Below are 57671 nucleotides of genomic sequence, written 5' to 3'. Positions count from 1 at the left end.
TGGCACGCATGGATACCGCCGGGGCCCATATCCGCATCCAGTTGCGCAAGCTGGGCGATATTCCCAGCGACGAGCCGCTGGCACAGATCCAGAATCAGGCCCCGGTGATGCGCGCCAACCTGTTCTTCCGTGAAGCCCTGGCGGATGGCCGTCAGCGACGCGCCATGAACCTGCCGCTGCCGCTGTTCATCCCCGACCCGGCCCTCAGGCTACCCGATCACAACGCCCCACCGCTGCGGCCGCCGGCGAGCCGCACCCGGGCCAAGCGTTCGGACCAGCGCCTGGAGGACGACCCCTTCCTGCCCAGCCTGCGGGTCTACCGCTACCGCAATCCGGCACTGCAGCTGGCCGAAGCGCGCGAGCGACAGGCGCGCGACAGCGCCGCGCAAGAGGTAGAAACGCCAGCGCCCGGCGACAAGGCCGGGCGCTGAGGAAGACCATTGGCCACGCGCGTCAGAACAGCCGGTTGAGCCCGTTCTGCGCGGCGATGCGATAGGCCTCGGCCATGGTGGGATAGTTGAAGGTGGTATTGATGAAGTAGCGCAGGGTATTGGCCTCACCCTTCTGCTGCATGATCGCCTGACCGATGTGCACGATCTCGGAGGCCTGGTCACCGAAGCAGTGGATGCCGAGGATCGCCAGGGTCTCACGGTGGAACAGGATCTTGAGCATGCCGGCGGTGTCGCCGGTGATCTGTGCCCGGGCGGTATCCTTGAAGAACGCCTGGGCCACCTCGTAGGGCACCTTGGCCTCGGTCAGCTCGCGCTCGGTCTTGCCCACCGAGCTGATCTCCGGAATGGTGTAGATACCGGTAGGAATGTCATCGACGAAGCGGAAATCGCCCCCCAGGAACTCGTCACTGGCGTTGCGCCCCTGGTCGTAGGCAGCGCTGGCCAGGCTCGGCCAGCCGATCACGTCGCCCACCGCGTAGATATGCGGGATCGCGGTGCGGTAGTGATCGTCGACCTGCAGCTGGCCGCGGCCGTTGGGCTCGAGGCCGATCGTCTCCAGGCCCAGTTCGTCGGTGTTGCCGGTGCGCCCGTTGGCCCACAGGAAGGCGTCGGCGCGCAGCCGCTTGCCCGATTCGAGATTGACCACCACCCCCGATTCGTCACCCTCGACGCTGCGGTACTCCTCGTTGTGCCGGATCAGCACGCCGTTGTTGCGCAGCTCGTAGGAGAGCGCGTCGCTGATCTCATCATCCAGGAACGACAGCAGCCGCTCACGGGTATCGATCAGATCGACCTTGACCCCGAGCCCGGAGAAGATCGAGGCGTACTCGGAGCCGATCACCCCGGCGCCGTAGATGATCAGCGTGCGCGGGGTGTGCGACAGGCCGAGTACGGTGTCCGAACAGTAGATACGCGGATGGCGGAAATTGACGTCCGCCGGCCGGTAGGGGCGCGAGCCGGTGGCGATCACGAACTGGCGTGCGCTCAGCTCTTCGACCCCTTCGTGGTTGTCACGTACCACTACGGTGTTCTCGTCACGGAAACGCGCGGTGCCGAAGAACAGGTCGATGCGGTTGCGCGAATAGAACTTGGTACGCAGCTCGACCTGCTGGTCGATGGTGACACGCGAACGCTCGAGCACCTTGGGAAACGAGAACCAGCGCGGCTCGCCGATATCGCGGAACATGCGGTTGGTGTTGAACTGCATGATCTGCTTGACCTGATGCCTCAACGCCTTGGAGGGGATCGTGCCCCAGTGGGTGCAGTTCCCGCCTACCGACGACTGTCGCTCGACCACCGCGACCCGCTGGCCGTGCTTGGCCGCATTGATGGCGGCGCTCTCCCCGGCGGGACCCGAACCGATCACGACGACATCGTAGTTGTAGACTGCCATGGGTTTCGCCTGCTCCTTGACTTGGCTGATTCTGAAGATGGTGGGGAAAACGCCGGCGCGGTCGTCATCGCGACCGCACCGGACCGCCAGTCGGCGGGTAGCTACTCTCAGTACAGAGCGCCTTTCACACCCGTTGGACGCAATGGACTCATCCGGGTGGCAGAGGCTTCGGAAACAAGCGCCTAGACCGCCATGCGGCGCGCCGACTCAGCGCTTGACGGCGTCGTAGCCAAGATCGGCGCCGCGGTTCTCGTCGCTACGTCGACGTGCGCCGACCGCGTTCTTGCGGCTCTCCTCCTCGCACACCTGGTCGTTGCCGCCGCATATCTCACAGCCATTCTTCAACCCCAGGGTATTGAGCCCCCCGCAGGAACCGCTGATCGGCTTGCGCCCCAGGATGACCCCGATCGCCATGCCGGCGACCAGCAGCAGCATGAGCGCGAAAGCCAGAATCCAGATCGTCATGATTGCGTCTCCTCATCGGTGTCCGCGAGATAGGCCTGAAAGGCGTCGGACACCCGCGTCTCGAACCCGTCGGCCGTCTTGACCACCAGATAGACCGCGAGCTTCTCCCGCTGTGCCATCTCAAGGCCCGCCTCGGGACCGAGCACATCGACCGCCGTGGCCAAGGCGTCCGCAGTCATGCAGTCGGCGGCGATGACCGTTACCGAGACCAGATGATGCTTGATCGGCCGTCCGGTGCGCGGATCGATGGTGTGTGAATAGCGCTCGCCGTCGTCCTCGAAGTAGTTGCGATAGTCCCCCGAGGTGGCGACGGCGGCGGCGTCGAGTTCAATGATACGCTGCACGCTGCGCTCGTACGAGAGCGGCTTTTCCACCGCGACCCGCCAAGGCTCTCCGCCAGGCTTGTCGCCGTGGGTGCGGATCTCGCCGCCGACCTCGACCAGATAGCGCTCCACCCCGGCGGCCTCGAGCGCCCGGGCCGCCTGATCGACACCATATCCCTTGGCGATCCCCGAGAGATCGACATAGACCGGCTTGGTCTTGGTCAGGGTGTTGCCATCGAGCTGCAGCGCGCGGTAGTCCACCGCCTCCAGCGCCTGAGCGATCTGGGCGTCGTCCGGCACCCGATCAGGGTGCTTGTCGGGGCCGAACCCCCACAGGTTGACCGCACTGCCCACGGTGACATCGAAGGCGCCATCGGAGAGCTTGCCGATGCGTATCGCCTCGCGGATCACCGCCGCGGTCTGCGGCGACAGGGTGAAGGGCTCGCCCACCGGCGTGCGGTTGAAGCGCGACAGTTCCGAGTCGGGCTTGTAGGTCGACATCAGCTGGTCGACCTGATTGAGCGCCGCCTTGACCGAGCTCTCGATCTGCGCCAGCTGGGCGTCGTCGTAGTCGCCGTAGAAGGTGATATGAAAGCCGGTGCCGTAGATCGGCCCTTCGAGCCGATAGGCCTGCGCTTCACGCTGGCACCCGGCCAGCGCCACGGCCATCGCCATGACCAACGACAGCAGGGCCAACCCCCGAAGGATTGGCCCTGCCATCTTGCGCGTGGGTCGCGGCGTCATCCGCCGAAATCATCCAGCATGATGTTCTCGGGCTCGACCCCGAGATCGGTGAGCATCTTGATCACCGAGGCGTTCATCATCGGCGGCCCGCACATGTAGTACTCGCAATCCTCCGGCGCCGGATGGTCCTTGAGATAGTTCTCGTAGAGGACGTTATGGATGAACCCGGTCGGCCCTTCCCAGTTGTCCTCCGGCTGCGGATCGGAGAGCGCCAGGTGCCAGTCGAAGTTGTCGAACTCCTCGGCCAGCTGGTCGTACTCTTCGTTGTAGAAGGTCTCACGCCAGGAGCGCGCACCGTACCAGAACGACATCTTGCGCTTGGACTTGAGGCGCTTGAGCTGGTCGAAGATATGGCTGCGCATCGGCGCCATACCGGCACCACCGCCAATGAAGACCATCTCGGCGTCGGTGTCCTTGGCGAAGAACTCACCGAACGGCCCCATCACCGTGACCTTGTCACCCGGCTTGAGACTGAACACGTAGGTCGACATCAGCCCCGGCGGATGGCTCGACTTGGGCGGCGGCGTGGCGATACGGATATTGAACTTGAGAATACCCTTCTCTTCCGGGTAGTTCGCCATCGAGTAGGCGCGGATGACCTCCTCGTCGTTCTTGTGCGAGATGTCGAACAGTCCGAACTTCTCCCAGTCGCCCCGGTACTCCTTCTCGATATCGAAGTCGGAGAACTTGACGTCGTAGGGAGGCGCCACCAGCTGCACGTAGCCGCCGGCGCGGAAGGCCACTTCCTCTCCCTCGGGCAGCTTGAGGTTGAGCTCCTTGATGAAGGTGGCGACGTTGGGGTTCTCGATGACCTCGCACTCCCACTTCTTCACCCCGAAGACCTCGTCGGGCACCCGGATCTTCATGTCCTGCTTCACCGGCACCTGACACGAGAGACGCCAGCCCTCGTTCTTCTCGCGCATGGTGAAGTGCGACTCCTCGGTGGGCAGGATCGAGCCACCGCCCTCCTCGACCCGGCACTTGCACTGGGCGCAGGTACCGCCGCCGCCGCACGCCGACGACAGGAAGATGCCATTGGCGGCCAGCGTCTGCAGCAGCTTGCCGCCGGCCTGGGTGGTCACGGTGTTGTCGGGATCGCCATTGATCTCGATCGCTACGTCGCCGCTGCTCACCAGCCGCGAGCGCGCGGCCAGGATCACCGCGACCAGACCCAGCACGATCACGGTGAACATGACGACGCCGAGCACGATGATAGATGTATCGACCATGTCGGTTTCCTATTTGCCTAGATTGCGTTGGGCGTCAGAGCTGGATGCCGGAGAAGGACATGAAGCCCAGCGACATCAGACCGGCCGTGATGAAGGTGATGCCGAGACCCTGCAGGCTCGCCGGCACGTCACTGTACTTGAGCTTCTCACGGATACCCGCCAGCGCCATGATCGCCAGCGCCCAGCCGGCGCCGGCGCCGGCGCCGTAGATCACCGACTCGCCGAAGGTGTAGTCGCGCTGCACCATGAACAGCGACGCCCCCATGATGGCGCAGTTGACCGTGATCAGCGGCAGGAAGACCCCCAGCGCGTTGTAGAGCGCAGGCACGAACTTGTCGAGGAACATCTCGAGGATCTGCACGATCGCCGCGATCACGCCGATGTAGCTCAGAAGCCCCAGGAAGCTGAGGTCGATCTTGTCGGCGCCGGGAATGCCGGTCCAGCTCAGCGCGCCCGCCTTGAGCAGATAGTTGAGGATCAGGTTGTTCATCGGCACCGTGATGGTGAGTACCACCACGACCGCGATGCCCAGGCCGATGGCCGAGGAGATCTTCTTCGACACGGCGAGGAAGGTACACATGCCGAGGAAGAAGGCCAGCGCCATGTTCTCGACGAAGACCGCCTTCACGAACAGGCTAACGTAGTGCTCAAACATTGGCGGTCTCCTTGATCTTGGCCTTGCTGTTGGCAACGATGCGGTATTCGGTCTTCTCGACCTGCTCCGGGTTGAACCAGCGCAGTATCCAGATGAACAGGCCGATGACGAAGAACGCCGACGGCGGCAGCAGCATCAGGCCGTTGGGGACGTACCAGCCGCCGTTCTGCACCGTCGGCAGCACGGTCATGCCGAACACGCTGCCCGAGCCCAGCAGCTCACGCACGAAGCCGACGATCAGCAGGATCACGGCGTAGCCGAGACCGTTGCCGACCCCGTCCAGGAAGCTCATCACCGGCCCGTTCTGCATGGCGTAGGCCTCGGCCCGCCCCATGACGATACAGTTGGTGATGATCAGGCCAACGAACACCGACAGCTGCTTGGACATGTCATAGGCGTAGGCGCGCAGCACCTGATCGACCACGATCACCAGCGAGGCGATGATCGTCATCTGTACGATGATGCGGATCGACGACGGAATATGGCTGCGGATCAGCGAGACGAACAGGTTCGAGAACGCGGTTACCGCGATCACCGCCAGCCCCATGACCAGCGACACGCTCATCGAGTTGGTCACTGCCAGCGCCGAACAGATCCCCAGCACCTGCAGTGCGATGGGGTTGTTCTTGAACACCGGCGAGAGAACGACGTCTCTTACGGAGTCTTTGGCCATGGTCACGCGCCTCCTTGGGAATCGTGGTGGAACCGAGCGAGATAGGGCGCGAAGCCTTCGTCACTCAGCCAGAACCGCAACATGTTGGTGACACCGCGGCTGGTCAGCGAGGCACCCGACAGCGCATCGACCTGATACTCGCCGCTGGCGCCGCCTTTCACGAGATGGATCCGGGGGTCCTGATAGTCGCCGTCGGCGTAGATCTTCTTGCCGTCCCACTTGGCCTTCCAGCGCGGGTTGTCCACCTCGCCGCCGAGTCCGGGGGTCTCGGACTGATCATAGTAGGATAGCCCGACGATGGTATTGCCGTCGCCGCGCACCGACAGGAAGCCCTCCATCAGGCCCCACAGCCCCTGGCCGCGGATCGGCAGCACGATCTGCTCGGGGTCGTCGGGATTGCCGACCAGATAGACCGTGGCGTAGTTCTCCTGGCGCCCGATACCGGCCAGATCCTGCTCGCCGGACAGGGTGCGCGAGGTCGCCGGGTCCTTGGCCGCTTCGAACTGGTCATAGGTCTCGGGGTCGAGATTGTCGGCGTACTTGCCGGTCTTCAGATCGACCACCCGCGGGGTGATCAGCTCGGCGTACTTCTCGTCGACGTTGTCACCCGGCTTGTAGAGCTCGGTCACCTGCAGGATGTTGGACTTGCGGTCCAGCTCCTGATTCTGCACCTGCTTGGGCTTGAGCACCACCGCGGCGGACGAGACCACCACGGAGCACACCACGCAGAGCGAAAATGCCACGATGAGTGTCTTCTTGATCGAGTTGTTGCTCGCCATCAGACAGCCTCCTTCTCGGCGGGCAGCACGGCCGCCAGGCGCTTCTGGCGCCGCTTGACGTTGGCCTGCACGAAGATGTGATCAATGAGCGGCGCGAACAGGTTGGCGAACAGGATCGCCAGCATGATGCCTTCGGGGAACGCCGGGTTGACGACGCGGATGAGCACCGTCATCACGCCGATCAGTGCGCCGAAGATCAGCTTGCCCGGGTTGGTCATGGAAGCCGACACCGGGTCAGTGGCCATGAACACCATACCGAAGGCGAAGCCACCCAGCACCAGATGCCAGTACCACGGCATCGCGAACATCGGGTTGCTGTCGGAGCCGATGACGTTGAACAGCGACGCGGTCGCGGCCATGCCCAGCAGCACGCCCAGCATGATGCGCCAGGAAGCGATACGCGTCAGCAGCAGCACCGCCGCGCCGAGCAGGATTGCCAGGGTCGAGGTCTCGCCCATGGAGCCCATGATGAAACCGAAGAAGGCGTCCAGCCAGCTGTACTGCTGGTGCAGGCCGTCCATGCCGTTGAGCGCGGCGTTGGAGAGCGCAGTCGCGCCGGTGTAGCCATCGGCCGGCACCCATACGCTGTCGCCGGAAATCTGCGCCGGGTAGGCGAAATAGAGGAAGGCACGGCCGGTCAGCGCCGGGTTGAGGAAGTTCTTGCCGGTGCCGCCGAAGATCTCCTTGCCGATCACTACGCCGAAGCTGATGCCCAGCGCCACCTGCCACAGCGGAATGGTCGCCGGCAGGGTCAGCGCAAACAGCACCGAGGTGACGAAGAAGCCTTCGTTGACCTCATGCCCGCGCTTGACCGCGAACAGCACTTCCCAGAAGCCGCCGACCACGAAGGTGACGAAGTAGACCGGCAGGAAGAAGGTCGCGCCGAGTACGAAATTGGCCCAGATGCTGCCGGGATCGTGGCTGCCGGCCAGGGCCATGGTGATGGCCTCGCGCCAGCCGCCCATGGCCTGGAAGCCGTCGGCGATGGCCATATTGGCCTGATAGCCGGCGTTGTACATGCCGAAGAACATCGCCGGGAAGGTGCACAGCCACACCGTGATCATGATGCGCTTCAGGTCGATGCCGTCGCGCACGTGCGTCATGCTCTTGGTGACGCTGGGTGGCGAATAGAAGATCGTGTCCACCGCCTCGTAGAGGGCGTAGAACTTCTCGTACTTCCCGCCCTTCTCGAAATGAGGCTCCAGCTTGTCGAGCGTGTTACGAATCCCCATCGTCAGGCCTCTTTCTCGATCATGGTCAGGTTGTCACGCAGGATCGGTCCGTACTCGTACTTGCCCGGGCACACATAGGTGCAGAGCGAGAGATCCTCTTCATCCAGTTCGAGACAGCCGAGCTGCATGGCCGTCTCGATGTCGCCGACGATCAGCGAGCGCAGCAGCTGCGTGGGCAGGATGTCCAGCGGCATGACTTTCTCGTAGGCACCGATCGGTACCATGGCGCGCTCGGAGCCATTGGTCGACGTGTTCGGCGCGTAGTTGGGCAGGCCCAGGAACTGGGAGACGTAGATGCCCATCACCGAGTGGCGATTGCGTCCCGGCGAGAGCCAGCCCATGAAGGCACGCTTGTTGCCCTCTTCGAGCAGCGAGAACTGGTTGTGGAAACGGCCCAGGAACTGGCGGCTGCCCTCGCACTGGCTGCCACCGAAGACCGACCCCGAGATCACCCGGGTGTCTTCCGGCTTGGCGATCTCGCCATCGAGCAGTTCGCTGCTGCTGGCACCGAGACGCGTGCGCACCAGCCGCGGGTTGTTGGCGCGCGGGCCACCGATCGCCACCACGCGGCTGGTATCGAGCACGCCATCGGCGAACAGCTTGCCCACCGCGATCACGTCCTGGTAGCCAAGATGCCAGACCTGGCGCTGCAGGCCGACCGGCGACAGGTGATGAATGTGGGTTCCCACCAGACCGGCGGGATGCAGACCGTCGAAGCCCTCGGCCTGGATACCCTCCAGCTCGTCACCCGGGAGCTGCGTCGAACCGCGGCGGCACACGAACACCTTGCCCGGGGTCAGGTGACGCAGCGCCTGCAGACCGTGGCGGAACGCCTCGGCATCGGCATCGATGACCACCTTGGGGTCCGCCGCCAGCGGATGGGTGTCGATCGCGGTGACGAAGAGATCGGCAGGCACCGCGTCGAGTTCCGGGGTACGCGAGAACGGGCGTGCGCGCAGCGCAGTCCACAGCCCCGACTCGACCAGCTGCTCGACCACCTGCTCGCGCGACAGGCTCGCCAGCGCGTCGGCGCCGTGGGCGGTGAAGCTCACGCTCTGCTCGTCTTCGTCGAGCTTGATCACCACCGACAGCAGACGCCGCTTTTCACCGCGATGGATGGCCACCACCTCGCCCGCACCGGGCGCGGTGAAACGCACACCTGCCACCTTCTTGTCGGTGAACAGCAGCTGGCCCCGCTTGACGCGGTCGCCCTCGCGAACCTCCATGGTCGGCTTCATGCCGACGTAGTCGGTCCCGAGCAGCGCCACGTGACGCACGGCTCGTCCGGCGTCGATACGCTGCTCCGGGGCCCCCGCGATGGGGAGATCCAGGCCTCGTTTGACTTCGATCATAGTCTCGCCCAGTTATCGAATCTGATTGACGTAAGGAAAGAGTTTCGACGGACGCCGAGGCACCCCCGCTCGACCGCGGCAGCGCCGTGGAGTCAGGAGACAGCGTCACGGACTTCGAATGCTTTTCTTATCAGAAAGGGTGACTTCCATGACCCGTGCGCGGCACGGACCACGCCAAAAAACGCGCACCAGTATAATGAGACAGGCCTCGAAAGACCACTCATGCCGTCCCTTCACCCCGGCCGCCACAACGAAAAAGTCCCGACGGCGTCGGGACTTGTATAAGACCAAAGTCTAAATGGAACCGCACTGGCGGCACCCGCCTCAGGGAGTGGCCGGCAGGTAGCGATGGCGCACGTTGGACATGTGCTGGAGGATGCGCACCACCTGGCAGCTGTAGCCGAACTCGTTGTCATACCAGACGTAGAGCACCGCGTGCTTGTCATTGGCGATGGTCGCCTTGGCGTCGATCACCCCGGCGTGGCGGTTGCCGACGAAGTCCGACGACACCACCTCAGGGGAGTCGACGTAGTCGATCTGCTTGTGCATCGGCGAGTGCAGCGCGGTCTGGCGCAGGTAGGCGTTGAGCGCCTCGCGCTCGGTGCCACGTGCCAGGGTCAGGTTGAGGATCGCCATCGAGACGTTGGGGGTGGGCACGCGGATGGCGTTGCCGGTGAGCTTGCCGGAGAGTTCGGGCAGTGCCTTGGCCACCGCCTTGGCCGCACCGGTCTCGGTCAACACCATGTTGAGCGGCGCGCTGCGCCCGCGGCGGTCGCCCTTGTGATAGTTGTCGATCAGGTTCTGGTCGTTGGTGTAGGAGTGCACCGTCTCGACATGGCCGTGAACGATGCCGAATTCGTCGTCCATCGCCTTGAGCACCGGCACGATGGCGTTGGTGGTGCACGAGGCGGCCGAGACGATGCGGTCGTCATCGCCGATCGTGGTGTGGTTGATGCCATGCACCACGTTCTTGAGATCGCCCTTGCCCGGTGCGGTCAGCAGCACCTTGGCCACGCCCTTGGCGGCCAGGTGCTGGGAGAGCCCTTCACGGTCACGCCACTTACCGGTGTTGTCGACGACGATGGCACGGTCGATGCCGTAGGCGGTGTAGTCGATCTCGGCCGGGGAGTCGGCATAGATGATCTGGATCACATGGCCGTTGGCGATCAGCGCCTGACGCTCACGGTCGATGTCGATCGAGCCCGAGAAGGGCCCGTGGACCGAGTCACGGCGCAGCAGACTGGCGCGCTTCTCGAGATCGTCACTGCTGCCGCGAACCACGATCGCCCGCAGCCGCAGCAGGTTGCCGCCACCGGCCTTCTCGATCATGATCCGCGCCAGAATGCGGCCGATACGGCCGAAACCGTAGAGCACCACGTCCTGGGGCTCGCCGCCCATGCCGCTGGCGTCGTGGCCGCCGATGATGTCGGCCAGCTCACGCTGGAGGAAGGCGCGCACATCAGGCTCGCCGGCATGCTTGAACGCCACCGCCAGACGCCCGATGTCGATATGCGCCGGCCCCAGGTCGAGCTCGGTCATGGCGCGCACCATGGGCAGCGTGTCCGCCACCGTCAGCTCGGTCCCCTCGACCTTGCGCACGTAGCGATGGTTCTTGAGGATGCGAGTCACCGAACGGTTGATCAGCGAGCGCCCGAACAGCGACGGGATCACGTTGTACTGGCGGTAGAGCTTGCCCAGCAGCGGGATCATCTCTTCCGCCTGCGCTTCGTTGTCCTGCCACTGTTGAAAAACGTGCTCGAGCTGTTGCTGACTCACGGCCGGTTCTCTCTTCTGTGTCATCGTCGTCGATCGCCGGAGCGGCCCTCTCCGCCACCCCGGCTCGTCCAAAAACCCGAGCATTATCGGTAACCTACGAGACGAGCCGCAATCACTGCGTAGTCGCAAGCGTTGTAGTTTGACTACAGGCGAGCGTGCCGGTGGCAGCCGCGTCCCCCTCGCGCCTGCCCCCTGCTATCATGAAGGACCGTCGCGCGGCGGCCGCCGCCTAGCCCGGCCGTGCCACTGTCTTCTTCAATTCCGCTAGCGAAAGGTCCATGTCGCAATTCAGCCCTCTCTCGCCGCCACAACCTCAGGGCGTGCGTGAAACGATCTACTGCCAGCGCCCCCACGGCAGCGCGCTGGCGCTGACCCTGGCACGTCTGGCCGACGACGCGCCGCTGCTGGTCATCACCCCCGACACGGCGGCGGCGCAACGCCTGGAGAGTGCGCTGCGTTTTTACGCCCGGGTACCGGTGATGCCCTTCCCGGACTGGGAGACCCTGCCCTACGACAGCTTCTCGCCGCATCAGGATATCGTCTCGGCCCGCCTGCGCACGCTGCGCGAGCTGCAGGAGGGCACCCGCGGCATCGAGCTGGTCCCGATCAACACCCTGATGCAGCGCCTGCCACCGCGGGACTACGTAGCCGGCCGCGTGCTGACGCTGACCACCGGCGAGCGGCTCGACCGCGAAGGCTTTCGCGAGCGTCTGTCGCGCGCCGGCTACCGCGCGGTGGAGACGGTCTACGAGCCGGGCGAGTACGCCATGCGCGGCGCGCTGATCGATCTCTTCCCGATGGGCACCGAGACGCCGCTGCGCATCGACCTGTTCGACGATGAGATCGACAGCCTGCGCCGTTTCGACCCCGACACCCAGCGCTCCCAGGACAAGATCGAGCGGGTCGAACTGCTGCCGGCCCACGAATACTCGCTGTCGCGCTCGGCGATCGCCTGCTTTCGCGAGGGTTTCGAGACGCTGTTCGACGTCGACCCGCGCCAGTGCCCGCTCTATGTCGACGCGCTCAAGGGCATCCCCTCGCCCGGCCTAGAGCAGTATCTGCCGCTGTTCTTCGAGGAGACCGCGACGCTGTTCGAGCATCTCGACGCCGGCACCCGGGTCGCGTTGCTGCCCGAGACGTACGCCGCCGCCGAGAGTCACTGGCGCGCGATCGAGAGCCGCTATGAGAACCTCGGCGTCGACCCCACGCGGCCGCTGCTGCCGCCAGCCCGAGCCTTCGTCCCGGTGGCCGAGGTGTTCGCCGCGATCAAGCGCCATCCGCGCCTCGAGTTCGTCGCCGAGACGGATAGCCGCCACGCCACCGCCAGCGCGACCCAGACCCCACCCGCAGTAGCGATCAACGCCCGCGCCCAGCAGCCGCTGGCCACCCTGGAGCAGTTCCTGGCCAGCCACCAGGGGCTGCGCGTGCTGTTCGTGGCCGAATCCCGCGGGCGCCGCGAGGCGCTGGAAGAGGCGCTCGCGCCGCTCCACCTGACCCTGCCCCACGTCGATGACTGGCAGGCCTTCCGCGATGGCAGCATGGCCTACGCCATCGGCGAGGGCGGGCTCGACGAGGGCCTGTGGCTGGGCGACCCCGAGCTCGCGGTGATCACCGAGACCGAACTCTACGGCGAGGTGGTGCGCCAATCGCGGCGGCGCGCCAAGGCCACCGACGACAACGAGCTGGCGGTGCGCCATCTGTCGGAGCTGCGCCCCGGCTCGCCGGTGGTCCACCAGCACCACGGCGTGGGCCGCTACCAGGGACTCGAGACGATCCACGCCGGCGGCGTCGCGGCGGAGTTCCTGGCGCTCGAGTACGCAGGCGGAGCCAAGCTCTATGTGCCGGTGGACAACCTGCAGCTGATCTCGCGCTACGCCGGCGCCAGCGACGAGCTGGCGCCGCTGCACAAGCTCGGCTCCGACAGCTGGGACAAGGCCAAGCGCAAGGCCGCCGAAAAGGTCCGCGACACCGCCGCCGAACTGCTCGACATCTACGCCCGGCGCGAGGCCCGCGAGGGCTTCGCCAGCGATATGCCAGGGGACGAGTACGCGCGCTTCGCCGCCAGCTTCCCGTTCGAGGAGACGCCGGATCAGCAGGCCGCGATCGAAGCGGTGATCCACGACATGACCGCCCCCAGACCGATGGATCGGGTGGTGTGTGGCGATGTCGGCTTCGGCAAGACCGAGGTCGCCATGCGCGCGGCCTTCCTGGCGGTCAGCTCCGGGCGCCAGGTGGTGGTTCTGGTGCCCACCACCCTGCTCGCCCAGCAGCACTACGACAATTTCCGCGACCGCTTCGCCGACACCGCGGTGCAGATCGAAATGCTCTCGCGCTTCACCGGCGGCAAGGGCGAGAGCGACACCCTGGCGCGTATCGCCGAGGGGCGCGCCGATATCGTCATCGGCACCCACAAGCTGCTGTCGAAGTCGATCAAGCTGCCCAATCTGGGACTGATGATCATCGACGAGGAGCATCGCTTCGGCGTGGCACAGAAGGAGCGTCTGAAGCAGCTGCGCGCCGAGGTCGACATCCTCACCCTCACCGCCACGCCGATCCCGCGCACCCTCAACATGGCGATGAACGGCATCCGCGATCTGTCGATCATCGCCACGCCGCCGGCCCGCCGGCTCTCGGTCAAGACCTTCGTCCAGAACCGTAACGAGGCGGTGATCAAGGAGGCACTGCTGCGCGAGATCCTGCGCGGCGGCCAGGTCTACCTGCTGCACAACGAGGTGCGCACCATCGAGGCCAGCGCCGACAAGATCCGCGAGCTGGTGCCGGAGGCGCGGGTCGGCGTGGCTCACGGCCAGCTGCCCGAGCGAGCCCTGGAGCGGGTCATGTCGGATTTCTACCACAAGCGCTTCAATGTGCTGGTGTGCTCGACCATCATCGAGACCGGCATCGACGTCCCCAGCGCCAATACCATCATCATCGAGCGCGCCGACAAGTTCGGCCTGGCCCAGCTGCATCAGCTGCGTGGGCGGGTCGGGCGCAGTCACCATCAGGCTTACGCCTATCTGCTGACCCCACCGCCCAAGGCGATGACCAAGGATGCGATCAAGCGTCTGGAAGCGATCGCCCAGAGCGACGACCTGGGAGCCGGTTTCACGCTGGCCAGCCACGACATGGAGATTCGCGGTGCCGGCGAGCTGCTCGGCGACGAGCAGAGCGGCCAGATGGAGACGGTCGGCTACAGCCTCTATATGCAGATGCTCGATCGCGCCGTGAAGGCGATCCGCGCCGGCAAGACGCCCAACATCGAGGCCCCGCTGGATGAAGGCACCGAGATCAGCCTCAATCTGCCGGCACTGATCCCCGACGACTACCTGCCCGACATCCAACAGCGTCTGATCATGTACAAGCGTATCTCCAGCGCCGCCGACGAGGGCGAACTCAAGGAGCTGCAGGTGGAGATGATCGACCGTTTCGGTCTGCTGCCGGGGCCGCTGAAGACGCTGTTCCGCCAGACCCGCCTGCGTCAGCGCGCCGAACGCCTGGGTATCGCACGCCTCGAGGCCGGGCCCGAGCGCGGCCGGGTGACCTTCGGCGCCGACCCGCAGGTCGACCCGATGACCCTGGTCGAACTGATCCAGCGCCACCCGGATCAGTACCGGCTGGACGGCGCCGACACCCTGCGCTTCAACGCCGAGATGGAGCAGGAGGAGGCGCGTCTGGCCCGGGTCGATGCCCTGCTCGATACCCTGAACCGCAAGGCCAAGGCGGCCTGAAAGTGTGTTTACAAAATGTCTGCGCTCGACAATACGGCGTTGAAATCGACCTCAAAATACTCATTTACCTCGTGTAAACTCCGTTTTTTCGGTCGATTTCGCCTTGTCTTGCCTTCGCTCGTCGAATTTGTAAACACCCTTTGAGATCGGATTGGCGCCCCGCTCCCCGCCGCCGGGGGGTGCGGGCAGTCAATGTCAGTCGGCGCGCTGCAGCCGAATCAGGGTGATCTCGGCGGGCGCGCCGAAGCGCATCGGCGGCCCCCAGTAGCCGGTGCCGCGGCTGGTATAGACCCACATCCGCCCCTCGCGGCCGAGTCCGGCCAGGAAGCGATTGGCGCGCCGCGCCGCCAGGCTCCAGGGCCACAGCTGTCCGCCATGAGTGTGCCCGGAGAGCTGCAGATCGAAGCCGGCGCGGGCCGCCGCCGGGGCCGAATTGGGCTGGTGTGCCAACAGCACGCGCGGCACCGCCTCGGGCAGACCGGCGGCCGCGCGCTCTGGGTCGCTGCGATGCGCCGCCACATAGTGCCCGGCGGTGAGGTCGGTGATCCCGGCTATTGCCAGCTGCGCGCCCTCGTGGGTGATCAGGGTGGCGGCGTTGATCAGCACCTCCAGCCCCAGCTGCTCGAAGGCCCGGGTCCAGGCCTCTGCCTCGCTGTAGTACTCGTGATTGCCGGTGACACAGAAGACCCCATGCCGCGCCGCGAGTCCGCGCAGCGGCGCCAGCTCCGGCGCCAGCTCGTCGACCCGGCCATCGGTCAGATCCCCGGTGATCGCCACCAGATCCGGCGTCAGCGCGTTGGCCCGGGCCACGTAGCGCGCCAGCTGGCGCCGCTTGATGGTCGGGCCGACGTGCAGATCGCTCAGCTGGACGATACGCAGACCGACCAGCGCCGGCGGTAACCCCGCCAGCGGTACGTTCACTTCGACCACCCGCGGCACCCGGCGCGCCTGCCACAGCGCATACAGGCTCAACCCCAGGGTCGCCGCCAGCACGCCCCAGGCGCTCGCTGCACGCCACGCCGCCGGTGACAACGGCGTCAACATGAGTACCAACAGCAGCAGATCCCGCGCCAGGGTGAGTACCAGCAGAAATGAGAAGCCCCCGGTCATCAGCGAGATCGGCCAGGCGAACCAGCGCCCGTTGAGCCAGCTCACCCGCAGAACCCAGGGCAGGGTCAGCGCACTCAGCGCCAGATAGCCCCACGCTAGTGCCGCACCCGGCAGCGCGAGATCGAGATCCGGCAGCAGCCGCCAGCCGATGTAGGCGTGCAGCAGCAAGAGCCAGAAGCGCAGACGCAGGACGAAGAGCGAGTGACGCAAGGGGATTCCTTCTAGCACAGTGGTGGTGTGGTTAGCCGCAGGGGCACGCTTTCGCTATTCTTGCCCCTTCGCGGACGCCGTCGCGACCGCCATGAGCCAGGAGCCGATGTTCGCATGATCTACGCCAAGGGTCTCTCCCGCATCCCACTACGCAACGCCGCCTTCGTCGCCACGCTCGCGCTGTTCGGCGTATCGCTGCTCGGTCTGGCGTTCTCGCCGCAGTGGCTGTGGGGCGTGGCGATCTTCGGCGGGCTGGCGCTGCTGGGGGTCTACGACGTGCGTCAGCGGCGACGTACGATCAGCCGCAACTACCCCATTCTGGCGCACTTCCGCTATATCCTGGAGTCGATCGGCCCCGAGATCCGTCAATACTTCATCCAGTCCGACCTCGACGAGCGCCCCTTCTCCCGCGAGCAGCGGGCGGTGATCTACCAGCGCGCCAAGAACGCCAGCGACAAGAAGCCGTTCGGCTCGCTGCTCGACATGTATAGCCCGGGGCACGAGTGGGTCAACCACTCGCTGCGCCCCGCCCACATCACCGACCACGACTTTCGCGTCAGCATCGGCGGCAGCCTGTGTCGTCAGCCCTATGTCGCCAGCGTATTCAACATCTCGGCGATGAGCTTCGGCGCGCTCTCGGCCAACGCCATCGAGGCGCTCAACGCCGGCGCACACAAGGGCGGCTTTTACCACGACACCGGCGAAGGCTCGATCTCACGCTACCACCGTGTCCACGGCGGCGACCTGGTATGGGAGATCGGCTCGGGCTACTTCGGCTGTCGCCACGCGGATGGCAGCTTCAATCCCGAACGCTTCGCCGCCAACGCCCGCGAACCGCAGGTCAAGATGATCGAGATCAAGCTCTCCCAAGGGGCCAAGCCCGGCCACGGCGGCATCCTGCCGGCCGCCAAAGTGACCGCGGAGATCGCCGAGGCGCGCGAAGTGCCCATGGGCCAGGACGTGGTCTCGCCGGCAGCCCACAGCGCCTTCTCGACCCCGCTGGAGCTGATGACGTTCATCGGCCAGCTGCGCGAGCTTTCCGGCGGCAAGCCGGTGGGCTTCAAGCTCGCCATCGGCCACCCCTGGGAGTGGTTCGCGATCGTCAAGGCAATGCTCGAGAGTGGCCAGCGTCCCGACTTCATCGTCGTCGATGGTGGCGAAGGCGGCACTGGCGCCGCACCGCTGGAGTTCATCAACCGCCTCGGCGTCCCCATGACCGAAGCGCTGATGCTGGTCCACAACACCCTGGTCGGGGTCGGCCTGCGCGAGGAGATCCGCATCGGTGCCGCCGGCAAGATTACCTCGGCCTTCGATATCGCCCGCACCCTGGCGCTAGGCGCAGACTGGTGCAACTCGGCGCGCGGGTTCATGTTCTCGCTGGGCTGTATCCAGGCGCTCAACTGTCACTCGGACAAGTGCCCCAGCGGCGTGGCGACTCAGGATCCGCGCCGCGGCCATCACCTGGACGTGGCTGACAAGCGCGAGCGGGTCTACCACTTCCATCGCAACACCCTCGCCGCGCTGGCCGAAATGCTCGCCGCAGCGGGGCTCGAGCATCCCAGCGAGCTGGGGCCGGAGCATATCATCCGCCGGGTTTCCAGTGACGAGATCCAGTCTTACGACCGCCTGTTCAGTTTCCTCGCTCCGGGCCAACTGCTCGACGGCGAGAGTGAACACACGGTGTTCAAGCAGTACTGGCATATGGCCCGTGCGGACTCCTTCGCGCCGCCGCCGGCCGTGGCCGAGCTGCGCGCCACCAAGCTGCGCTGAGAAGCGACGCGCCGCGCCAGCCAATGGCCCGCGACCACCGGCCGCGGTCGACCCGGCCACGGCAGCGACTCATTGGGGTGCGCCACGCGCTATACTGCGCCCCCACGCCTGACACGCATCCACGCACGCACCCAATTAGGAGTCTCCATGTCGACGGCCGATATCGCCTGGATCATCTCGACGCTGGCGATGACCATCGCTTTTGCCACCTTCTTCGTCTTCAGCGCCACCCGTAGACGCGGCCTGCTGGTCGCGACCCTGGTCCTGGCGGGTGTCGCCGTCTGCGCCGGCCTGACCGCCGGTCTGGGCCTGCTGTAGTCAGACGCTGTCGTCAGCGGGAGTGAGACCGTAGGCGACAGCCTCCGGAGCGCTAGCACACGAAGAAGGCGAGAGACATTCGACGAGAGGTGAAAGACGTCGGGAGGCAGAGAGAAGATACGCCTGACGTCAGGGGCACCATGCTCGGACATGGCGCCGGGACGGCCGCCGCGGTGCGGCGGCCGGCACTCAGTGGAACGTCGCCGGTGCCTGCGGCGCCTCCTCCTCTTCGCCATCCCACAGATGAGTCCGGGTGATGGCGTGGTCGAGCATCTCTCGCGCCACGTCGAAGCGGCTGCGCCGCAGCAGCTCCAGCGCCTCCTCGGAGAATCGAATGCTCACCAGCGGTTCGCCGCTCGCCTCCGCCGGTCGTAGCACCACCTCGCCGTCGGCGAGTTCGACGATTTCCAGAATGGCGGTATCAGACACGGTCTCTCTCCTGTCACGGCGACAACGACTGCTGTTGCAAAGCATGGGAAACGGCGACCACCCCGGACCTGCGACGCAGCCGGGACGGCGCTCAATAAAAAACGACCAGGGCACGGGCCCCGGTCGTCGATCAGTGAATAAGGCTACCATGTCGGCCCAGGGCCGTCACCACTCCTGACTGCCCTGACGCAGGCTCGGCAGCAGCGTCTTGAACTCGCCCAGGCACCAGCGCAGCTCGTCACCCAGCGGTGTGGCGCCGGCACTCGTGATCAGCCCCGGCACGCTGTCGCCACGCCGCGCTGCGCCCTCGTCACTCTGCAGGGCGGCGAGACGTGCCAGCAGCAGCGCCAACCAGCTCTCCGGCCGTAACGCCAGCGACTCGAGCCACACCAGCTCGGCGATCTCGACATGCGCCGGCGCATCACCACTCGCCTGCCGCTGGCCCGCGGCATCGAGCCATGTGCGCCAGTCCGGTGCACCGCCGGGCGCATGCAAGGTGACCTCGCGCAGCAGCGCCTCGAAGGCCAGTCCGAGCTGGCCCAGCGCGGCCTCCTCCAGCGCCATGCGTCGCGCTGGCGCGTGCTCGTCGTCACCCGTCGGCAGCGCCAGCAGCAGCTCGCTCTGATAGAGCAGCTGATTGGTGCGGGCGACGGCACTCACTTGCGCTTGTCCTCCACCTGCCAGCGGCCATCCTCGAAGATCGCGCGCCAGCCGGTCGCCTTGCCATCCTCGTCGGTCATCACGTACTGGCTCTTGGTCTTGCGCGAGAAGCGGATCTGCGCAGGACGCCCGTCCGGATCCTCGCTCGGCGCTTCGAGCAGGAAGTGGTACTTCTCGGGCAGCGCCTCGGCGTGCGCCTTGAGCTCCTTGACCAGCGGCGCGCGGGTCTCGCGATTCTTGGGGAACTGGCTCGCGGCCAGGAACAGCCCGCTGGCGCCGTCACGCAGCACGTAGTGGTCGTCGACCTTCTGGCAGGCGAGCTCGGGCATCGGGATCGGGTCCATCTTGGGCGGCGCCACCTCGCCACTCTTGAGCAGCTTGCGTGTGTTGCCGCAGGCCTCATTGGTGCAGGCGAAGTACTTGCCGAAGCGGCCGCTCTTGAGCTGCATCTCCGAGCCACACTTGTCGCATTCGATCACCGGACCGTCGTAGCCCTTGATGCGGAAGCGGCCCTGCTCGATCTCGTAGTAGCCATCATCGTCGTTACTGATATAGAGCTTGCGCCCCTCGTCGATGAGATAGCTGTCCATCGCCGTGCCGGTGTTGGGGTTACGCCGCTTGGCACGCAGCGCGTCGGTCTCCGCCGACTCGCCGGCATCTTCTGGCACTGCCTCTTCGCCGGGAATCAGGTCGATGGTGGTCTTGCAGCGCTCCTTGGGCGGCAGGTTGTAGCCCGAGCAGCCGAGGAACACCCCGGTGGAAGCGATACGGATCTGCATCGGCCGGCCACAGGTGGGGCAGGCGATATCGGTGGCGATCGGCTCGTTGGGACGCATGCCGTCCTCGCCCTCGGCGTGATCGAGCTTGCGCTTGAAGTCGGCGTAGAAGGCGTCGAGCAGCTGCTGCCAGTTCTCGTGCCCCTCGGCAACCTCGTCGAGCCGATCCTCCATGCGCGCGGTGAAGCTGTAGTCGAGCAGGTCGTTGAACGACTCGACCAGGCGATCGGTGACGATCTCACCCAGCTTCTCGGCGTAGAAGCGGCGGCTGTCTAGCTTGACGTAGCCGCGGTCCTGAATGGTCGAGATGATCGCGGCGTAGGTCGAGGGGCGGCCGATACCGCGCTTCTCCAGCTCCTTGACCAGGCTCGCCTCGGTGTAGCGCGCCGGCGGCTTGGTGAAGTGCTGCTGCGGGTCGAGCTGGACCACCTCGAGGCGATCGCCCTTGTCGATGTCGGGCAGCTGGGTGGCGTCATCCTTCTTCGCCATCGGCTTCATCACCCGGGTGTAGCCGTCGAACTTGAGCACACGGCCCCGCGCCTTGAGCTCGAAGCCATCGCTCTCGATGGTCAGGGTGGTGGCCAGATACTCCGCCGGCACCATCTGGCAGGCCACGAACTGGCGCCAGATCAGCTCGTAGAGGCGCTGTGCGTCGCGCTCCACAGGCAGATCATCGGCGCGCTGCTTGACGTTGGAGGGGCGGATCGCCTCGTGCGCTTCCTGGGCGTTCTGCTTGCTCGAATAGCGGATGGCCGCTTCGGGCAGGTAGCGCTCACCGTACTCGCTGTGGATGTAATCACGCGCACTCGCCACCGCATCCTGGGACAGGTTGGTGGAATCGGTACGCATATAGGTGATGTAGCCCGCCTCGTAGAGGCGCTGCGCCAGAGTCATGGTCTTCTTCACCGAGAAGCCCAGGCGCCCGCTGGCGGCCTGCTGCAGCGTCGAGGTGATGAAGGGCGCGTTGGGCTTGGAGCGGGTCGGCCGGGTCTCGCGCTCGGTGACGGTGAAGGCGTCGCGCCGCAGCGGGGCGATGCGTTCGAGGGTCTCACGCTCGGAGGTGGGGCGGAAGGTCTCGCCCTTCTCGCGCACCACCTCGAAGCGCACCGCTTCACCATCGGCGGTGGCGGTGTCGAGATGAACGTCCCAGAACTCCTCCGGCACGAAGGCGCGGATCTCGCGCTCGCGGTCGACGATCAGACGCACCGCCACCGACTGCACACGGCCGGCGGAGAGCCCCCGGGCGACCTTGCTCCAGAGCAGCGGCGAGACCATGAAGCCGACCACGCGATCGAGGAAGCGACGCGTCTGCTGCGCTTCTACCCGGGCCACGTTGAGACTGCCGGGCTGCTTGAACGCCTCCTGGATGGCGTTCTTGGTGATCTCGTTGAACACCACCCGCTTGTAGCGCTTGTCGTCGCCGCCGATGGTCTCCTTCAGGTGCCAGGCGATCGCCTCCCCTTCGCGGTCCAAATCGGTCGCGAGATAGATGGTGTCGCTCTTGTCGGCCAGCTTCTTGAGCTCCTCGACCACCTTCTCCTTGCCCGGCAGCACCTCATAATTGGCGCGCCAGCCATGTTCGGGGTCGATACCCATGCGGCGCACCAGCTGGTCCCACTGCTTCTGCTTCTTGTACTCGGCCTTCTCTTCCGGCGACATCTTGCGCGTCGCCGCGGCCTGACGCGCACGCTCCTTGGGATCGCTGGCCTGCTTGGACGAGCCACTGGTCGGCAGATCACGAATATGCCCGACACTCGACTTCACGACGAAGTCGTTGCCGAGATACTTGTTGATGGTCTTGGCTTTGGCCGGAGACTCGACGATAACCAGTGACTTGCCCATAGCGCTCCTGCTTCTTCTATATAGCGGCAGCTCCGGTCGGTTCGTGCTCGAGAGGGCACGAATCGAGGGGGAGGCTGCCGGAAAATCCGCCTACCCTACCCTAGCGCTCCACACGGCGCCAGCCGTAGCTTGACTTTCACGACGAGCCACTGGCCATCGCCGGGAACCGCGTTATTGGGCTGCCGGTGCCGAATTCCAAGCACCGCTGCAGCGATGCGTCGCCGCCGCGCCCATGTGTTTTCGCCCGCGCGGCACGTGGGCGGCATCTGTGAATACCCTAGCCGGAATCTGTCCGCACGCCAGGATTTACCATCGACACTCGGCGCCCGGACATCGGATGGCACAGGGCACCTTGCGTGTCGCTCGCGGCGTTGGCGCGTTACACTCGGATCGAGACGGCGCGTCGCCGGAGGCAGCCGGGCGCCATCGCCACGGACAAGGCGCAGCCGATGTTGTAAAATAACCACCTGTCATCGCACCCGCCGCCAGACACGCGTCGGCGCGGCATGCACCATCCAGTCGCCAGGAGATTTTCCATGCAGCACGCCTTTCACGGCCCGATTCGTCGCACCAAGATCGTCGCTACGCTAGGTCCCGCCACGGACCGCGAAGGCGTGTTGGATGCCCTGATCGAAGCGGGTGTCGATGTGGTTCGCCTGAACTTCTCCCACGGTAACCCGGAAGACCACCGCCGCCGCCTCAAGGCAGTGCGCGAGTCCGCCGAACGCCAGGGTCGCGCGGTCGCCGCCCTGGGTGACCTGCAGGGGCCGAAGATCCGTATCGCACGCTTCCAGGCCGAAGGTGGCGTCAAGCTGGAGAAAGGCCAGCCGTTCGTGATCGACGTTTCACTGGGGCGTGACGAGGGCACCAGCGAGTGCGTGGGCTGCGACTACAAGGAACTGGCCGACGACGTCGACGCCGGCGACGTGCTGCTGCTCGACGATGGCCGCCTGGTACTGGAGGTCGAACGCCTCGACGGCAGCAGGATCGTCACCAAGGTGAAGGTGGGTGGCAAGCTGACCAACAACAAGGGCATCAACAAGCAGGGTGGCGGCCTCTCCGCCGCAGCCCTGACCGAGAAGGACAAGGAGGACCTGAAGACCGCGATCGACATCGGCGTCGACTATCTGGCGGTCTCCTTCCCGCGCAGCGGTGCCGACATGCAGTACGCCCGCGAGCTGCTCGGCGAAGCGGGCCAGGAGATCGGCCTGGTGGCCAAGATCGAGCGCGCCGAGGCGGTCGCCGACCCGGAGACGCTGGATGACATCATCCGCGCCTCGGAGGCAGTGATGGTCGCCCGCGGCGATCTCGGGGTCGAGATCGGCGACGCCCAGCTGATCGGCGTGCAGAAGCGCATCATCGGTCGTGCCCGCTCGCTCAACAAGGTGGTGATCACCGCCACCCAGATGATGGAGTCGATGATCGACTCGCCGCTGCCGACCCGCGCCGAGGTGTTCGACGTCGCCAACGCGGTGCTCGACGGCACCGACGCGGTGATGCTATCCGCCGAAACCGCCGCCGGCGACTACCCGGTCGAGACCATCCGCGCCATGGACCGGCTGTGCCTCGGCGCCGAGCGCGAGCGCAGCGCCCAAGAGTCCAAGCACCGCATCCACGAGGGCTTCTCGCGCATCGACGAGACCGTGGCGCTGTCGGCGATGTACGCCGCCAACCACCTCTCCGGCGTGGTCGCCATCGCCTGTCTCACCGCCACTGGCTATACCCCGCTGATCGCCTCGCGCATCCGCTCGGGGCTGCCGATCGTGGCGCTGGCCGAGACCGCGGCGGTGCAGCGGCGCATGGCGCTCTACCGTGGCGTGGTCTCGCTGGTGTTCGACAGCTCGCGCTTCCCGCTGACCGAGATCAATGCAGGCGCCATCGACGAGCTGGTCGGTCGTGGCCTGGCGGCCAAGGGCGATCACGTGATCCTGACCCGCGGCGACCACATGAACGCCCACGGCGGTACCAACACCATGAAGATCATTCAGGTCGAGGCCTGAGCCCCAGTCAGTCGGCGCGCCAGGCGCCGCCCAGAGATAAGCGCTCATGTCCATTCCCTAGGACGATGGGCGCCGGGGACAGGGCAAAGCGAGGGTCCTTTGCCAGGGATGGCAAAGGTAGCGCCCAAGGAGGGGTTCATAGCGCCCTCGCGACGCCCTGCCGCCGGAGCAGCCCATATCGTCCAGCGGCTATGAAAGGCGATCCAAACGCTCCCTAGCGATAGGCGGCTCACCGGAAGCGGGCAACAAAACAGACGGCGCGGCGTCCTTCGACGCCGCGCCGTCTTGTCTCGGGCTTGACGGGAAGGCGGCGGAGAAACCGCCGCCGCCCCTCACTCGATCTCGACCAGTACCTCGCCCGGCGTGACACGATCACCCTTGGCCACGTGGACCGCCTTGACCGTGCCCTTGATGCGCGACTGCACCTCGGTCTCCATCTTCATCGCCTCGGTGATCAGCACCGCCTGGCCGGCCTCGACGCTGTCACCCTCGGCCACCAGCACGTCGACGATGTTGCCCGGCATCGAGGTGGTGACATGCCCCGGCGCACTGGCCTTGGCACGTCCGGCCCCCTTGCCCTCCTGCACGAACTCGTTCTTGGCCTCGAACACTACCTCTTCGGGCATGCCGTCCAGCGTCAGGTAGACGCGGCGCTTGCTGCCACTGCCACTACCCACGCCGGTGATCTGCACCTCGTAGGATTCGCCGTGGACGTCGATGACGAACTCCGTCGGCACGCCCTCGGAGACCGGGCGCTCGCCGCCACCGCTGCTGCTGGGCGCAGGAATCGCCTCCGGCACCAGGGTACCGTCACGCCGTCCCTTGAGGAAATCACGCCCCAGATCCGGGAACATGGCAAAGGTGAGGACATCCTCCTCGCGCTCGGCGAGTTCGCCGATCTCTTTTTCCAGACGCGCCATCTCCGGCTGCAGCTGGTCGGCGGGCCGCCCCTCGTCGACCGGCTCGCTGCCGATCGCCTTGCGTCGCACCTCTTCGTCGACCGCGGCCGGCGGCTGGCCGTAGCCCCCCAGCAGGTAGCGCTTCACTTCATTGGTGATCGACTTGTAGCGCTCACCGGTGAGCACGTTCATCGCCGCCTGGGTGCCGACGATCTGCGAGGTCGGGGTGACCAGCGGCGGGTAGCCGAGATCGGCACGTACCCGCGGGATCTCGTCGAACACATCCATGATGCGGCCGAGCGCGTTCTGCTCCTTCATCTGGTTGGCCAGGTTGGACATCATCCCGCCGGGCACCTGCCAGATCTGCACGCTGACATCCTCGCGTGTGTACTCGCTCTCGAAGGCCGCGTACTTCTTGCGCACCTCGCGGAAGTAGTCGCCGATCTCCTTGAGCGCCACCAGATCGAGGCCGGTATCGAAGGGCGTGCCCTGGAAGGCGGCGACCATCGCCTCGGTCGAGGGGTGGCTGGTGCCGTTGGCGAAGGCCGAGTTGCAGGTGTCGATATGCCGACAGCCCGCCTCCACCGCCTTCATCTGGCACAGCGAGGCGAGTCCGGCCGTGGCGTGGGCGTGCAGATGCACCGGCACGTCCACCGTCTCGACCAGCCCGGCGACCAGCTCGCTGGTGGCGTAGGGAGTGAGCAGCCCGGCCATGTCCTTGATCGCGATCGAGTCGGCGCCCATGTCGACCAGACGCTGGGCCTGCTCCAGGTAGCTCTCCAGAGTATGGACCGGACTCACGGTGTAGCAGATCGTGCCCTGGGCGTGCTTGCCGCTCGCCTTGACCGCCTTCATCACGGTCTCCAGATTGCGCAGGTCGTTGAGCGCATCGAAGACCCGGAAGATGTCGATGCCGTTGTCGGCAGCGCGGGCGACGAAGCGCTCGACCACGTCATCGGCATAGTGGCGGTAACCGAGCAGGTTCTGGCCGCGCAGCAGCATCTGCAGCGGGGTGTCGGGCAGCGCCTCGCGCAGCGCGCTCAGGCGCTCCCAGGGGTCCTCCTTGAGGAAGCGTACGCAGGCGTCGAAGGTCGCCCCGCCCCACACTTCCAGCGCGTGGAAGCCGATGGCGTCGAGCTTGGCGCAGATCGGCAGCATGTCCTCGGTGCGCATGCGCGTGGCGATCAGCGACTGGTGGCCGTCGCGGAGCACGACATCACTGATCTTGACCGGCGTCGTCTTGGCGTTGTTCATTGTCTCTCTCCTCATGACTTGTCGGCACGGCGCCTCAAAGGCCGGCATGCGCGGCGATCGCCGCGGCGATCGCCAGCGCTACCTCTTCCGGGTTGCGTTTGACGGAGTAGTTGAGCAGCTCCGGGTGCGCCGGCACGAAGCCGGTATCGAAGTGGCCGGCGCGAAAATCGGGATGGCGCAGAATTTCCTGATAGTACGGCGTGGTCGTCTTGACCCCCTGCAGGCGCATGTCGTTGAGCGCGCGGATACCGCGATTCAGCGTTTCTTCCCAGGTCATGCCCCAGACGATCAGTTTGAGGCACATCGAGTCGAAATAGGGCGGAATGGTGTAGCCGGTGTAGATCGCGGTGTCGGTACGCACGCCCGGCCCGCCCGGGGCGTAGTAGCGGGTAATGCGACCGAAGCTGGGCAGGAAGTCGTTCTTGGGATCCTCGGCGTTGATCCGGAACTGGATCGCATAGCCGTGGTGGACGACATCCGCCTGGCGGAAGGCGAGACGCTCCCCCGCCGCCACGCGCAGCTGTTCACGCACGATGTCGATGCCGGTGATCGCCTCGGTGATGGTGTGCTCGACCTGGACCCGGGTGTTCATCTCCATGAAATAGACCTCGTTGTCCTTGACGAGGAATTCCACGGTACCGGCATTCTCGTAGCCCACCGCCTCGGCCGCGCGCACCGCCATCTTGCCCACATAGCTGCGCAGCTCCGGGGTGAGCTGGGGGCTGGGCGCGATCTCGATCAGCTTCTGGTTGCGGCGCTGGATCGAGCAGTCACGCTCGAACAGATGGATCACGTTGCCGTGGGCATCGGCGAGAATCTGTACTTCGATATGGTGCGGGTCGACAACGCACTTCTCCATGAACACTTCGGCGCTACCGAAGGCCTTGGTTGCCTCCGAGATCACCCGCTCCCAGGCCTGCTTGAGCTGGCTCTCGTCGTCACAGCGACGAATACCGCGACCGCCGCCGCCGGAAGTCGCCTTGAGCATTACCGGGTAGCCGATCTCCGCGGCCACCTCCAGCGCTGCGTCGCGATCGGGCAGATTGCCCGCTGAGCCCGGGGTCACCGGCACTCCCGCCTCGCGCATCGCTGCGCGAGCAGCGGTCTTGTCACCCATGCGCGCGATGACCTCGGCGCTGGGGCCGACGAAGGTGATCCCCGCCTGGGTGCAGATACGCGCGAATTCAGCGCTCTCGGAGAGAAAGCCGTAACCGGGATGGATTGCATCACAACCGGTCTCGCGGGCCAGATTGACCAGCCGGTGGGCGTCGAGATAGCCGGCCAGCGGCTCCTCGCCGACGAAGTGCGACTCGTCGGCCCCCTTGACGTGGAGCGAGAAGCGATCCGGCTCGGTGTAGATCGCCACCGAACGGATGCCCATCTCGGCGCAGGCTCGTACAATACGCACGGCGATCTCGCCGCGGTTGGCAATTAGCAGCTTCTTGAACACCGTCTGCCCTCCGGGTTGTGCGTCGTCATTGTTATCGGCTTTCTACGCTAGCCACCCGTGAGCCAATAGAAAAATTGATATTTCTTTGCCGACCTATAAGCTAGACCTTATACCTGACCGCGAGGACGTCCCCCATGTCGCGCCCCAACCTGCTCAATCGCCTGACATTCCGGCAGCTCCAGGTGTTCCAGGCCGTCCATCGGCAGCAGTCCTACTCGCGGGCCGCCGAGCAGCTGGGGCTGACGCAGCCCGCGGTGAGCGCGCAGATCCGTCAGCTAGAACAGGCACTCGGCCAGCCGCTGTTCAAGTACGCCGGCAAGACGCTGCACGTGTTGCCGGCGGCAGATGCACTCTCGGCCTCGGTGCAGTCGATCTTCGGTCAGGTGTCGAGCCTGCAGATGGAGCTGTCGGAGCTGGCGGGAACGATTCGCGGGGAGCTCAACCTGGCGGCGGTCTCCACCGCGCAGTATGTGGTACCGCATATCCTGGCGCGCTTTCGCGCGCGCTACCCGGAGGTGCAGGTGCGGCTACGCGTATGCAATAGGGTACAGGCGCTGGAGCGGCTCGCCGAGCGGCGCGACGATCTGGTGATCATGGGAATGGTGCCGGACGACCCGAACCTGGTGTTCATGCCGATCCTGGATAACGAACTGATCCCGGTGGTGTGGCCGGGGCATCCGCTGGTGACCGCCGAGCGGCCGACGCTGGAGGATTTTGCGCGCCACTATATCCTGATGCGCGAACCCGGCTCGGGAGCGCGCACGGCATTCGAGGATTTCGCCGCCCGCGAGCGCATCTCACTGCATCACACCATCGAGCTGGGGACCAACGAGGCGATCAAGCAGGGGGTGATGGCGCACCTCGGCGTGGCGGTGCTGCCGCGCCTGGCAGTGCAGCTCGAACTGGCCTCGAACCTGCTCGCCAGCCCCACCCTGCCGGGCTTCCCGCTACGCCGTTCATGGTGCACCGTTTACCCCAAGGATCGCTACCCCACCCCGGTGACGGAGCTGTTCCTGCGTTTCGTGCGCGAACTGCTGCCGGAACTCAACGCCCACTTCCGCGCCCCGATGACCCCGATCGACACCCCGACCCTGGTCTGCTTACCCAGCGCCGACGCCTGAACGGCGCCCAGGTACACACCCCCCGGCGACGTTCAGGTGTCGCCGCGGGACGTCTGTACGCGCAGCACGTGCAGCGACACCAGCTCCTCGGCGAGTGCCGCCATCAGGCGCAGGCGATCCATGTCGCCTTCGTCGAAGGCGCGCGGCAGCGTGCCGATCAGGCACAGCGTGCCGATGCACGCCCCGGACTCGACGAACAGCGGATAGCCGGCATAGAAGCGGATGAACGGGGCGCCGAGCACCAGCGGATTGTCGGCGAAGCGCGCATCCTTCAGCGCGTTGTGGATCACCAGCGGCACCCCATCGGCTACCACGTGCCCGCAGAAGGAGATACGCCGCGGTGTCTCGCACACACTGAGCCCCTGACGCGACTTGAACCACTGCCGATCCTCGTCGACCAGGGTGATCATCGACATCGGCACGTCGAAGATCTGCGTGGCCAGTTCGGTCAGACGGTCGAAGCCGTTGTCGGCCTGAGTGTCCAGCAGCTCGAGCTTGTGCAGCGCGGAGAGGCGCGCCTGTTCATTGTCGGGAGATGAGGGAGCAATCATGTCAGGACCTCTGCGAACGCGGCGGTACCCCGCCGAAAGGCGCGGCGCCGGTTCCAGCGGCCGCGCCCCGGTTGTCTTGCGGCCCACGCCCGGCTGGGCATGGCGACCAGCGCGCTGCGTGAACGCGCCGGCCTCACCGCAAATTCACTTCACTTCGACGCCGTGGGCTTGCTTGTCGGCGTGATAGGAGGAGCGCACCAGCGGCCCCGAGGCGACATGGGTGAAGCCCATCGCCCTGCCCTGCTCGGCGAACCAGTCGAAGGTACTCGGATGCACCCAGCGATCCACCGGCAAGTGGTTGCGCGACGGCTGCATGTACTGCCCCAGGGTGAGCATGTCGACGTCATGGGCGCGCAGATCGCGCATGACCTCGATCACCTGTTCGTCGGTCTCGCCGACGCCGAGCATCAGGCCGGACTTGGTCATCACTTCCGGGCGGCGCGCCTTGTAACCTTTGAGCAGATCCAGCGACCACTGATAGTCGGCGCCGGGACGCACCTTGCGGTAGAGCGATGGCACCGTCTCCAGGTTGTGGTTGAAGACATCCGGCGCCTCCCCTTCGAGGATGTCCAGCGCCACCTGCATACGCCCACGGAAGTCGGGCACCAGCACTTCGATCTCGATCTCGGGGCTGTCGCGGCGAATCTCGCGGATACAGTCGGCGAAGTGCTGGGCGCCCCCGTCGCGCAGGTCGTCACGATCGACCGAGGTCACCACCACGTAGTTGAGGCCCATCTCGGCGATCGCTTCGGCCAGCTCGCGCGGCTCCTTGTCGTTGAGCGCATTGGGGCGGCCGTGGGCGACATCGCAGAACGGGCAGCGCCGGGTGCAGATGTCGCCCATGATCATGAAGGTCGCGGTGCCACCGCTGAAGCACTCGCCCAGATTGGGGCACGAGGCCTCTTCGCACACCGTGTGCAGGCCGTGCTTGCGCAGCGTCTGCTTGATATGCGTGACCTGGGGCGAGACCGGCATGCGCACGCGCAGCCAGTCGGGCTTCTTGGGCAGCGTCTCGGTCGGGATGACCTTGACGGGGATGCGCGCGACCTTCTCCGCGCCGCGCAGCTTGACGCCGCGCTCGACACGTCCCGGCTTGTTCGACTCGGGCGTTTGCATGACGGTGGTCTCGGTCATAAGTCCCATCCTGATGATTCATTGAGTTCGGGCGGCGCCTTGCGCGCCCTGGCGATGCCGCTCAGGCCATCGCGTTCGCTGTCAGAGTCGCCGGCTGGTCAGCGCGCTCGACCAGGGTGGCGCCCAGACGCGCGGCGAAGCAACCGGCAAGCCGAGTGGCTTCCGCGTCGAGGTCCGGCGCCACGACGCCGAGGTCGCGCAGCTGGGTCATCTCGAGCCCGGCGTAACCGCACGGATTGATACGCGAGAACGGGGCCAGATCCATATCGACGTTGAGCGCGACACCGTGAAAACTGCAGCCACGCCGGATACGCAGCCCCAGCGAGGCGATCTTGCGCGCGCCGACATAGACGCCGGGGGCATCGGCTCGCGCCTGGGCGTCGATGCCGTGAACGGCGAGCAGGTCGATCACCGCCTGCTCCAGCAGGCTAACCAGCTCACGCACGCCGACGCCCAGCCGGCGGACGTCGAGCAGCGGATAGAGCACGATCTGCCCGGGGCCGTGGTAGGTCACCTGGCCCCCGCGATCACTGGCCACCACCGGAATGTCTCCCGGCAGCAGCAAGTGCTCGGGCTTGCCCGCCCGCCCCTGGGTGAAGACCGGGTCATGCTGCACCAGCCACAGCTGATCGGCACTCGCACCGTCGCGGGTATCGGTAAAGCGCGACATCGCCTCCCATACCGGGCGATAGGGGGCGCGCCCCAGGCGATAGAGCTCCAGCTCGGCCATGGCGCTCACAGCACCATATGCACGCGACCGGTCGCCTTGAGCTCCTCGAACAGCGCGTTGAGCTGCGCCTCGCTGGTCGCCCGGATCACCGCCCGCGCGGACTGGAAGCGGCCATTGCGGCTATCCGAGAGCGTGACCGCCGAGCTGTCGAAGCCCGGCGAGTGGCGTGCGATCACTTCGCTGATGGCAGCGACGAAATCCTCGGCAGCGTCGCCGACGACGCGAATGGGGTAGTCACACGGGAATTCGATCTTGGGTCGCGGCAGATCGACGTTATCGGGGGTCTGGGTCATCGAGTTACGAACCGGCTGCGATTTCCGCCCATTCTACGCAAGAACGCCGCACGCACCAACACGCCCGCCGCGGCCGCCGGATCGAACCGGCGTGCCGCGGCGGGCGTCAGATGGCGTGGATCAGTTGAACAGGCCGGTGACGAACAGCACGATGCTGTCCCACACGCGCTTGAAGATACTGCCCTCTTCGACGCCTTCCAGCGCCACCAGCGGCTCCTGACCCAGCACTTCGTCGCCGGACTTGATCTCCAGCGTACCGATCTGCTGGCCCGCCTGGATCGGCGCGTGCAGCGTTTCGGGGATATTGAGGCGTGCGGTCAGATTGTCGGCACTGCCCCGCGGCACGGTCATGCTCACCTCATGCTGCACGCCCAGACGCACCGTGTCCTGCGCACCGCCCCAGACACGTGCCTGGTTGAGCACCGAACCGGCATCGTAGAGCTTGCGCGTCTGATAGAAACGGAAGCCGTAGTTGAGCAGCCGCTGGGTTTCGGCGGCACGCGCCTCGTCCGACTGGGTCCCCATCACCACCGCGATCAGGCGCGTGTCCTGCTTCTTGGCCGAAGCTACCAGGCAGAAGCCGGCCGCCTCGGTGTGACCGGTCTTGAGGCCATCGACGTCAGGATCGCGCCACAGCAGGCGGTTGCGATTGGGCTGACGAATATCGTTGTAGGTGAAGTACTTCTGCGAGTAGACCTTGTAGTGGTCGGGGTAGTCTTCGATGATGTGGCGAGCCAGGATCGCGAGATCGTGGGCCGAGGAGTAGTGCTGCTCGTGCGGCAGGCCGGTGGGGTTCATGAAGTGCGAATTCTTCATCCCCATGCGCTGCGCCTGCTGGTTCATCAGATCGGCGAACGCCGACTCGCTGCCGGCGATGTACTCGGAGAGCGCAACGCTGGCGTCGTTGCCCGACTGGATCACCACGCCGTGGAGCAGATCCTTGACGCTGACCTGGGTCCCTTCGCGGATGAACATGCGCGATCCGCCGGTGCGCCAGGCGTTCTCGCTGACACTGACCATGTCATCGTCGTGGATGTTACCGCGCTCGATCTCCTGCTCGACGATATAGGCGGTCATCATCTTGGTCAGGCTGGCCGGCGGCAGGCGCTGGTCGCCGTTGTGATTGACCAGCAGCTGGCCGGTGGCGGCATCCATCAGCACCCAGGAAGAGGCCGCGAGCTCCGGCGGCGAGGGGATCATCTGCTCGGGCTGCGGATTGCTGCCCTCGGGCATCTGACTGTCCGGGGTCGGTTGCTGCTGTGCGCCGACTGGAGACGTGAGCAGCCCCAGGCACAGCGACGCCGAGAGGACCCAGCGGGGAAGAGACGAAGTGAACAGCGCTTTCATGACAATCGAATTCTCGTTGAACGAAGGTTACTGGGTGGGCGACACCACGAACGTCTGACCGAAGCCGGCGTCACTCAAGGTTGCCCGAACGGTTTCCAGGGATGCCAGGTCATCGATCGGGCCGACCTGAACGCGATAGAGAGAGGCGCTATTGTCGATGCGCACCGGCTGCGACAGCAAGCCTTGCAGCCTCGACTGGAGCGCCTGGGCCTTGTCCCGCGAGCCCAGCGCGGCGACCTGCAGATAGCGCACACCGCGTGTCACCTGCGCCACTTTGGTCTGCGTCACCGGGCCGGGCGCAGCGCTGGCAGCGTGGGTGCCGGCGACATCAGTATCAGAAACATTAGCATTAGAAACATTGGCATTAGAAACATTGCCAGCAGAAACATGGGCACTGTCATCGTGGGCACCGGCACCGCGCGTGGCGTCCATGCGGTCGGCGGCATTCAGCAGCGTGTCGATGCGCGCGGCATCGTTGCGCTGGGGCGTCGCCGAGGTCTGCCCCGCTCCGGCTACCCGCGCGGGTGCGGCCGGCGCAGCGGCGACCCGGCTCCCCGAGCGGCCACCGCCGTGGGTCTTCGCCCAAACCACCGGATCGATCGCCTCGACCCGCACCCGCCCGGTGCCGTGGCCCAGAATGTCCAGTCGCGCCGCCGCGGCGTAGGAGAGGTCGATCAGACGATCGTCATGGAAGGGCCCACGGTCGTTGATGCGCACGATCACCTGGCGCCCGTTATCCAGATTGGTCACCCGGGCATAGGTCGGTAGTGGCAGCGAGCGGTGCGCCGCCGACATCTTGTACATGTCATAGGGCTCGCCGCTGGCGGTATCGTAACCCTGGAACTTGGTACCGTAGAAAGAAGCCCGCCCCTCGGCGACATAGCCGCTGGGGTCGTTGAGCACATGATAGGTCTTGCCCCACACGCGGTAGGTCGGCCGATTGCCGCTGCGCGAGCGCGGTTCCACCTTGGGCACCGCATCCGGCACCTGGGAGACGTCACGCGGGGCATCGGGATAGCCGTCCTGACTCGCCGCGTAACGCCCGCCGCTACTGCCGGCGCCAGGGCCACCGGCACAGCCGCTGACCAGCAGCGCGGCGGCCAGCATCCACCACAGTCGTCTCACGTCTCCGCCGCCTCCAGCGCGAGCTGGATGCGCTGCGCCAGGGTGGCCACCGCCATGGCGTAGAGATGGCTGTGGTTGTAGCGAGTGATGACATAGAAGTTGTCGAGCCCGAGCACGTAGCGCACATGCCCGTCGGCGTAGTCCAGCGCCAGCGGCATCACCTTGTCATCGGGCGTGAGCGAGCCTGCGGTGGGACGGATGCCCGCCGCCGCCAGCTCGGACACACGGATCGACGGCGGCTCGGTCTGATTGAACACCAGCTGAGCCGGCGGCGTCACCGGCCCACTGGCTTCGACCAGTACCGCCTGACCGCGGCGCCAGCCGTGCTCGCTGAAATAGTTGGCAATGCTGCCGATGGCATCGGTGGGGTCGCTCCACAGATCCTTGAGCCCATCGCCGTCGAAATCGACCGCGTAGGCCTGATAGCTGGTGGGGATGAACTGCGGGTAGCCCATGGCGCCGGCATAGGAACCATAGCGCGAGGCGGGGTCGACGCCCTGGCCCAGCGTGATGGTCAGAAACGCCATCAGCTCGCGGCGAAAGAAGTCGCCACGGGTCGGATGATGAAACGCCAGCGTGGCGAGCGAATCAAGCACCCGGTGGCTGCCCTTGTGCGCCCCAAAGCGGGTCTCGACGCCGAGAATCGCCACGATCACCTCCGGCGGCACGCCATACTTGCGCTGGGCACGATCCAGCGCCTCGCGGTGCTGCTGGAGAAACGCCACACCCTGGGCCACGCGATCGGGCTGGATGAAGATATCGCGGTACTGATCCCAGCGCAGCCGGCGCTCGGCGGCGTGATTCATCGCCTCGAGCACCTGCGGCCGGTAGCTGGCGGCACGCATGGCGTCGTCGAGCTGCTGCGACGACAGCCCTTGCGCGCTCAAGGTATCGAGCATGGCGCGCACCTCGGGGTGCGTCGCCGGGTCGAAATCGCTCTCTGCCAGCGCCGTCCCGGCGCTCGAAAGCCCTCCCGCCAGAACTACCATCAGGGCCAGTGCCCGGGTCAGACTTCCCTGTTTCCAACGCAGCGCCATGCGCCAGTGCTCCCTGCTGCAGCCCACCGCGACGCTCAATGCTTGAGCAGGCGGCGGTGCGTGTGAATCGACATGAGAATACCGAAACCGGCCATCAAGGTCACGCTGGAGGTCCCGCCATAGCTGACCAGCGGCAGCGGCACCCCGACCACCGGCAGGATACCGCTGACCATACCGATATTGACGAAGACGTAGATGAAGAAGGTCAGCACGATACTGCCGGCGAGCAGACGGCCATAGGTATCCTGGGCCTGATTGGCCATTACCAGCCCGCGCGAGACCAGCAGCAGATAGAGCACCAGTATGGTCGCCATGCCGATCAGGCCGAACTCCTCGCCCAGCACCGCGACGATGAAGTCGGTGTGGCGCTCGGGCAGGAACTCCAGCTGCGACTGGGTGCCCAGCCCCCAGCCCTTGCCCTCGAGCCCGCCGCTGCCGATGGCGGTCTTCGACTGGATGATGTTCCAGCCGGCGCCCAGCGGATCGCTCTCGGGGTTGAGGAAGGTCAGCACCCGCTGGCGCTGGTAGTTGTGCATGTTGAGCCACAAAAGCGGCATCGCCGCCCCTGCCATCACCGCCAGGCTGAGGATGAAGCGCCACGACAGCCCCGCCAGCAGGATCACGAACACCGCCGCCGCGGTCACCAGCATCGAGGTACCCAGGTCCGGCTGGCGCGCGATCAGCAGCACCGGCACCGCGATGATCACCCCGCACACCAGCAGATCACGCCAGGATGGCGGCAGCGGCCGGCGATGCAGATAGGCCGCCAGCATCATCGGCATGGCGATCTTCATCAGCTCCGAGGGCTGGAAGCGCAGCGGACCGATCTCCAGCCAGCGCTGCGCACCCATGCCGATATCGCCCATGATCTCCACCGCGATCAGCATCAGCAGCCCCCCGCCATAGGCCAGCGGGGTCCAGCGGTAGAGCGTCGCCGGTGAGAACTGGGCGATCACCACTGCGCCGACCAGCGCGATCCCCATGCGGATCGCCTGGGCCAGGGTGGTCTGCGCCGACATGCCGCTGGCACTGTAGAGCACCACCAGGCCAAAGGCGATCAGCAGCAGCAGAATCGACAGCAGCCAGGGGTCGAGGTGCAGCCGCAGCCACAGCGAGCGCTTGCGTCCGACCCGCGCGCCATGGGTCGGCGCAGTGCGTTGAAAATCAATCGCCATCGAGACTCTCGACCTCTTCAGGAACGGTGGCACCGGGTTGGTCGTGCAGCTCGCTCTGAGGCAGCAGCCAAGCATCGGTGAGCTCGCGGCCGAGCCCCGACACCCCGCCGCCGGCGTTCTCGACGATCACCGCCACCGCGATCTGCGGATCTTCCACCGGCGCAAAACCGATGAACAACGCGTGGTCGCGCAGGCGCTCGGCCAGCTCGCTGGCGTTGTACTTCTGGTTCTGCCCCAGTGAAAAGACCTGCGCGGTCCCGGTCTTGCCCGCCATGGTGTATTCGAGGCCAGCGCCGGCCTTGCGCGCAGTGCCCTCGCGGCCGCTCATGACCTCTTCCATGCCCTCGTAGACGTCGTTCCACCACTGCGTCTTGTCGACCTGCACATCTGGCTTGGTGTCGGGGAACGGCGGCTTCACCGGCTGGTCACCGATCCGCTCGGCCAGGTGCGGGCGCACCCAGTGGCCGTGATTGGCCAGCGTCGCGGTGGCCGCGGCCAGCTGCAGGGGCGTGGCCATGAAATAGCCCTGACCGATGCCCGCGGAGAGGGTCTCCCCCGGGAACCAGGGCTGGTTGTACTTCTCGCGTTTCCACTCCCGCGACGGCATCAGCCCCGGCAGCGCCCCCTGGACATCCAGCGAGTTGACCTCGCCGAAGCCGAATTCGTGCATGAACGACGACAGCCGGTCGATGCCCAGGCGGTAGGCCATGGTATAGAAGTAGGTGTTGTTGGAGACCTCGATCGCCCGCCGCAGGTCGACCCGCCCGTGCCCCCAGCGCAGCCAGTTGTGGTAGCGCCGGGTATCGTTGGGCAGTTGGAAGTAGCCTGGGTCGTAGACGATATCGTTGGCATCGACGACCCGGTTCTGCAGCGCCGCCAGCGCCTCGAACGGCTTGACCGTGGAGCCCGGCGGGTATTGGCCGCGGGCGGCGCGGTTATAGAGCGGCAGATCGATATCGTCCTGCAGCGCGCGGTAGTCGGCGTAGGAGATACCGGTGACGAACTTGTTGATATCGAAACCGGGGGCCGAGACCATCGCCAGGATATCCCCGGTCTTGGGCTGAATGGCGACGATGGCGCCACGGCGGCCGCCGAGCAGATCGTAGGCCAGATGCTGCAGGCGGCTATCGATGGTCAGGGTGAGGTCCTTGCCCGGCACCGGCGGCTCACGGTCGAGTTCGCGCAGCACGCGCCCGCGGGCGTTGGTCTCGACCTTGCGCAACCCGGCCTTGCCGTGGAGCTGGTCCTCGTAGGTGTACTCGACCCCGGTCTTGCCGATGAAGTGAGTACCGGCATAGTTGCCCGGATCGAGATCGGCGAGCTCCTCGGCGTTGATCCGCCCGACGTAGCCGAGCACGTGGGACATCACGATCGGATCGGGATAGTAACGCATCAGCTGCGCCTCGACCTCGACCCCGCTGAGCAGATAGCGGTTGACCGCCAGGCGGGCGATCTGGTCCTCGGTGAGGTCGCTCATCAGCAGCGCCGGCTGGTAGGGCCGCTGACGCTGCAGCGAGCGCTCGCGGAAGGTCTCGACCTCGTCCTCGGGCAGACCGAGGATCTGCACCAGACGCTCGAGCGTGGCGTCGAGGTCATCGACCCGCTCACGCACGATGGTGAGATTGTAGGTGGGGCGGTTTTCCGCCAGCAGCTGACCGTTGCGGTCGTAAATCAGACCGCGTCGGGGCGGCAGCGGCTCGACCCGCATGCGGTTGTTGTCTGAGCGGGTGATGAAGACATCGTGCTCGACCACCTGCAGATAGAACAGTCGCGACACCAGCGCGCCGGCCATCAGCACGATCAGCGCCGCGGCGACCAGAGAGCGGTTGCGGAAGACGCGGACTTCCTGCTCGTGATCCTTGACTCGCTCGCGCCGCTTACGCATGACGGCGCCGGATCAGGGCGGGATTCGGCCCGCGGGGGGCACAGCGTTGCGGGGCGGCGAATAACGGCAAGCGACTGACTCTCTGACTAACGGTGATACGGGTGCCCGGCAAGCAATGTCCAGGCACGATAGAGCTGCTCGGCCAGCAGCACCCGCACCAGCGGGTGCGGCAGCGTCAGTGGCGAGAGCGACCACGACTGGCGCGCACGGGCACTGAGGCGCGGATCGAGTCCGTCGGGGCCGCCGATCAGCAGCGCCACGTCCTGTCCGCCCTGGCGCCAGTCATCGAGCCGCTGCGAGAGCTGCTCGGTGGTCCACGCCGAGCCTTTGACCTCGAGCGCGACGACATGTTCCTGATCGCGCAATTTTTCCAGCATGCGATCGCCTTCGCTGTGGATCGCCCGGGCGATATCGGCATTCTTGCCGCGCGCGCCAGGGGCGATCTCGACGATCTCCAGCGGCATCTCACGCGGCAGCCGCTTGCGGTACTCCTCGACGCCCGCCTCGACCCAGGCCGGCATCCGCGTGCCCACCGCCAGCAGCCGCACCTTCATCCGCGCGACTCGTGCCGCTCGCCGTGGCTGGCTCCCTGCTGGCGATCGACGGGCAGATCGGCCCACAGTCGCTCGAGATCATAGAGCTGGCGGGTCTCCGGCATCATCACATGCGCAACGACGTCGCCCAGGTCGACCAGCACCCAGTCGCCGCCCTGCTGCCCTTCGATGCCCAGGGGGCGCAGGCCGGCCTCTTTGGCTTTATCGATCACGTTGCCGGCCAGCGCCGAGACGTGACGTGAGGAGGTGCCGCTGGCCACTACCATGACGTCGGTCACACTGGTCAGCGCGGCGACGTCGAGCTCGACCACGTCGCGCGCCTTCAACTCCTCCAGCGCCTCGACGACTAACGATTTGAGAGAATCTGTCTGCATAGCTCCTCGTTTGGGAATCGCTGCCCCGAATTCAGGGAAACGCGCATTCTACTCCGATGAGACGTCGGCGCCACTCTTCACCTCGCGATAGAGCCCCTGGGCGGCGATATAGCGCTCGGTCGCCTCGGCCAGCAGGTAGCGCACGCTCTGTCCACACTGCAACCGGCGGCGCACCTCGGTGGCGGCGATCGCCATGCGGCTGGGCAGGCTGAGCCTGAGCACCCCGCCCGCGGGTGCACTCATCAATGCCTCGGCGGTGGCGACTTCGCGTCCGGCGATCAGCCGCGCCAGCTCAGGCGCCAGCGGCGCGGCATGGTCGGGCCGGTCGAGCACCACCACATGCGCCAGCGACAGCAGCCGCTGGTACTGATGCCAGCGCGGCAGGCCGAGGAAGGCGTCGTGCCCCACGGCCATCACCAGCCGCGCCTGCTCGCCGTACTCGGCGCGCAGCGAAGCCAGCGTATCCACCGAGAAGGAGTGGCCGCTGCGCTGGATCTCGCGATCGTCCGCGAGCAGCCCCGGGGTGTCGCCGATGCCCGCAGCGAGCATCGCCAAGCGGTCACCAGCGGCGATACCGGGCGCGGCGCGATGCGGCGGCACATGCACCGGAATCATGTGCACGCGATCCAGCGCCAGCGCCTCGCGCAACTCGACCGCACTGCGCAGATGCCCCAGATGCACCGGATCGAAGGTGCCCCCGAGCATCGCGATGCGCGGCGCCCGGCCGCTCATACCAGCGTCACTGGCGCACATGACCATCGCCGAAGACGACGTACTTGCGGGTGGTCAACCCCTCCAGCCCCACCGGGCCGCGGGCGTGCAGCTTGTTGGTGGAGATACCGATCTCGGCCCCCAGACCGTACTCGAAGCCGTCGGCGAAGCGGGTCGAGGCGTTGACCAGGACCGAACTCGAGTCGACCTCGGCGAGAAAGCGCCGCGCCAAGGTCACGCTCTCGGTGACGATGGCATCGGTGTGCTGCGAGCCATGGCGATTGATATGGGCCACCGCCTGCGCGAAGTCCTCGACCACGCGGATGGCGATGATCGGCGCCAGATACTCGGCATCCCAGTCCGCCTCGTCGGCGGCCACGGCGTCGGCGATCCACTCTCGGGTCAGCGCACAGCCGCGCATCTCCACGCCCTTGTCGCGGTAGATGGCAGCCAGTCGCGGCAACACCCGCGGCGCCGCCTCGACGTGGACCAGCAGCGTCTCCATGGCGTTGCACGGCGAGTAGCGCTGGGTCTTGGCGTTGTCGGCGATCGCCACCGCCTTGTCGCTGTCGGCAGCGGCATCGATATAGACATGGCAAACGCCGTCGAGATGCTTGATCACCGGCACCGTCGCCTCGTCGGCGATACGCGCGATCAGCGACTTGCCGCCGCGCGGGATGATCACGTCGACGCTGCCGCTGAGCCGGATCAGCTCGCCCACTGCGGCGCGATCGGTGGTCTCCACGACCTGCACCGCGTCCTCGCTCACGCCCGCATCGCGCAGGCCGTCACGGATGCAGGCCGCGATTGCGGCGTTGCTGGCAGCGGCCTCGGAGCCACCCCGCAGAATGCAGGCATTACCGGACTTCAGACACAGGCTGGCCGCTTCCAGGGTCACGTTGGGGCGCGACTCATAGATGATCCCGACCACCCCGAGGGGCACCCGCATCTGGCCCACCTGGATGCCGCTGGGCTGGTAGCGTAGCCCCTCGATCTCGCCCACCGGGTCGGGCAGCGCGGCGACCTGACGGGCGCCCGCGAGCATGGCGTCGATGCGTGCCGGCGTCAGCGCCAGACGGTCGAGCAGCGGCTCGCTGAGCCCGCGCGCGCGGCCGCGCTCGAGATCGGCGGCGTTGGCGCTTTCGAGCGCCGGGCGGGCCGCATCGAGCCGCGCCACGATGGCCGCCAGCGCGGCATTCTTGCGCCCGCTGTCGAGCGCTCGGAGCGTGGTGCTGGCGACACGGGCACGCTCCCCGAGACGCTGCATATAAAGCGGGATGTCGTCGACGCTATCGGTCGCGGAGTGTGACATGACGTGGTATCTCTTCAAGGGTGCCGGTCAACGATGGCGTCAGGGGCACGAACGCCCCGGCGTGCCACGCCCAACGGTGCCTGGCGGCGCTCGGCCGGCCGCAACCGCTGCAGGCAAGAGTTTGTCTCGAATCGTGATTCACAGTGTACGGTCAGTGACAGCCCGTGCGATAGTTGCAGCATGGAATCCGCCAGGGCTCGAGCGCGCAGCGCGTCGCCCACGACGGAAGCCGCTGCCCCGCTGGGGCAACGGCCGCGCGCGACATCGCCCCAGGGCACGCGCCATGCCGACTGTCGTCTGCGCAGAGACCAGACGGCGTTCCGAACCACGCAGAACCATCGGCCCAATATAAGCCACCATGCCAAGCAAGTACAAAAGCCCCGGGACAACGGCGCTGACTCTCGCCTGCGTGGTAGCTGCCGCCGCCACGGGGGCGTTCACCGAGGGGGGTGTGCGGCTGATCGCCTGGAGCGGTGCCGTGGCATTGCTCGTCACGCTCGCCTGCGGTGCGCGCAGCAGCTGCTGGATCGCCCCGGCGGCCGCCACGCTGGCGGTGATACTTCTCGCCACCGGCCACCCGACGACCCTGCCCTGGATCTGGATGCTGCCGCTGTGCCTGCAGCCGCTGAAAGGACGCGTGGGACTGGCACTCAACCTGGTCGCCTTCGTCCTCGGCGTGACGTTCATCGCCCGGCACTTCTCGCTCCCGGCCACGCTGCTGGCCGCGACGTCGCTGGTCATCGTCTGGCTGCTGGCCCAGGAGCAGCGCCTACGGACCCGGCCGCTGCTCAATCGCCAGGGCGCCCAATGGCTGCTGCCACCGTCGATGCTGGACGCCGATGCGCGTCACGAGCAGCGCCGGGTGGAGCGCGAATCGCTCTACGGCGAGGTGGTGATATTCGGCTGCGCCCACTCCACGCCCAGTGACATGCACGAGCTCAGTCGCCTGCTATATGACCAGCTGGCGCTGTACGAGCGCGCCTACCGGCTCAACGACTACGGCATCGCAGTCCTGCTGGTGGCCAACGACGACAAGCTGGCAGAGCAGCGCCGCCACCAGCTACAGCACGCCATCGCTCCCCATCGCATCGTATCGCACACGCCGTTACCCCAGCTCGGCGACCGCTTCGCGCGCTACCGCACAAAACGCACCAGCCACCGTCGCGAGACGCAGCCATGGGCATAAGCCGCTACAAGCTGGCCGCCCAGCTGCTGGCACTGGCAATGTTCACCGGGCTGGCACTGTGGCACTACCTGATGCGCCACTACGACCTCATTCTGCCCCCGGCGCTGCTCGCCTGCGGGCTATTGGTGTCACTGCCACTGCAGTGGCTGGGCCGGCTGCGCCCGGCGTTGGCCGACTACCTGATGCTGGTCGGGGCGTTGACCCTGTTTGCCATCGAAGCGCCCGGCTGCGTCAACGGCATGCTGTGGCTGGGGCTACCGACGGTGGTCAGCCTGCTGGTGCTGTCACTCCCCCTGGCGGTACTGCTCAATATCGCCCTGGTGCCCGCCTGGACACTGTTGCTGGGGGGCACGCATGTATCGCTGTTGACCCTCAGCATGGGCTGGTGGCTGGCACTCAGCGCCGCCCTGGTATTGAGCAGCCTCGACGCCCGCCGCCGCCGAGCGCTGCGCCTGCCACACTGGCGCCGCGACCCCAAGCTGCCGCGTCAGGCACTGCAACGCAGCCTGGCAGTCGAGATAGCGCGCGCACAGGCGCTGGGCCGGCCGCTCAGCGTACTGGTGCTCTACGTGCCCCAGATCGATCAGGCCGATGACCAGTTCGGCACCGAGCTGCGCGAGGCACTCTCTCACGCCTTCAGCCACGCAGTGGTCAACGACAGCCGCCATAGCGACCTGCTGGGCGAGTACCGCGAGAACGTTTTCTGTCTGATACTGCCCAATGCTGGCGAGAGCGGCGCCCTGGCCGCAGGCCGCCGGCTGGCCGCCACCGTGGCCACCATATCGCGTCCGGAGACCGGCCCGCTGGAGAGCTTCAGCCGCGTCTGCATGCTCCAACCCGGCGAAGCCACGGCACACTTCCTGACCCGGCTCGACAACGCCGCCACCAAACTGCTGGAACCGCTCGCTTGAATTTCACCCACTGGCTCTACTCGCTCTCCCCGTCACCCACCCTGCTACTGCTGATCATCGCCGGCGTGGCACTGCTCGAATCGCTGGCGGTAGTGGGTATCGTCGTGCCCGGCGTGGTCCTGCTCGGCGCCGCCGCCAGTCTCGCCGGCCATGCCGACATGTCGATCGCCCTGGTGCTAATCGCCGGCACCCTGGGCGCATTCGCCGGCGACAACCTGAGTTTCTGGCTGGGGCGCTCGCAACGCACGCGCATCCCCGGCTGGTGGCCGCTCGACCGCCACCCGGAGTGGCTCGGGGGCGGTATCGACTTCTTCCAGCGTCACGGCACGATGTCGGTGGTGATCGGCCGCTTCGTCGGCCCGGTGCGGCCGTTCGTGCCGCTGGTGGCGGGCATGCTGTCGATGTCCAGCCGACGCTTCGCGTTGGTCAACGCGATCTCGGCGTGCGTCTGGGCACCGGTCTATCTGCTGCCGGGCTACTGGCTGGGGCGCTCCTGGAGCGAGCTGATGAAGCTGCCGCCGGAGGCCGAACACTGGCTGCTGGTGCTGTCGCTCTCGCTGCTCGCCCTGGGGGTGCTGTTCTCCTGGTTCCGCTACCAGCTGAGCGGCCAGGGCCGCCTGCACCGCTGGCTCGAGGGCTACCAGCAGCGCCACCCGGCCTGCGGGCGCCTGTGGCGCGCGCTGCGCTCGCCGCCCCCAGCAAGCGAGTTCCCGCTGGCCTCGCTCTCGCTTTTGCTGACCAGCCTGATCGCGCTGGTCGCCTGGACCACCTGGGTGCTGATTCACCACGGCCCGCTGCCGATGGATCGTCAGATCCACGCGCTGGCGGCGATGCTTCAGCATCAGTGGCTGCTGGGTACCAGCGAGACGCTGGCCAAGATCGGTGACGCACTCGGCATCACGCTGTTGATGGCACCGTGGCTGCTGTGGCTGGCCTGGGCCCGGCGTTTCGCCGCGCTGCTGCATCTGGCCGGCGCGCTGGTCGCGGTGGCCGTGGCCAACACCCTGTTCAAGGCCCTGGCCGGACGCGCGCGACCGGACACGCCGGACTACCTCACCGGATCGATGTCCTACCCCAGCGCCCACACCTCTACCAGCGTGGTGGTGGTGGGGCTGACCGCCGCTTTCGCCGCTCAGGTGATGCCGCTGCGCTACCGCGCCTACGCCTACTGGGCCGGCATCCTGGTGTGCACGCCCATGGCGCTGTCGCGGCTGGTGATCGGTGTGCACTGGGCCAGCGATCTGATCGGTGGCGCCCTGCTCGGGCTGATCGTGTGCGCGCTGACCCGCATCAGCTATCAGCGCTGGCAGCGCCCGGACCTGGCGATGCCGCCCTGGCCATGGCTGGCGCTGGCGTCGCTGGTCCTGGAGACGGCGCGCGTGCTGCTGTTCCCGCCGGTATAGGCCGGTACCAACCGGTATGAAGGGTGGCCTACTCGCCCCAACTCGGCATCAGGCGCTGGGGGAGGCCGAGCTGGGCGAGCATCCGCGCGACCACGAAGTCGACCATGTCGGCGACGCTCTGCGGGCGATGATAGAACCCGGGCGCAGCCGGCATGACCACCGCCCCCATCCGCGTCAGCGTCAGCATGTTCTCGAGATGGATCTGCGACAGCGGCATCTCCCGCGGCACCACGATCAGCGGGCGACGCTCCTTGAGCGCCACGTCCGCCGCACGCTCGATCAGATTGTCACTGGCGCCACAGGCGATCGCCGATAGCGTACCGGTGGAGCAGGGGCAGACCACCAGCGCGCGCCAGTCGCCGGAGCCGGAGGCCACCGGCGCCAACCAATCCTCGCGCCCGAAGCAGCGGATCTGCCCCGCTTCCGCGCCGAAGCGCTCGCTCAGCGCCGCGGCCAGGCGCTCCGGCTGGGCCGGCAAATCGAGTTCGGTCTCGATCGCGATCACCCGGTGCGCGGCCTTGGAGATCATCACATAGAGCGGCTGCCCGGCGGCGACCAGACACTCGATCAGGCGCAGCCCGTACTGGGCGCCCGAGGCGCCGGTCAGCGCCACCGCCACCGGCCCACCGTGCGGGGCATCACTCTGCATGCTGCACCTCCAGCGCCGCGAGCAGCTTGGCGTGAATGCCGCCGAAGCCGCCGTTGGACATGACCACGATGCGATCGCCCGGGCGTGCCGCAGCCGCCACCTCACCAACCAGCGTTTCCAGGTCGGTCGCCACGCGGCTACCGGCATGCCCCGCTACCACCTCGCTCAGCGACCAGTCCAGCCCCGGCGGCTGATACCACCAGACCGCCTCGGCCAAGGCCACGCTCTCAGCCAGGCGCGACTTCATGGTGCCCTGACGCATGGTGTTGGAGCGCGGCTCGATCACCGCCAGCAGCCGCCCGCCATGATGATCCCGCGCCAGCCCCTCCAGGGTCAGCGCGATCGCCGTGGGGTGGTGGGCGAAGTCGTCGATCACCTGGATACCAGCGACGCTGCCGCGCAGCTCCTGGCGCCGCTTGGGCGCCAGGAAATCGGCCAGTGCACGGCATGCAACTGCCGGCGCCACCCCGAAATGGCTCGCTGCCGCCACCGCGGCGGCGGCATTGGCGGCATTGTGGCTGCCGCTCATCGCCCAGCTCACCGGGTAGCGCTCACCGGCATGCTCGAGGGCGAAGGCGCGGCTGTCGTCGGAATCCAGCACCAGCCGCCAGACGCTCTCCGGCAGCGTGCCGACCCGCTCCACCGGGGTCCAGCAGCCGCGCGCCAGCACCCGCTCCAGGGCGGGCTCGCCGGCGGCCACGATCAGCCGGCCATCGCCGGGTACGGTACGCACGAAATGGTGGAACTGGCGCTCTATCGCCGCCAGATCCTCGAAGATATCCGCGTGATCGAACTCGAGATTGTTGAGAACCGCGACATCCGGGTGGTAGTGCACGAACTTCGAGCGCTTGTCGAAGAAAGCGGTGTCGTACTCGTCGGCCTCGATCACGAAGGGCGTAGCATCGCCGCCCAGCCGCGAGGAGACGCCGAAGTTGCGCGGCACACCCCCGATCAGAAAGCCCGGCTCGAGACCGGCGGCCTCGAGAATCCACGCCAGCAGGCTGGCCGTGGTGGTCTTGCCATGGGTACCGGCCACCGCCACCACCGGGCGCCCGCCGAGCACGTACTGGGCCAGCCACTGCGGCCCGGAGACATAGGGGATACGCGCATTGAGCAGCGCCTCGACTTCCGGATTGCCGCGCGACAGGGCGTTGCCGACGACCACCAGATCGGGCCTCGGGAACAGATTGTCGGCGCGATAGCCCTCACTCAACTGGATCCCGGCCTCCTCCAGCTGGTGACTCATCGGCGGATAGACGTTGGCGTCGGAGCCAGTCACCCGATGCCCGAGCGCCTTGGCCAGACGGGCCAGACTACCCATGAAGGTGCCGCAGATGCCCAGAACGTGAACGTGCATGCCCTCTCCCTCGGGACGATTGACGCGATGACAGCGACCGCCATGGCCGCGATGACGAAGCGGCGAGCCTAGCATGCCGGCAGCGGGCGAACCACAGAGCGCCCCGCCCCAGGGCCGCGTGCGCCCCCCTGCAGCCGCGCGCGTTCGGCGCTTCCCCCGCCTCTCATCCTCTCCCTCACCGTGCGGCCCAGAAAAATGACCGCCGCGGTGACCAGTGCCTCGTATTAACAGCCCTTGGCCTTTCGGCTATGCTTGGCCGCGCAACCGAGACTCGCACCCCCGACACTTGCCCTTCGCGGCCGCGCTGCGCCCGTCGACGTGGGCGTCGCACGGCTCGATTCGGCGGCGCCATGGATGGCGCCGCCCCGCTGCGCCAGGCCGGCGCGACGCCGTGCATGAGATATCAATCCCAGGAGATGAGAGCCGATATGGCCAAGCACAATGCCTTTTACGCCCAGTCCGGTGGCGTCACCGCCGTCATCAACGCCAGCGCCTGTGGTGTGATCGAAGCCTGCCGCCGCCATGCCGACCGCATCGGGCACGTCTATGCCGGCCATAACGGCATCATTGGCGCCCTCACCGAAGACCTGATCGACACCAACCAGGAGAGCGACGAAGCCATCGCCGCGCTGCGCCACACGCCGGGCGGCGCCTTCGGCTCCTGCCGTTACAAGCTGAAGTCGATCGAGAGCCACCGTGCCGAGTACGAGCGCCTGATCGAGGTGTTCAAGGCCCACGATATCCGTTACTTCTTCTATAACGGCGGCGGTGATAGCGCCGACACCTGCCTCAAGGTATCGCAGCTCTCCGAGAAGATGGGCTATCCGCTCACCGCCATCCACGTACCCAAGACGGTCGACAACGATCTGCCGATCACCGACAACTCCCCCGGGTTCGGCAGCGTGGCCAAGTACGTTGCTACCTCCACCCGCGAAGCGGCGCTGGATATCGAATCGATGTGCGCCACCTCGACCAAGGTGTTCATCTTCGAAGTCATGGGCCGCCATGCCGGCTGGATCGCGGCGGCCGGGGCCCTGGCCGGCGAGAGTGCCGAGCAGGCGCCGCACGTGATCATCTTCCCCGAGATCGCCTTCGACCGCGCCGCGGTCATGGCGCGCATCGATGAGGCGGTGAAGCGCCACGGCTTCTGCGTGATCGTGATCTCCGAAGGCGCCCAGTACGCCGACGGCACCTTCCTCGCCGATGCCGGCAGCACCGACGCCTTCGGCCACAAGCAGCTCGGCGGCGTGGCGCCGACCCTGGCCGGGATGGTCAAGGCGGATCTCGGCTACAAGTATCACTGGGCGGTGGCCGACTACCTGCAGCGCGCCGCGCGGCATATCGCCTCGCGTACCGACGTCGAGCAGGCCTACGCCGTGGGCAAGGTCGCGGTGGAGCTGGCGCTCGACGGTCAGAATGCGATGATGCCGGCGATCAAGCGTGTCTCCGAGAGCCCTTACGAATGGCAGATCGAGGCGGCCCCGCTGGCCGAGATCGCCAACCATGAGAAGTTCATGCCGCGCGACTACATCAGCGAGGATGGCCTGCACATCAGCGAAGCCGGGCGCCGCTATCTGGCCCCGCTGATCCAGGGCGAAGACTTCCCGCCGTTCGAGAATGGCCTACCCAAGGTGGCCAAGCTGGAGAAGGTTCGGGTCGCACGCAAGCTGCCCGACTTCACCGTCTGAGAGGAACACCGTGATCAGCGCCACGTGCTCGGCGCTGATCACGGCAGCTGTCAGATCCCTTCGATCCCCTGACCAGCCCCCGCCGCTCCGGTAGACGCTGACCGCGCGCTGGGGCCCTCGCGTTGCTGCGGCCCCTCGGGCGCCTGTCAAGAATAATGCCCACCCTGGCGACTCCCCTGCACGCCTCTCGCCTATAAACGCCCAAGAACCGCTTGCGCAGGGCTCCTCGCGCAGGGCTTCTCGCGCCGGGAATCTTGCGCAGTGACTGCGCTCCTCGCGCGCCGCGCCGGCGTAAAATATTTCATAGCGGATTTGACAACGACGGGCCCATTTGGAATAACGAAGAGACTTCATCACCTCATCGTGTGCCCCCATGTGCGACTCCGATCGTCTCCAGGAAGCCCAGGATTTCCTGGCCCAGCACCCCGAGGTGCAGAGCGTCGACCTGCTGATCAGCGACCTCAACGGCGTGCTCCGCGGCAAGCGCGTGCCGCGTGACAATGTGGTCGGCGTGCTCGATGCCGGCATGCGCCTGCCGGCGTCGGTGTTCGCCCTCGACGTGTGCGGCAACACCATCGAGGAGACCGGCCTGGGGCTGGCCTCCGGCGACGGCGACCGCACCTGCAGCCCGGTTGCCGGCACCCTGGTCACCACGCCCTGGGCCAAGCACGGCAATCAGGCGCAGATGCTGATGACCATGGAGGAGGACGACGGCACGCCCTTCGCCTGCGACCCGCGCCAGCTGCTCAAGCGTCTGCTGAGCCGCTTCTCGGCCATGGCGCTGACGCCAGTGATTGCGGTGGAGCTGGAGTTCTATCTGATCGACCGCGAGCGCGACAGCGTCGGCGCGCCGCAGCCACCGCGCTCGCCGGCCACCGGCGAGCGCGCCAGCCAGAGCCAGCTCTACTCGGTGATCGAACTCGACGAATATGCCGACTTCCTCGAGGACATCACTCTGGCCGCACAGGCCCAGCGCCTACCGATCGATACCGCTCTCAAGGAGTGCGCCCCGGGGCAGTTCGAGGTCAACCTGCTGCACCATGCCGACGCCCTGCGCGCCTGCGACGAGGCGGTGATGCTCAAGCGCCTGATCAAGGGCGTGGCGATTCGCCACGGCTTCGAGGCCACCTTCATGGCCAAGCCCTACAGCCAGGAGGCGGGCAACGGCACCCACGTGCACATCAGCCTGCTCGACGCCGCCGGCGACAACGTCTTCGCCACCGCCGACGACAGCGATCTGGGCAGCCCGCGACTGCAGCATGCGATCGCCGGGCTGGCCGAGCTGATGCCGGCGTCGATGGCGATCTTCGCCCCCAATCTCAACTCCTACCGACGCTTCCAACCCAGCCTGTACGTGCCGATGGCACCGACCTGGGGCTACGACAACCGCTCGGTGGCACTGCGCATTCCGTCGGGCTCGCCGCGGGCGCGGCGCATCGAGCATCGGGTCGCCGGCGCCGACGCCAACCCCTATCTGCTTGTGGCCGCCCTGCTCGCCGGCATCGAGCACGGCATGGCGCGCGAACTGGCGCCGCCGGCACCGATCACCGGCAACGCCTACGAGCAGGTCGAGCCGAGCCTGCCGATCAGCTGGCCCCAGGCACTCGACGCCTGGCTCGACAGCGAGGTCTTCATCGACAGCTTCGGCGAGACCTTCCACCAGGTCTACCACGCCAACCGACGCGCGGAGTACGAGCTCTCGCGTCAGGCGATCAGCGCGCTGGAGTATCGCTGGTACCTGCGCAACACCTGAGCGCGACCCAGACTCATCTGATACGCCCATCAGACACACTCACCGGACACAGGCCCAGGAGAACGGCATGACAATCACAACGCCCCGTCTCACCCACCCGGCCCACCCAGGCAAGCGTCACCCGCAGTGGAGAGATCGGCACAGATCTGCGCTGCATCGCGGCTAACGTTGGGTTACGCTTCGTTCTGTCACGCCACCGCCATGCCGACCGCCTCGCGCAGGTCGGATCTCGCCGGCGTCGACAGCCTCGACCACCGGGTATGGGAATCTCGTGACCTATGACTGTGCCTCCTTCTGCCGAGTCCGACGCCGTCGGCACCCAGCGGGTGCGTGACGCTTCGGCGATCGCCCTGCGTAACCTGCACAAGCGCTTCGGGCGCGACGCCGTCGCCCTCGACGGTGTCGACCTCGACATTCACGCCGGCGAGTTCTTCACCCTGCTCGGCCCCTCCGGCTGCGGCAAAACCACACTGCTGCGGATTCTTGCCGGGCTCGAAGCGCCCAACGAGGGCTCGCTGACCATTGGCGGCAAGGATGTGACCACGACACCGCCGCATCTGCGCAGCGTCAATACCGTGTTCCAGTCCTACGCGCTCTTTCCGCACCTGTCGGTGCACGACAACATCGCCTTCGGCCTGCGCATGAAAGGCGTGGCGGTCGCCGAGCGCGAGCGCCGGGTCCAGGAGATCGCCGATTTCATCAAGCTCGGTACGCTGATGGAGCGCCGCGTCAACCAGCTCTCCGGCGGCCAGCGCCAGCGCGTCGCCCTGGCCCGCGCCCTGGTCTGCGAGCCCGATGTGCTGCTCCTCGACGAGCCGCTGTCGGCGCTCGACGCCGGTCTGCGCAACCAGCTCCAGGTCGAGTTGCAGCGTACCCAGAAGCGCCTCGGTATGACCTTCGTCTTCGTCACCCACGACCAGGAGGAAGCGATGGTGATGTCGGACCGCATCGCCGTCCTCGACGGCGGCGTGATCCAGCAGGTGGGGCCACCGCAGACCGTCTACGAGCATCCGATCAACGCCTTCGTCGCGCGCTTCATGGGGCACGTCAACCTGTTCGAGATCGGCGCGGTCAACGGCGACCGGGTCACCACCTCACTGGGCCAGCTGCGCCTGGAGCAGCCGCTGGCAGAGCACGAGCGCCATGGCATGCTGCTGATCCGCCAGGAGGTGATCGAGCTGGGGCCGGAGGTGCCAGAGGGTTACAACGCCCTCGAGGGCGTGGTGCGCGAGCGCCTCTACCGCGGCAGCCGGGTGGAGTACCGCCTCGAGGTCGACGGCGTGGTGCTGCTGGCCACCGCCAGCAACCTCGGTCAGCGCCTGCATGCGGTCGGCGACCGGGTGACGGTGAGCATCTGCCCCGAAGACATCGTCAGGCTCGACGCCTGAGGAGACGCGCATGAGCAAGCCCGAATCCCCCTATCCGCTGGCCGCCCACAGCGGCTCGCTGTCGCCGGACACGCGCCACCTGCTGTGGAGCGTGGCCCCCGGCGTGATCTGGATCGTCGTCTTTCTGGTGCTGCCGAGCCTCTATCTGATCGGCGTCGCCTTCATGACCAACGGCCCCTACGGCCAGCCGCAGATGCCGCTGACCCTGGACGCCTTCAGCCAGCTCGCCGGTTTCGGCTTCCTCGGCTGGAGCCCGGGCAATCTTTACACCCTGCTGCGCTCGCTGTGGCAGACCCTGCTCGCCACCGGCCTGGTGATCCTGGTCGCCTATCCGCTCGCCTACCGCATCTCGATCAGCCGCGAGAAGTGGCGCGCGCTGATGCTGCTGGCAGTGGTGGTACCCTCCTGGACCAACCAGGTCATCCGCGCCTTCGGCTGGATGAATCTGCTCTCCCCGGGCACTCCGCTGGCCGAGCTGGCGCAGTTCTTCGGCCTGATCGGCCCCAACATGGGCCTCTACCCGTCCAACTTCGCGGTCACCCTGGGGCTGATCTACAACTTCCTGCCGTTCATGGTGCTGCCGCTCTACGCCGCCTTCGAGAAGCTCGACTACGCCCTGGTCGAGGCGGCGCGGGATCTCTACGCCTCGCCGCTGCGCGCGTTCTGGCTGGCGGTCTTCCCGCAGACCCTGCCGGGGCTGCTGGCGGGCACGGTACTGGTGTCGATCCCCGCCTTCGGCATGTACGTGGTGCCGGAGCTGCTCGGCGGCGGTCGCGCGATGATGCTCGGCAACCTGGTCGCCAGCCAGTTCGCCGGTGGCTCCAACTGGCCGCTGGGGGCGGCGGGGGCGCTGATCATGCTGCTCGCCACCTTCGGTGGGCTGTTCGCCATGCGCCGTATCGGCAAGCGCTTGAGCGGCGGTGAGGAGGTGGTGATATGAGACGTGGCGCCTTTCACCGCGGCATGACCCTGTTCTGGTGGGTCGTGATGGCCTTTCTCTATCTGCCGCTGGCGGTCATCGTGTTCTACTCGTTCAACTCGGCCAACAGCTCGGCCTATTTCGCCGGCTTCTCGCTGCGCTGGTACGACAAGCTGATCCATAACGATCAGTTGCTCGATGCCCTCGGCAATACCCTGGTGCTGGGGATCGCCTCCTCCCTCCTGGCGCTCGTCATCGGGACCTTGATCGGCTACGGCATGTATCGCCATCGCGCGCGCAAGCTCGGCTGGCTGATCGTGCTGATCTACCTGCCGATCGTGATGCCGGACATCGTCTTCGGGATCTCGGAGATGGCGTTCTTCATCAGCATCGATCGCCAGTTCGGCATTCTCGGCCCCAGCCTGCTGACCATGATCATCGCCCACGTCACCTTCCAGATTCCGTTCGTGGCGCTGATCGTCTACTCGCGCTTCGTCGGCCTCGACCCGACGCTGTTCGAGGCGGCCAAGGATCTCTACGCCTCGCCGTTCCAGCGCGCTCGGTTCTTCCTGCTGCCAACGCTGAAGCCCTCGCTGATCGCCGCCTTCTTCCTCTCGTTCACGCTGTCGGTGGACGATTTCGTGATCAGCTTTTTCAACGCCGGCCCCGAGAACGCCACCCTGCCGATCTACATCTGGGGTGCGATCCGCCGCGGCGTGTCGCCGGAGATCAACGCCATCGCCACGCTGATGATCGGCGCGGTGCTGATCGCCGCAATCCTGAGCCTGCTGTTCAATCGGCAAAAGCAGCACTGACAGCGCGCCGGCCAAAGTGGCCGGCGCACCCGCATCACCCTTTTCCGCCGGGCCCTGTCGAGCCCGGTATCGACATCACCCCGGGAGGTATTCGTCGATGAAGCGCACAACAATCACAACCCGAGTCGCCCTGGTCCTGGGTGGCATGCTGCTGGCCGGGTCGGCTTCCGCCCAGAACGCTGACAAGCTCTATCTGTTCAACTGGACGGAGTACATGGACCCCAAGGTCATCGAGGCCTTCGAGAAGAAGTACGGGGTCGAGGTGGTGCAGAGCTACTACAACTCGCTGCCGGAGATGACCGCCAAACTCAACGCCGGCGGCGTCTCCCAGTACGACATCATCGTGCCCTCCAACTACTACGTGCCGCGACTGATCGACAGCGGCCTGGTGCAGAAACTCGACAAGTCGCAGATTCCCAACCTGGCCAACGTGATGGCACAGTTCTCCGACCCCAGCTACGATCCGGGCGCGCAGTATTCGGTGCCCTACCAGTGGGGCACCAGCGGGATCGTCTATGACACCGATGTCTTCCCCGATGCGCCCAAGAGCTGGTCGCTGCTGTTCGACCCCAAGGTCAACGCCAACCAGCCCTTCGCGCTGATGGGCGACGGCCAGGTCAACATGGGCGCCGCCTGCGCCTATCTCGGTTCGGGCTACGACTGCACCGGGGCCACGGCGTGGAAGCCCGCAGCCAAGCTGATCCTCGACACCAAGCACCGCGCCACCTTCAGCGGCTTCACCGACGGCACCCCGGTACTGCAGCAGATCCAGCGCGGCGTGGTACGTGCCGGTATCTCCTACAACGGTGACTACCTGCAGCAGAAGCGCGAGAATCCGGAAGCGTTCAAGCACATCGCCTTCATGATCCCCGACGAAGGCACCGAGATGTGGGTCGATAACATGATGATCCCAGCCAAGGCGCCGCATCCGGAACTGGCGCACAAGTTCATCAACTTCATTCTCGACCCCAAGATCGGCGCCGAGCTCTCCAACTACGTCCAGTACGCCAGCCCCAACAAGGCTGCGCAGCCCTATCTCGACGCCGACCTGACCCAGCCGCCGGCGCTGCCCGACGAGGCCGACCTGGCGCGGCTGAAGTTCTCGCCCAGCCTGGGTGGTCAGAATCTGCAGCTGTTCCAGCAGCTGTGGCAGGAAGTGCAATCGCGGTAAGCAAGCGTTACCCGCCGACGCCAGTGGGCGCCGGCGGTCTCCCAGACGGCGCCACGTGCGCCACAAGGACAGCGTCATGAGCGAAACACCGCATCACGTGCTCGAAGAGTGGTTCAGCCACCACGGCATCACCGAGGTGGAGTGCCTGGTGTCCGATCTCACCGGTATCCTCAAGGGCAAGATCATGCCCGCCGGCAAGTATCTGCGCGGCGGGCATACCCGACTGCCCGACTCGATCTTCATCCAGACGGTCACCGGCGGCTATCCCGACGACGACGATATCCGCTTCTGGAACCCGGCCGAACTCGACATGCAGCTGGTGCCGGACCCCGACTCCGCCTATCTGGTGCCCTGGGCCGACGACCCCACCGCGCAGATCATCCACGACTGTCTCTACATGAACGGCGAGCCGGTGGAACTCTCGCCGCGTCACGTGCTCAAGCACATCCTCGCGCTCTACGAGGCCCGCGGCTGGCAGCCGATCATGGCGCCGGAGCTGGAGTTCTACCTGGTCAAGACCAACACCGACTCCGACTACCCGCTGGAGCCACCGATCGGACGCTCGGGACGCCAGGAGAGCAGCCGTCAGTCGTTCTCCATCGACGCGGTCAACGAGTTCGACCCGCTGTTCGAGCAGATGTACGACTACTGCGAAGCGCAGCAGCTGGATATCGACACCCTGACCCACGAAGAGGGTGCCGGACAGATGGAGGTCAACTTCCGCCACGGCGACCCGCTGCGTCTCGCCGACCAGGTAGTGATCTTCAAGCGCACCCTGCGCGAGACCGCGCTGCGCCACAACATGTACGCCACCTTCATGGCCAAGCCGATGGCCAACGAGCCGGGCAGCTCGATGCATCTGCACCAGAGCCTGCTCGACCGCGACAGCGGTGACAATCTGTTCGCCGGCGCCGATGGCGGCCCCAGCAAGCTGTTCCATCACTACATCGGCGGGCTGCAGCAGTACCTGCCCTCGGCGATGCCGTTCTTCGCCCCCAACGTCAACTCCTACCGCCGATTGATGCCCGGCGGCAGCAACAGCTCGGTGCCGATCAACACCGAGTGGGGCTACGACAACCGCACCGTGGGCCTGCGCGTACCGGTGGGCCCGGCGCCCGGCACGCGGGTCGAGAATCGCCTCGCTGGCGCCGACGCCAACCCCTATCTGGTGATGGCGGCGTCGCTCGCCTGCGGCTATCTCGGCATGCTCTCGCAGATCGAGCCGCGCCCGCCGCTGACCGGTTCGGCGTGGTCGATGGGCCATACCCTGCCCGACGACATCGGCCCGGCGCTCAATGCGCTGAGCGAGTGCGCACCGCTGGCGGACCTGCTGGGCGAACGCTTCACCCGCAGCTACCTGGCGGTGAAGCGCGCCGAGCACTCGGCCTACTTCCGGGTCATCAGCTCGTGGGAGCGCGAGCACCTGCTGCTGCGGGTCTGACCCCCAACGGCGGCCGCGCGATGCCTGGCTTTCAGCATCGCGCGGCCGCCCCGACACGAGGTGATACCGCATGCGCACGACCGCCGCCCTCTGCCTGAGCGCGCTCTGCCTGTCGCTGAGCGCCGCCGCCCAGGCCCAGACGCCGGACAAGCTCTACCTCTTCAACTGGACCGAGTACGCCGACCCCGGCGTGATAGAGGAGTTCGAAAAACAGTACGGGGTCGAGGTGGTTCAGAGCTACTTCACCTCCAACGCCGAGATGTTCTCCAAGCTGGTCGCCGGCGGCGACGCCCAGTTCGATGTGGTGGTGCCCACCGACTACTACGTGCCCAGACTGGTGGCAGCCGGGCTGATCCAGCCGCTGGGCGACGACATCCAGGGGCGTGACAACCTGATGCCGGCCTTCCGCCACCCCAGCTACGACCCCCAGGACGCCTACAGCGTGCCCTATCTGTGGGGCGTCACCGGGATCGTCTACGACACCACGGTGTTCCCCGACCCCGCCCACTCCTGGTCGCTGCTGCTCGACCCGAAGGTCAATCCGGACCAACCCTTCGCCCTGCTCGGCGGTGACCCGCAGGTCCTGTTCGGCATGGCCTGCGTCTATCAGGGCCACGGCTTCGACTGCACCCAGCGCGACGACTGGATCGCCGCCGCCAAGCTGGTGAGCCAGACCCTGCATCGCCCCAACTTCAGCGGCTTCGCCGACAGCACCGCGGCCATCGACCAGATCGCCCGCGGCGTGACCCGCGCCGCGGTCACCTACAGTGGCGACCTGGACTATCGCAAGGCAGATGCGCCGGAGACCTACGGCAAGCTTGAGTTCTTCATTCCCGAAGAGGGGTCGCAGCTCGGCGTGGATACGCTGGTGATCCCCAAGCGCGCACCCCATCCACAGCTGGCGCGTGAATTCATCAGCTTCATGCTACGCCCGGAGAACGCCGCGCGCTCGGCGACCTATGCCTACTACCGAACCCCCAACCAGGCAGCACTGCCACTGCTCAGTGCCGATCTGCGCCAGGCCTCGCAGCTGAGCGACGCCCAGCGCGCCAAGCTGACGCCGGCACCTCAGCTGGAAGGCGACCAGTTGCAACTGCTCCAGCAGCTGGCCAACGAGGCCCGCAACCGCTGAGACACGCCAGCGAAAGCCCCGCGTCACGGGGCTTTCAGCGGCAGTGTCGCCTCTTGCAGACGCCTCGTTGTCAATATGAAAACAGCGTTCAACAATTCGTTGCGCCCTTCTCTTCGCCGCCGCCTGAACTAAACTGAGTCCATCGAGTGGCGGCGTCTTCCACGCCGCTGCCACCGACGGAAGGCGGTTCGCCGCCATCACGACAGGGACGTCACCCGTGGCGCATCGCTCTCCCAGTCGCCCGCGAGCAACGACCGGTAACTTGCTAGCGCAGATACCATCGGCGATGGCCACCAGTACTTACTAGCAGTGCTCACCAGCAGTCGAAGGGATCAGAGCGAACCGCGGGGTCTCCGTCTCTGGCTCGACGGAACACGAGCCGGTCCGCAAGAGGAGCAAGGCCATGCAGAAATCGATCATCATTGGCGGCGTCATCGCTGCCCTCGGCGTCGCCGGCGGTGTTGCCATCGGCGCCTACCAGTCCGGCGACAGCCAGCCGCAGTACGCCGACATCATCAGCGTCGACCCTATCACCCAGACCTCCGAGACGCCGCGTCAGGAGTGTCATAACGTGACCGTCACCCACCGCCGCCCGGCGCAGGACGAGCACCGCATCGCCGGCACCGCCATCGGCGCCATTGTCGGCGGCGTGGTGGGTAACCAGTTCGGCGGCGGCAGTGGCAAGAAAATCATGACGGCTGCCGGTGCGGTCGGCGGCGGCATCGCCGGCAATCAGGTCCAGGGCCAGATGCAGCAGGGTGACACCTACACCACCACAGAGCAGCGCTGCAACACGGTCAAGGACACCAAGCAGGAGACCGTCGGCTACGACGTGCGCTACCGCTACGACGGCGAAGTACACGAGGCCAAGCTCGACAAGAAGCCCGAAGGCGACCGGGTTTCCATGCGCAACGGCGAGCCCCAGTGGCAGAGTGCCGGCGGCGCCTGACGCTCCCGCCTATTCCGCGTTCTCTCACCGCGCCGGCAGCT

At 66.4% G+C, this 57671-nt stretch carries 49 protein-coding genes (1 of these 49 only partly in view); 18 read left to right on the top strand and 31 right to left on the bottom strand.

The genetic code is table 11. The features are described from left to right. Positions 1–431 carry the 3' end of a DNA replication terminus site-binding protein gene (locus ABV408_RS08730; RefSeq protein ID WP_353982008.1) on the top strand. Its footprint begins 529 nt before the window's first position, so 431 of the gene's 960 nt are visible here — the last part of the coding sequence; its start codon lies beyond the left edge, outside the window; the stop codon is at positions 429–431. Positions 432–453: 22 nt separating this feature from the next. Here the strand turns inward: ABV408_RS08730 and sthA are convergent, their stop codons facing one another. From sthA to ABV408_RS08680, 10 genes are all read right to left on the bottom strand, one after another. Further along, complete coding sequence (gene sthA / locus ABV408_RS08725) at positions 454–1845, bottom strand: Si-specific NAD(P)(+) transhydrogenase (protein WP_353982007.1); 1392 nt, start codon at positions 1843–1845, stop codon at positions 454–456. A gap of 207 nt (positions 1846–2052) precedes the next feature. Next, positions 2053–2310 carry a (Na+)-NQR maturation NqrM gene (gene nqrM / locus ABV408_RS08720; RefSeq protein WP_035474538.1) on the bottom strand — a complete coding sequence of 86 codons (258 nt, stop codon included), beginning with the start codon at positions 2308–2310 and terminating at the stop codon, positions 2053–2055. After that, the gene (locus ABV408_RS08715; protein WP_353982006.1) at positions 2307–3377 is read right to left on the bottom strand and encodes an FAD:protein FMN transferase; all 1071 of its coding nucleotides are present in this window, start codon (positions 3375–3377) and stop codon (positions 2307–2309) included. The genes nqrM and ABV408_RS08715 overlap by 4 nt, the downstream gene beginning before the upstream one ends. After that, positions 3374–4606: an NADH:ubiquinone reductase (Na(+)-transporting) subunit F gene (nqrF, locus tag ABV408_RS08710; RefSeq protein WP_353982005.1), complete on the bottom strand. Its 1233-nt coding sequence runs from the start codon at positions 4604–4606 to the stop codon at positions 3374–3376. The genes ABV408_RS08715 and nqrF overlap by 4 nt, the downstream gene beginning before the upstream one ends. Positions 4607–4640: 34 nt before the next feature. Continuing rightward, complete coding sequence (gene nqrE, locus ABV408_RS08705; RefSeq protein WP_035474533.1) at positions 4641–5261, bottom strand: NADH:ubiquinone reductase (Na(+)-transporting) subunit E; 621 nt, start codon at positions 5259–5261, stop codon at positions 4641–4643. Continuing rightward, positions 5254–5934, bottom strand: a complete 681-nt coding sequence (locus ABV408_RS08700; RefSeq protein ID WP_353982004.1) for an NADH:ubiquinone reductase (Na(+)-transporting) subunit D — start codon at positions 5932–5934, stop codon at positions 5254–5256. Before ABV408_RS08700 ends, nqrE begins: the two co-directional genes overlap by 8 nt. Positions 5935–5936: 2 nt before the next feature. Continuing rightward, the gene (locus tag ABV408_RS08695; protein ID WP_353982215.1) at positions 5937–6716 is read right to left on the bottom strand and encodes a Na(+)-translocating NADH-quinone reductase subunit C; all 780 of its coding nucleotides are present in this window, start codon (positions 6714–6716) and stop codon (positions 5937–5939) included. Then, entirely contained in the window at positions 6713–7945 is a 1233-nt protein-coding gene (locus ABV408_RS08690) for an NADH:ubiquinone reductase (Na(+)-transporting) subunit B (protein WP_353982003.1), read from the bottom strand. Before ABV408_RS08690 ends, ABV408_RS08695 begins: the two co-directional genes overlap by 4 nt. Positions 7946–7947: 2 nt before the next feature. Next, positions 7948–9297: a Na(+)-translocating NADH-quinone reductase subunit A gene (locus ABV408_RS08685; RefSeq protein ID WP_353982002.1), complete on the bottom strand. Its 1350-nt coding sequence runs from the start codon at positions 9295–9297 to the stop codon at positions 7948–7950. A gap of 324 nt (positions 9298–9621) precedes the next feature. Next, positions 9622–11073 carry a glyceraldehyde-3-phosphate dehydrogenase gene (locus ABV408_RS08680; RefSeq protein ID WP_353982001.1) on the bottom strand — a complete coding sequence of 484 codons (1452 nt, stop codon included), beginning with the start codon at positions 11071–11073 and terminating at the stop codon, positions 9622–9624. 278 nt (positions 11074–11351) lie between these two features. Between ABV408_RS08680 and mfd the strand changes: the two genes are divergently transcribed. Further along, on the top strand, positions 11352–14801 hold the full coding sequence (gene mfd, locus ABV408_RS08675; protein WP_353982000.1) for a transcription-repair coupling factor: 3450 nt from the start codon (positions 11352–11354) through the stop codon (positions 14799–14801). Positions 14802–14996: 195 nt separating this feature from the next. Here mfd and ABV408_RS08670 read toward each other — a convergent pair whose 3' ends face one another. Continuing rightward, positions 14997–16121 (bottom strand): metallophosphoesterase, encoded by a 1125-nt coding sequence (locus ABV408_RS08670; protein WP_353981999.1) that lies wholly within the window; start codon positions 16119–16121, stop codon positions 14997–14999. Between the two features lie 114 nt (positions 16122–16235). Between ABV408_RS08670 and ABV408_RS08665 the strand changes: the two genes are divergently transcribed. Together ABV408_RS08665 and ABV408_RS08660 are read left to right on the top strand one after the other, a co-directional pair. Beyond that, the gene (locus ABV408_RS08665; RefSeq protein WP_353981998.1) at positions 16236–17891 is read left to right on the top strand and encodes an FMN-binding glutamate synthase family protein; all 1656 of its coding nucleotides are present in this window, start codon (positions 16236–16238) and stop codon (positions 17889–17891) included. Positions 17892–18038: 147 nt separating this feature from the next. Then, positions 18039–18209 carry a hypothetical protein gene (locus ABV408_RS08660; protein ID WP_164673605.1) on the top strand — a complete coding sequence of 57 codons (171 nt, stop codon included), beginning with the start codon at positions 18039–18041 and terminating at the stop codon, positions 18207–18209. 189 nt (positions 18210–18398) lie between these two features. Here the strand turns inward: ABV408_RS08660 and ABV408_RS08655 are convergent, their stop codons facing one another. The 3 genes from ABV408_RS08655 to topA form a co-directional block, all read right to left on the bottom strand. Next, the gene (locus tag ABV408_RS08655) at positions 18399–18638 is read right to left on the bottom strand and encodes a hypothetical protein (protein ID WP_353981997.1); all 240 of its coding nucleotides are present in this window, start codon (positions 18636–18638) and stop codon (positions 18399–18401) included. A 165-nt stretch (positions 18639–18803) separates the two neighbouring features. Further along, positions 18804–19298: a DUF6586 family protein gene (locus ABV408_RS08650; RefSeq protein WP_353981996.1), complete on the bottom strand. Its 495-nt coding sequence runs from the start codon at positions 19296–19298 to the stop codon at positions 18804–18806. Next, positions 19295–21916 carry a type I DNA topoisomerase gene (topA, locus tag ABV408_RS08645; protein ID WP_353981995.1) on the bottom strand — a complete coding sequence of 874 codons (2622 nt, stop codon included), beginning with the start codon at positions 21914–21916 and terminating at the stop codon, positions 19295–19297. The genes ABV408_RS08650 and topA overlap by 4 nt, the downstream gene beginning before the upstream one ends. 536 nt (positions 21917–22452) lie before the next feature. Here topA and pyk point away from each other — a divergent pair. After that, positions 22453–23916 (top strand): pyruvate kinase, encoded by a 1464-nt coding sequence (pyk, locus tag ABV408_RS08640; protein WP_353981994.1) that lies wholly within the window; start codon positions 22453–22455, stop codon positions 23914–23916. Between the two features lie 332 nt (positions 23917–24248). On the opposite strand, the gene oadA is transcribed toward pyk, so the two are convergent. Then, a complete protein-coding gene (oadA, locus tag ABV408_RS08635) occupies positions 24249–26069 on the bottom strand; it encodes a sodium-extruding oxaloacetate decarboxylase subunit alpha (protein WP_353981993.1) in 1821 nt (606 codons plus the stop codon). Between the two features lie 34 nt (positions 26070–26103). Next, positions 26104–27519 carry an acetyl-CoA carboxylase biotin carboxylase subunit gene (locus tag ABV408_RS08630; protein WP_353981992.1) on the bottom strand — a complete coding sequence of 472 codons (1416 nt, stop codon included), beginning with the start codon at positions 27517–27519 and terminating at the stop codon, positions 26104–26106. 134 nt (positions 27520–27653) lie between these two features. Here ABV408_RS08630 and ABV408_RS08625 point away from each other — a divergent pair, with 134 nt between their 5' ends. After that, positions 27654–28640: a LysR family transcriptional regulator gene (locus ABV408_RS08625; RefSeq protein WP_035474498.1), complete on the top strand. Its 987-nt coding sequence runs from the start codon at positions 27654–27656 to the stop codon at positions 28638–28640. Positions 28641–28672: 32 nt separating this feature from the next. Here the strand turns inward: ABV408_RS08625 and ABV408_RS08620 are convergent, their stop codons facing one another. From ABV408_RS08620 to ABV408_RS08560, 13 genes are all read right to left on the bottom strand, one after another. Then, positions 28673–29191 (bottom strand): GAF domain-containing protein, encoded by a 519-nt coding sequence (locus tag ABV408_RS08620; protein ID WP_353981991.1) that lies wholly within the window; start codon positions 29189–29191, stop codon positions 28673–28675. Between the two features lie 144 nt (positions 29192–29335). Next, positions 29336–30325, bottom strand: a complete 990-nt coding sequence (gene lipA / locus ABV408_RS08615) for a lipoyl synthase (protein ID WP_353981990.1) — start codon at positions 30323–30325, stop codon at positions 29336–29338. A gap of 61 nt (positions 30326–30386) precedes the next feature. Next, positions 30387–31055, bottom strand: a complete 669-nt coding sequence (lipB, locus tag ABV408_RS08610; protein ID WP_353981989.1) for a lipoyl(octanoyl) transferase LipB — start codon at positions 31053–31055, stop codon at positions 30387–30389. A 5-nt stretch (positions 31056–31060) separates the two neighbouring features. Beyond that, positions 31061–31348, bottom strand: a complete 288-nt coding sequence (locus ABV408_RS08605) for a DUF493 domain-containing protein (RefSeq protein WP_353981988.1) — start codon at positions 31346–31348, stop codon at positions 31061–31063. Between the two features lie 120 nt (positions 31349–31468). Beyond that, complete coding sequence (locus ABV408_RS08600; RefSeq protein WP_353981987.1) at positions 31469–32695, bottom strand: D-alanyl-D-alanine carboxypeptidase family protein; 1227 nt, start codon at positions 32693–32695, stop codon at positions 31469–31471. 27 nt (positions 32696–32722) lie between these two features. Further along, a complete protein-coding gene (gene rlpA, locus ABV408_RS08595) occupies positions 32723–33820 on the bottom strand; it encodes an endolytic peptidoglycan transglycosylase RlpA (protein WP_405049931.1) in 1098 nt (365 codons plus the stop codon). Further along, entirely contained in the window at positions 33817–34857 is a 1041-nt protein-coding gene (mltB, locus tag ABV408_RS08590; RefSeq protein ID WP_353981986.1) for a lytic murein transglycosylase B, read from the bottom strand. The genes rlpA and mltB overlap by 4 nt, the downstream gene beginning before the upstream one ends. Positions 34858–34892: 35 nt before the next feature. Further along, positions 34893–36032, bottom strand: a complete 1140-nt coding sequence (rodA, locus tag ABV408_RS08585; RefSeq protein ID WP_353981985.1) for a rod shape-determining protein RodA — start codon at positions 36030–36032, stop codon at positions 34893–34895. After that, positions 36022–37917, bottom strand: coding sequence for a penicillin-binding protein 2 (gene mrdA / locus ABV408_RS08580; protein WP_353981984.1), 1896 nt, complete (start codon positions 37915–37917; stop codon positions 36022–36024). The genes rodA and mrdA overlap by 11 nt, the downstream gene beginning before the upstream one ends. Positions 37918–38003: 86 nt before the next feature. Next, positions 38004–38471, bottom strand: a complete 468-nt coding sequence (gene rlmH, locus ABV408_RS08575; RefSeq protein ID WP_353981983.1) for a 23S rRNA (pseudouridine(1915)-N(3))-methyltransferase RlmH — start codon at positions 38469–38471, stop codon at positions 38004–38006. Continuing rightward, a complete protein-coding gene (gene rsfS / locus ABV408_RS08570) occupies positions 38468–38845 on the bottom strand; it encodes a ribosome silencing factor (RefSeq protein ID WP_353981982.1) in 378 nt (125 codons plus the stop codon). The genes rlmH and rsfS overlap by 4 nt, the downstream gene beginning before the upstream one ends. A gap of 48 nt (positions 38846–38893) precedes the next feature. Next, a complete protein-coding gene (gene nadD, locus ABV408_RS08565; RefSeq protein ID WP_353981981.1) occupies positions 38894–39598 on the bottom strand; it encodes a nicotinate-nucleotide adenylyltransferase in 705 nt (234 codons plus the stop codon). After that, positions 39585–40868 carry a glutamate-5-semialdehyde dehydrogenase gene (locus ABV408_RS08560; protein ID WP_353981980.1) on the bottom strand — a complete coding sequence of 428 codons (1284 nt, stop codon included), beginning with the start codon at positions 40866–40868 and terminating at the stop codon, positions 39585–39587. Before ABV408_RS08560 ends, nadD begins: the two co-directional genes overlap by 14 nt. 478 nt (positions 40869–41346) lie before the next feature. Between ABV408_RS08560 and ABV408_RS08555 the strand changes: the two genes are divergently transcribed. Genes ABV408_RS08555 through ABV408_RS08545 form a run of 3 tightly spaced genes read left to right on the top strand, consistent with a single transcriptional unit; the run spans position 41347 to position 44368 of the window. Next, complete coding sequence (locus ABV408_RS08555) at positions 41347–42054, top strand: hypothetical protein (protein WP_353981979.1); 708 nt, start codon at positions 41347–41349, stop codon at positions 42052–42054. Beyond that, the gene (locus tag ABV408_RS08550) at positions 42045–42965 is read left to right on the top strand and encodes a diguanylate cyclase domain-containing protein (protein ID WP_353981978.1); all 921 of its coding nucleotides are present in this window, start codon (positions 42045–42047) and stop codon (positions 42963–42965) included. The genes ABV408_RS08555 and ABV408_RS08550 overlap by 10 nt, the downstream gene beginning before the upstream one ends. Beyond that, positions 42962–44368 carry a bifunctional DedA family/phosphatase PAP2 family protein gene (locus ABV408_RS08545; RefSeq protein ID WP_353981977.1) on the top strand — a complete coding sequence of 469 codons (1407 nt, stop codon included), beginning with the start codon at positions 42962–42964 and terminating at the stop codon, positions 44366–44368. Before ABV408_RS08550 ends, ABV408_RS08545 begins: the two co-directional genes overlap by 4 nt. Before the next feature lie 28 nt (positions 44369–44396). On the opposite strand, the gene ABV408_RS08540 is transcribed toward ABV408_RS08545, so the two are convergent. Both ABV408_RS08540 and mpl read right to left on the bottom strand, forming a co-directional pair. Then, on the bottom strand, positions 44397–45017 hold the full coding sequence (locus ABV408_RS08540) for a flavin prenyltransferase UbiX (protein WP_353981976.1): 621 nt from the start codon (positions 45015–45017) through the stop codon (positions 44397–44399). Beyond that, positions 45007–46374, bottom strand: coding sequence for a UDP-N-acetylmuramate:L-alanyl-gamma-D-glutamyl-meso-diaminopimelate ligase (gene mpl, locus ABV408_RS08535; RefSeq protein ID WP_353981975.1), 1368 nt, complete (start codon positions 46372–46374; stop codon positions 45007–45009). Before mpl ends, ABV408_RS08540 begins: the two co-directional genes overlap by 11 nt. 428 nt (positions 46375–46802) lie before the next feature. Between mpl and ABV408_RS08530 the strand changes: the two genes are divergently transcribed. The 9 genes from ABV408_RS08530 (at position 46803) to ABV408_RS08490 (ending at position 57630) form a co-directional block, all read left to right on the top strand. Next, on the top strand, positions 46803–48062 hold the full coding sequence (locus ABV408_RS08530; protein ID WP_353981974.1) for a 6-phosphofructokinase: 1260 nt from the start codon (positions 46803–46805) through the stop codon (positions 48060–48062). A gap of 373 nt (positions 48063–48435) precedes the next feature. Continuing rightward, positions 48436–49815: a glutamine synthetase family protein gene (locus ABV408_RS08525; RefSeq protein WP_353981973.1), complete on the top strand. Its 1380-nt coding sequence runs from the start codon at positions 48436–48438 to the stop codon at positions 49813–49815. Positions 49816–50093: 278 nt separating this feature from the next. Further along, entirely contained in the window at positions 50094–51203 is a 1110-nt protein-coding gene (locus tag ABV408_RS08520) for an ABC transporter ATP-binding protein (RefSeq protein ID WP_353981972.1), read from the top strand. Positions 51204–51213: 10 nt separating this feature from the next. Continuing rightward, positions 51214–52143 carry an ABC transporter permease gene (locus tag ABV408_RS08515; RefSeq protein ID WP_051896082.1) on the top strand — a complete coding sequence of 310 codons (930 nt, stop codon included), beginning with the start codon at positions 51214–51216 and terminating at the stop codon, positions 52141–52143. Beyond that, a complete protein-coding gene (locus ABV408_RS08510) occupies positions 52140–52937 on the top strand; it encodes an ABC transporter permease (RefSeq protein ID WP_353981971.1) in 798 nt (265 codons plus the stop codon). The genes ABV408_RS08515 and ABV408_RS08510 overlap by 4 nt, the downstream gene beginning before the upstream one ends. 97 nt (positions 52938–53034) lie before the next feature. Further along, positions 53035–54108 (top strand): spermidine/putrescine ABC transporter substrate-binding protein, encoded by a 1074-nt coding sequence (locus ABV408_RS08505; RefSeq protein ID WP_353981970.1) that lies wholly within the window; start codon positions 53035–53037, stop codon positions 54106–54108. Positions 54109–54184: 76 nt separating this feature from the next. Next, positions 54185–55549, top strand: a complete 1365-nt coding sequence (locus tag ABV408_RS08500; protein WP_353981969.1) for a glutamine synthetase family protein — start codon at positions 54185–54187, stop codon at positions 55547–55549. Between the two features lie 70 nt (positions 55550–55619). Next, positions 55620–56681, top strand: a complete 1062-nt coding sequence (locus ABV408_RS08495) for a spermidine/putrescine ABC transporter substrate-binding protein (RefSeq protein ID WP_353981968.1) — start codon at positions 55620–55622, stop codon at positions 56679–56681. A gap of 403 nt (positions 56682–57084) precedes the next feature. After that, on the top strand, positions 57085–57630 hold the full coding sequence (locus tag ABV408_RS08490; RefSeq protein WP_035474453.1) for a glycine zipper 2TM domain-containing protein: 546 nt from the start codon (positions 57085–57087) through the stop codon (positions 57628–57630). Positions 57631–57671 lie beyond the last annotated feature (41 nt).

The sequence above is a fragment of the Salinicola endophyticus genome (assembly GCF_040536835.1).
Classification (GTDB): domain Bacteria; phylum Pseudomonadota; class Gammaproteobacteria; order Pseudomonadales; family Halomonadaceae; genus Salinicola; species Salinicola endophyticus_A.
Note: the sequence above shows the minus strand (reverse complement) of the source record. Positions and strands in the feature narration are given on the sequence as shown.

Excerpts from the sequence above, each read along its gene's own strand:
- ABV408_RS08625 (WP_035474498.1), top strand. The coding sequence starts at position 27,654 with ATGTCGCGCCCCAACCTGCTCAATCGCCTGACATTCCGGCAGCTCCAG.
- oadA (WP_353981993.1), bottom strand. The coding sequence starts at position 26,069 with ATGAACAACGCCAAGACGACGCCGGTCAAGATCAGTGATGTCGTGCTC.
- sthA (WP_353982007.1), bottom strand. The coding sequence starts at position 1,845 with ATGGCAGTCTACAACTACGATGTCGTCGTGATCGGTTCGGGTCCCGCC.
- ABV408_RS08540 (WP_353981976.1), bottom strand. The coding sequence starts at position 45,017 with ATGCAGAGTGATGCCCCGCACGGTGGGCCGGTGGCGGTGGCGCTGACC.
- pyk (WP_353981994.1), top strand. The coding sequence starts at position 22,453 with ATGCAGCACGCCTTTCACGGCCCGATTCGTCGCACCAAGATCGTCGCT.
- ABV408_RS08530 (WP_353981974.1), top strand. The coding sequence starts at position 46,803 with ATGGCCAAGCACAATGCCTTTTACGCCCAGTCCGGTGGCGTCACCGCC.
- ABV408_RS08505 (WP_353981970.1), top strand. The coding sequence starts at position 53,035 with ATGAAGCGCACAACAATCACAACCCGAGTCGCCCTGGTCCTGGGTGGC.
- ABV408_RS08525 (WP_353981973.1), top strand. The coding sequence starts at position 48,436 with ATGTGCGACTCCGATCGTCTCCAGGAAGCCCAGGATTTCCTGGCCCAG.
- mrdA (WP_353981984.1), bottom strand. The coding sequence starts at position 37,917 with ATGCGTAAGCGGCGCGAGCGAGTCAAGGATCACGAGCAGGAAGTCCGC.
- ABV408_RS08685 (WP_353982002.1), bottom strand. The coding sequence starts at position 9,297 with ATGATCGAAGTCAAACGAGGCCTGGATCTCCCCATCGCGGGGGCCCCG.
- lipB (WP_353981989.1), bottom strand. The coding sequence starts at position 31,055 with ATGGCCGAGCTGGAGCTCTATCGCCTGGGGCGCGCCCCCTATCGCCCG.
- ABV408_RS08550 (WP_353981978.1), top strand. The coding sequence starts at position 42,045 with ATGGGCATAAGCCGCTACAAGCTGGCCGCCCAGCTGCTGGCACTGGCA.
- rodA (WP_353981985.1), bottom strand. The coding sequence starts at position 36,032 with ATGGCGATTGATTTTCAACGCACTGCGCCGACCCATGGCGCGCGGGTC.
- rsfS (WP_353981982.1), bottom strand. The coding sequence starts at position 38,845 with ATGCAGACAGATTCTCTCAAATCGTTAGTCGTCGAGGCGCTGGAGGAG.
- ABV408_RS08660 (WP_164673605.1), top strand. The coding sequence starts at position 18,039 with ATGTCGACGGCCGATATCGCCTGGATCATCTCGACGCTGGCGATGACC.
- mpl (WP_353981975.1), bottom strand. The coding sequence starts at position 46,374 with ATGCACGTTCACGTTCTGGGCATCTGCGGCACCTTCATGGGTAGTCTG.
- ABV408_RS08600 (WP_353981987.1), bottom strand. The coding sequence starts at position 32,695 with ATGAAAGCGCTGTTCACTTCGTCTCTTCCCCGCTGGGTCCTCTCGGCG.
- ABV408_RS08495 (WP_353981968.1), top strand. The coding sequence starts at position 55,620 with ATGCGCACGACCGCCGCCCTCTGCCTGAGCGCGCTCTGCCTGTCGCTG.
- ABV408_RS08560 (WP_353981980.1), bottom strand. The coding sequence starts at position 40,868 with ATGTCACACTCCGCGACCGATAGCGTCGACGACATCCCGCTTTATATG.
- nqrE (WP_035474533.1), bottom strand. The coding sequence starts at position 5,261 with ATGTTTGAGCACTACGTTAGCCTGTTCGTGAAGGCGGTCTTCGTCGAG.
- ABV408_RS08620 (WP_353981991.1), bottom strand. The coding sequence starts at position 29,191 with ATGATTGCTCCCTCATCTCCCGACAATGAACAGGCGCGCCTCTCCGCG.
- ABV408_RS08715 (WP_353982006.1), bottom strand. The coding sequence starts at position 3,377 with ATGACGCCGCGACCCACGCGCAAGATGGCAGGGCCAATCCTTCGGGGG.
- mltB (WP_353981986.1), bottom strand. The coding sequence starts at position 34,857 with ATGGCGCTGCGTTGGAAACAGGGAAGTCTGACCCGGGCACTGGCCCTG.
- lipA (WP_353981990.1), bottom strand. The coding sequence starts at position 30,325 with ATGACCGAGACCACCGTCATGCAAACGCCCGAGTCGAACAAGCCGGGA.
- ABV408_RS08605 (WP_353981988.1), bottom strand. The coding sequence starts at position 31,348 with ATGACCCAGACCCCCGATAACGTCGATCTGCCGCGACCCAAGATCGAA.
- mfd (WP_353982000.1), top strand. The coding sequence starts at position 11,352 with ATGTCGCAATTCAGCCCTCTCTCGCCGCCACAACCTCAGGGCGTGCGT.
- ABV408_RS08520 (WP_353981972.1), top strand. The coding sequence starts at position 50,094 with ATGACTGTGCCTCCTTCTGCCGAGTCCGACGCCGTCGGCACCCAGCGG.
- topA (WP_353981995.1), bottom strand. The coding sequence starts at position 21,916 with ATGGGCAAGTCACTGGTTATCGTCGAGTCTCCGGCCAAAGCCAAGACC.
- nadD (WP_353981981.1), bottom strand. The coding sequence starts at position 39,598 with ATGTGCGCCAGTGACGCTGGTATGAGCGGCCGGGCGCCGCGCATCGCG.
- ABV408_RS08700 (WP_353982004.1), bottom strand. The coding sequence starts at position 5,934 with ATGGCCAAAGACTCCGTAAGAGACGTCGTTCTCTCGCCGGTGTTCAAG.
- ABV408_RS08500 (WP_353981969.1), top strand. The coding sequence starts at position 54,185 with ATGAGCGAAACACCGCATCACGTGCTCGAAGAGTGGTTCAGCCACCAC.
- ABV408_RS08515 (WP_051896082.1), top strand. The coding sequence starts at position 51,214 with ATGAGCAAGCCCGAATCCCCCTATCCGCTGGCCGCCCACAGCGGCTCG.
- ABV408_RS08665 (WP_353981998.1), top strand. The coding sequence starts at position 16,236 with ATGATCTACGCCAAGGGTCTCTCCCGCATCCCACTACGCAACGCCGCC.
- ABV408_RS08490 (WP_035474453.1), top strand. The coding sequence starts at position 57,085 with ATGCAGAAATCGATCATCATTGGCGGCGTCATCGCTGCCCTCGGCGTC.
- rlmH (WP_353981983.1), bottom strand. The coding sequence starts at position 38,471 with ATGAAGGTGCGGCTGCTGGCGGTGGGCACGCGGATGCCGGCCTGGGTC.
- nqrF (WP_353982005.1), bottom strand. The coding sequence starts at position 4,606 with ATGGTCGATACATCTATCATCGTGCTCGGCGTCGTCATGTTCACCGTG.
- ABV408_RS08510 (WP_353981971.1), top strand. The coding sequence starts at position 52,140 with ATGAGACGTGGCGCCTTTCACCGCGGCATGACCCTGTTCTGGTGGGTC.
- ABV408_RS08690 (WP_353982003.1), bottom strand. The coding sequence starts at position 7,945 with ATGGGGATTCGTAACACGCTCGACAAGCTGGAGCCTCATTTCGAGAAG.
- nqrM (WP_035474538.1), bottom strand. The coding sequence starts at position 2,310 with ATGACGATCTGGATTCTGGCTTTCGCGCTCATGCTGCTGCTGGTCGCC.